This window comes from Streptomyces sp. NBC_01635, from assembly GCF_045209715.1.
Classification (GTDB): domain Bacteria; phylum Actinomycetota; class Actinomycetes; order Streptomycetales; family Streptomycetaceae; genus Streptomyces; species Streptomyces hirsutus.
On record NZ_CP109277.1, the window covers coordinates 5,182,378 to 5,237,749 of the forward strand.

At 70.9% G+C, this 55,372-nt stretch carries 58 protein-coding genes and 2 pseudogenes (2 of these 60 running past the window's edge); 29 read left to right on the forward strand and 31 right to left on the reverse strand.

The features are described from left to right. From OHB56_RS24170 to OHB56_RS24180, 3 genes are all read right to left on the reverse strand, one after another. Positions 1–457, reverse strand: partial view of an ATP-binding cassette domain-containing protein gene (locus OHB56_RS24170; RefSeq protein ID WP_406359207.1) — the start only. Its footprint begins 533 nt before the window's first position; the window shows 457 of its 990 coding nt (coding positions 1–457); its start codon is at positions 455–457; the stop codon falls past the left edge of the window. Between the two features lie 93 nt (positions 458–550). Beyond that, on the reverse strand, positions 551–1,396 hold the full coding sequence (locus OHB56_RS24175) for a DUF4097 family beta strand repeat-containing protein (RefSeq protein WP_406355613.1): 846 nt from the start codon (positions 1,394–1,396) through the stop codon (positions 551–553). Positions 1,397–1,481: 85 nt separating this feature from the next. After that, complete coding sequence (locus OHB56_RS24180; protein WP_406355615.1) at positions 1,482–2,003, reverse strand: YlcI/YnfO family protein; 522 nt, start codon at positions 2,001–2,003, stop codon at positions 1,482–1,484. 536 nt (positions 2,004–2,539) lie between these two features. Between OHB56_RS24180 and OHB56_RS24185 the strand changes: the two genes are divergently transcribed. Continuing rightward, positions 2,540–3,085 carry a DUF4396 domain-containing protein gene (locus OHB56_RS24185; protein WP_406355617.1) on the forward strand — a complete coding sequence of 182 codons (546 nt, stop codon included), beginning with the start codon at positions 2,540–2,542 and terminating at the stop codon, positions 3,083–3,085. A gap of 113 nt (positions 3,086–3,198) precedes the next feature. Here the strand turns inward: OHB56_RS24185 and OHB56_RS24190 are convergent, their stop codons facing one another. Beyond that, positions 3,199–3,762 (reverse strand): rhodanese-like domain-containing protein, encoded by a 564-nt coding sequence (locus OHB56_RS24190; RefSeq protein WP_326754119.1) that lies wholly within the window; start codon positions 3,760–3,762, stop codon positions 3,199–3,201. An 86-nt stretch (positions 3,763–3,848) separates the two neighbouring features. Here OHB56_RS24190 and OHB56_RS24195 point away from each other — a divergent pair, with 86 nt between their 5' ends. Continuing rightward, a complete protein-coding gene (locus OHB56_RS24195; RefSeq protein ID WP_055573374.1) occupies positions 3,849–4,127 on the forward strand; it encodes a metal-sensitive transcriptional regulator in 279 nt (92 codons plus the stop codon). Between the two features lie 13 nt (positions 4,128–4,140). Here the strand turns inward: OHB56_RS24195 and OHB56_RS24200 are convergent. The 4 genes and pseudogenes from OHB56_RS24200 to OHB56_RS24215 all read right to left on the reverse strand — a co-directional run. Next, positions 4,141–4,302, reverse strand: a pseudogene (locus OHB56_RS24200) (sulfite exporter TauE/SafE family protein); the annotation flags it as partial. A 182-nt stretch (positions 4,303–4,484) separates the two neighbouring features. Beyond that, on the reverse strand, positions 4,485–6,815 hold the full coding sequence (locus OHB56_RS24205) for a heavy metal translocating P-type ATPase (protein ID WP_326754120.1): 2,331 nt from the start codon (positions 6,813–6,815) through the stop codon (positions 4,485–4,487). A 132-nt stretch (positions 6,816–6,947) separates the two neighbouring features. After that, positions 6,948–7,283, reverse strand: a complete 336-nt coding sequence (locus OHB56_RS24210; RefSeq protein ID WP_326754121.1) for a response regulator — start codon at positions 7,281–7,283, stop codon at positions 6,948–6,950. 234 nt (positions 7,284–7,517) lie between these two features. Beyond that, positions 7,518–8,489, reverse strand: a complete 972-nt coding sequence (locus tag OHB56_RS24215) for a ferritin family protein (RefSeq protein WP_326754122.1) — start codon at positions 8,487–8,489, stop codon at positions 7,518–7,520. A 436-nt stretch (positions 8,490–8,925) separates the two neighbouring features. On the opposite strand from OHB56_RS24215, the gene OHB56_RS24220 reads away from it, so the two are divergent. Then, complete coding sequence (locus OHB56_RS24220) at positions 8,926–9,321, forward strand: DUF302 domain-containing protein (protein WP_055593735.1); 396 nt, start codon at positions 8,926–8,928, stop codon at positions 9,319–9,321. Positions 9,322–9,797: 476 nt separating this feature from the next. Here OHB56_RS24220 and OHB56_RS24225 read toward each other — a convergent pair whose 3' ends face one another. After that, complete coding sequence (locus OHB56_RS24225) at positions 9,798–10,373, reverse strand: rhodanese-like domain-containing protein (protein WP_055593736.1); 576 nt, start codon at positions 10,371–10,373, stop codon at positions 9,798–9,800. Between the two features lie 80 nt (positions 10,374–10,453). Between OHB56_RS24225 and OHB56_RS24230 the strand changes: the two genes are divergently transcribed. Next, complete coding sequence (locus tag OHB56_RS24230) at positions 10,454–10,741, forward strand: metal-sensitive transcriptional regulator (protein ID WP_326757116.1); 288 nt, start codon at positions 10,454–10,456, stop codon at positions 10,739–10,741. Between the two features lie 14 nt (positions 10,742–10,755). On the opposite strand, the gene OHB56_RS24235 is transcribed toward OHB56_RS24230, so the two are convergent. The 8 genes from OHB56_RS24235 to OHB56_RS24270 form a co-directional block, all read right to left on the reverse strand. Continuing rightward, positions 10,756–11,505 carry a sulfite exporter TauE/SafE family protein gene (locus OHB56_RS24235; protein ID WP_406355620.1) on the reverse strand — a complete coding sequence of 250 codons (750 nt, stop codon included), beginning with the start codon at positions 11,503–11,505 and terminating at the stop codon, positions 10,756–10,758. Continuing rightward, positions 11,502–11,867 (reverse strand): rhodanese-like domain-containing protein, encoded by a 366-nt coding sequence (locus OHB56_RS24240; protein WP_326754124.1) that lies wholly within the window; start codon positions 11,865–11,867, stop codon positions 11,502–11,504. Before OHB56_RS24240 ends, OHB56_RS24235 begins: the two co-directional genes overlap by 4 nt. 40 nt (positions 11,868–11,907) lie before the next feature. Continuing rightward, positions 11,908–13,275: an MBL fold metallo-hydrolase gene (locus tag OHB56_RS24245; protein ID WP_326754125.1), complete on the reverse strand. Its 1,368-nt coding sequence runs from the start codon at positions 13,273–13,275 to the stop codon at positions 11,908–11,910. 1,231 nt (positions 13,276–14,506) lie between these two features. After that, entirely contained in the window at positions 14,507–15,634 is a 1,128-nt protein-coding gene (locus OHB56_RS24250; RefSeq protein ID WP_406355623.1) for a three-Cys-motif partner protein TcmP, read from the reverse strand. Positions 15,635–15,735: 101 nt separating this feature from the next. Then, entirely contained in the window at positions 15,736–16,488 is a 753-nt protein-coding gene (locus tag OHB56_RS24255; RefSeq protein WP_055631136.1) for a DUF5131 family protein, read from the reverse strand. Positions 16,489–16,722: 234 nt separating this feature from the next. Then, positions 16,723–17,706, reverse strand: coding sequence for a thioredoxin-disulfide reductase (trxB, locus tag OHB56_RS24260; protein WP_326754127.1), 984 nt, complete (start codon positions 17,704–17,706; stop codon positions 16,723–16,725). Between the two features lie 5 nt (positions 17,707–17,711). Further along, positions 17,712–18,131 (reverse strand): arsenate reductase ArsC, encoded by a 420-nt coding sequence (locus tag OHB56_RS24265; protein ID WP_326754128.1) that lies wholly within the window; start codon positions 18,129–18,131, stop codon positions 17,712–17,714. Between the two features lie 43 nt (positions 18,132–18,174). After that, entirely contained in the window at positions 18,175–18,810 is a 636-nt protein-coding gene (locus OHB56_RS24270) for an arsenate reductase ArsC (RefSeq protein WP_326754129.1), read from the reverse strand. A 74-nt stretch (positions 18,811–18,884) separates the two neighbouring features. Here OHB56_RS24270 and OHB56_RS24275 point away from each other — a divergent pair, with 74 nt between their 5' ends. The 3 genes from OHB56_RS24275 to OHB56_RS24285 are packed head-to-tail and all read left to right on the forward strand — an operon-like array spanning position 18,885 to position 21,369. Next, positions 18,885–19,193, forward strand: coding sequence for a helix-turn-helix transcriptional regulator (locus OHB56_RS24275; RefSeq protein WP_055688525.1), 309 nt, complete (start codon positions 18,885–18,887; stop codon positions 19,191–19,193). Next, on the forward strand, positions 19,190–20,299 hold the full coding sequence (gene arsB / locus OHB56_RS24280) for an ACR3 family arsenite efflux transporter (RefSeq protein WP_326754130.1): 1,110 nt from the start codon (positions 19,190–19,192) through the stop codon (positions 20,297–20,299). The genes OHB56_RS24275 and arsB overlap by 4 nt, the downstream gene beginning before the upstream one ends. Then, complete coding sequence (locus OHB56_RS24285) at positions 20,299–21,369, forward strand: ArsO family NAD(P)H-dependent flavin-containing monooxygenase (protein ID WP_406355625.1); 1,071 nt, start codon at positions 20,299–20,301, stop codon at positions 21,367–21,369. The genes arsB and OHB56_RS24285 overlap by 1 nt, the downstream gene beginning before the upstream one ends. 144 nt (positions 21,370–21,513) lie before the next feature. Here OHB56_RS24285 and OHB56_RS24290 read toward each other — a convergent pair whose 3' ends face one another. Genes OHB56_RS24290 through OHB56_RS24300 form a run of 3 tightly spaced genes read right to left on the reverse strand, consistent with a single transcriptional unit; the run spans position 21,514 to position 23,522 of the window. Next, positions 21,514–22,023, reverse strand: coding sequence for a GNAT family N-acetyltransferase (locus tag OHB56_RS24290; RefSeq protein WP_326754132.1), 510 nt, complete (start codon positions 22,021–22,023; stop codon positions 21,514–21,516). 26 nt (positions 22,024–22,049) lie between these two features. Beyond that, complete coding sequence (locus OHB56_RS24295; protein ID WP_326754133.1) at positions 22,050–22,421, reverse strand: metalloregulator ArsR/SmtB family transcription factor; 372 nt, start codon at positions 22,419–22,421, stop codon at positions 22,050–22,052. A 39-nt stretch (positions 22,422–22,460) separates the two neighbouring features. Beyond that, positions 22,461–23,522, reverse strand: a complete 1,062-nt coding sequence (locus tag OHB56_RS24300) for an NAD(P)/FAD-dependent oxidoreductase (RefSeq protein WP_326754134.1) — start codon at positions 23,520–23,522, stop codon at positions 22,461–22,463. Positions 23,523–23,631: 109 nt separating this feature from the next. Here OHB56_RS24300 and OHB56_RS24305 point away from each other — a divergent pair, with 109 nt between their 5' ends. The 4 genes and pseudogenes from OHB56_RS24305 to OHB56_RS24320 all read left to right on the forward strand — a co-directional run bounded on the left by OHB56_RS24305 (position 23,632) and on the right by OHB56_RS24320 (position 27,774). Next, entirely contained in the window at positions 23,632–25,041 is a 1,410-nt protein-coding gene (locus OHB56_RS24305; RefSeq protein WP_326754135.1) for an NAD(P)-binding domain-containing protein, read from the forward strand. Between the two features lie 38 nt (positions 25,042–25,079). Then, positions 25,080–25,532, forward strand: a complete 453-nt coding sequence (locus OHB56_RS24310; RefSeq protein ID WP_406355628.1) for an ArsI/CadI family heavy metal resistance metalloenzyme — start codon at positions 25,080–25,082, stop codon at positions 25,530–25,532. A gap of 6 nt (positions 25,533–25,538) precedes the next feature. Next, positions 25,539–26,801: pseudogene (locus tag OHB56_RS24315) on the forward strand (MFS transporter). 568 nt (positions 26,802–27,369) lie between these two features. Further along, entirely contained in the window at positions 27,370–27,774 is a 405-nt protein-coding gene (locus tag OHB56_RS24320; RefSeq protein ID WP_326754137.1) for an ATP-binding protein, read from the forward strand. On the opposite strand, the gene OHB56_RS24325 is transcribed toward OHB56_RS24320, so the two are convergent. After that, on the reverse strand, positions 27,752–28,468 hold the full coding sequence (locus OHB56_RS24325) for a 2'-5' RNA ligase family protein (RefSeq protein ID WP_406355631.1): 717 nt from the start codon (positions 28,466–28,468) through the stop codon (positions 27,752–27,754). The genes OHB56_RS24320 and OHB56_RS24325 overlap by 23 nt on opposite strands. Positions 28,469–28,487: 19 nt before the next feature. Next, complete coding sequence (locus OHB56_RS24330; protein WP_406355632.1) at positions 28,488–29,654, reverse strand: hypothetical protein; 1,167 nt, start codon at positions 29,652–29,654, stop codon at positions 28,488–28,490. Positions 29,655–30,000: 346 nt separating this feature from the next. Here OHB56_RS24330 and OHB56_RS24335 point away from each other — a divergent pair, with 346 nt between their 5' ends. Genes OHB56_RS24335 through OHB56_RS24345 form a run of 3 tightly spaced genes read left to right on the forward strand, consistent with a single transcriptional unit; the run spans position 30,001 to position 31,709 of the window. Beyond that, positions 30,001–30,882 (forward strand): helix-turn-helix transcriptional regulator, encoded by an 882-nt coding sequence (locus tag OHB56_RS24335; RefSeq protein WP_326754141.1) that lies wholly within the window; start codon positions 30,001–30,003, stop codon positions 30,880–30,882. Then, on the forward strand, positions 30,879–31,109 hold the full coding sequence (locus OHB56_RS24340; RefSeq protein ID WP_406355634.1) for a DUF397 domain-containing protein: 231 nt from the start codon (positions 30,879–30,881) through the stop codon (positions 31,107–31,109). Before OHB56_RS24335 ends, OHB56_RS24340 begins: the two co-directional genes overlap by 4 nt. A 54-nt stretch (positions 31,110–31,163) precedes the next feature. Then, a complete protein-coding gene (locus OHB56_RS24345) occupies positions 31,164–31,709 on the forward strand; it encodes a flavoprotein (protein ID WP_406355636.1) in 546 nt (181 codons plus the stop codon). Here the strand turns inward: OHB56_RS24345 and OHB56_RS24350 are convergent, their stop codons facing one another. From OHB56_RS24350 to OHB56_RS24365, 4 genes are all read right to left on the reverse strand, one after another. Beyond that, positions 31,710–33,428, reverse strand: a complete 1,719-nt coding sequence (locus OHB56_RS24350; RefSeq protein WP_406355638.1) for a relaxase/mobilization nuclease domain-containing protein — start codon at positions 33,426–33,428, stop codon at positions 31,710–31,712. Next, on the reverse strand, positions 33,425–33,943 hold the full coding sequence (mobC, locus tag OHB56_RS24355; protein WP_406359208.1) for a plasmid mobilization relaxosome protein MobC: 519 nt from the start codon (positions 33,941–33,943) through the stop codon (positions 33,425–33,427). Before mobC ends, OHB56_RS24350 begins: the two co-directional genes overlap by 4 nt. Before the next feature lie 319 nt (positions 33,944–34,262). Continuing rightward, positions 34,263–35,528 carry a DUF3631 domain-containing protein gene (locus tag OHB56_RS24360; RefSeq protein ID WP_406355640.1) on the reverse strand — a complete coding sequence of 422 codons (1,266 nt, stop codon included), beginning with the start codon at positions 35,526–35,528 and terminating at the stop codon, positions 34,263–34,265. A gap of 717 nt (positions 35,529–36,245) precedes the next feature. Next, positions 36,246–36,482, reverse strand: coding sequence for a helix-turn-helix domain-containing protein (locus OHB56_RS24365; protein ID WP_326754147.1), 237 nt, complete (start codon positions 36,480–36,482; stop codon positions 36,246–36,248). 386 nt (positions 36,483–36,868) lie between these two features. On the opposite strand from OHB56_RS24365, the gene OHB56_RS24370 reads away from it, so the two are divergent. After that, positions 36,869–37,189 carry a helix-turn-helix transcriptional regulator gene (locus OHB56_RS24370; RefSeq protein WP_326754148.1) on the forward strand — a complete coding sequence of 107 codons (321 nt, stop codon included), beginning with the start codon at positions 36,869–36,871 and terminating at the stop codon, positions 37,187–37,189. 1 nt (position 37,190) lies between these two features. Next, positions 37,191–38,534: a tyrosine-type recombinase/integrase gene (locus tag OHB56_RS24375; protein ID WP_326757117.1), complete on the forward strand. Its 1,344-nt coding sequence runs from the start codon at positions 37,191–37,193 to the stop codon at positions 38,532–38,534. A gap of 67 nt (positions 38,535–38,601) precedes the next feature. Here the strand turns inward: OHB56_RS24375 and OHB56_RS24380 are convergent, their stop codons facing one another. Beyond that, positions 38,602–39,216 (reverse strand): hypothetical protein, encoded by a 615-nt coding sequence (locus tag OHB56_RS24380; RefSeq protein ID WP_326754149.1) that lies wholly within the window; start codon positions 39,214–39,216, stop codon positions 38,602–38,604. 481 nt (positions 39,217–39,697) lie between these two features. Between OHB56_RS24380 and hemL the strand changes: the two genes are divergently transcribed. The 7 genes from hemL to ccsB all read left to right on the forward strand — a co-directional run bounded on the left by hemL (position 39,698) and on the right by ccsB (position 47,824). Then, positions 39,698–41,014: a glutamate-1-semialdehyde 2,1-aminomutase gene (hemL, locus tag OHB56_RS24385; protein WP_326757118.1), complete on the forward strand. Its 1,317-nt coding sequence runs from the start codon at positions 39,698–39,700 to the stop codon at positions 41,012–41,014. Beyond that, on the forward strand, positions 41,011–41,748 hold the full coding sequence (locus tag OHB56_RS24390) for a histidine phosphatase family protein (RefSeq protein ID WP_406355643.1): 738 nt from the start codon (positions 41,011–41,013) through the stop codon (positions 41,746–41,748). The genes hemL and OHB56_RS24390 overlap by 4 nt, the downstream gene beginning before the upstream one ends. Before the next feature lie 152 nt (positions 41,749–41,900). Further along, entirely contained in the window at positions 41,901–43,268 is a 1,368-nt protein-coding gene (locus tag OHB56_RS24395) for a hypothetical protein (protein WP_406359209.1), read from the forward strand. A gap of 66 nt (positions 43,269–43,334) precedes the next feature. Then, entirely contained in the window at positions 43,335–44,015 is a 681-nt protein-coding gene (locus OHB56_RS24400) for a TlpA disulfide reductase family protein (RefSeq protein WP_326754151.1), read from the forward strand. 1 nt (position 44,016) lies between these two features. Next, positions 44,017–44,832 carry a cytochrome c biogenesis CcdA family protein gene (locus tag OHB56_RS24405; protein WP_406355645.1) on the forward strand — a complete coding sequence of 272 codons (816 nt, stop codon included), beginning with the start codon at positions 44,017–44,019 and terminating at the stop codon, positions 44,830–44,832. A 5-nt stretch (positions 44,833–44,837) separates the two neighbouring features. Then, entirely contained in the window at positions 44,838–46,679 is a 1,842-nt protein-coding gene (locus tag OHB56_RS24410; RefSeq protein WP_406355647.1) for a cytochrome c biogenesis protein ResB, read from the forward strand. Continuing rightward, positions 46,676–47,824, forward strand: coding sequence for a c-type cytochrome biogenesis protein CcsB (gene ccsB / locus OHB56_RS24415; protein ID WP_326754153.1), 1,149 nt, complete (start codon positions 46,676–46,678; stop codon positions 47,822–47,824). Before OHB56_RS24410 ends, ccsB begins: the two co-directional genes overlap by 4 nt. Positions 47,825–47,898: 74 nt before the next feature. On the opposite strand, the gene OHB56_RS24420 is transcribed toward ccsB, so the two are convergent. Together OHB56_RS24420 and OHB56_RS24425 are read right to left on the reverse strand one after the other, a co-directional pair. Beyond that, positions 47,899–48,357 carry a nucleoside deaminase gene (locus tag OHB56_RS24420; RefSeq protein WP_326754154.1) on the reverse strand — a complete coding sequence of 153 codons (459 nt, stop codon included), beginning with the start codon at positions 48,355–48,357 and terminating at the stop codon, positions 47,899–47,901. 64 nt (positions 48,358–48,421) lie between these two features. Next, positions 48,422–49,306, reverse strand: coding sequence for a MerR family transcriptional regulator (locus tag OHB56_RS24425; protein WP_406355650.1), 885 nt, complete (start codon positions 49,304–49,306; stop codon positions 48,422–48,424). Between the two features lie 121 nt (positions 49,307–49,427). On the opposite strand from OHB56_RS24425, the gene OHB56_RS24430 reads away from it, so the two are divergent. After that, the gene (locus OHB56_RS24430; RefSeq protein WP_406355651.1) at positions 49,428–49,709 is read left to right on the forward strand and encodes a hypothetical protein; all 282 of its coding nucleotides are present in this window, start codon (positions 49,428–49,430) and stop codon (positions 49,707–49,709) included. A 154-nt stretch (positions 49,710–49,863) separates the two neighbouring features. Here the strand turns inward: OHB56_RS24430 and OHB56_RS24435 are convergent, their stop codons facing one another. After that, positions 49,864–50,235 carry a PLD nuclease N-terminal domain-containing protein gene (locus OHB56_RS24435; RefSeq protein ID WP_326754156.1) on the reverse strand — a complete coding sequence of 124 codons (372 nt, stop codon included), beginning with the start codon at positions 50,233–50,235 and terminating at the stop codon, positions 49,864–49,866. A gap of 93 nt (positions 50,236–50,328) precedes the next feature. Here OHB56_RS24435 and OHB56_RS24440 point away from each other — a divergent pair, with 93 nt between their 5' ends. The 3 genes from OHB56_RS24440 to mqnP are packed head-to-tail and all read left to right on the forward strand — an operon-like array spanning position 50,329 to position 53,236. Continuing rightward, positions 50,329–51,780: a menaquinone biosynthesis decarboxylase gene (locus tag OHB56_RS24440; protein ID WP_406355652.1), complete on the forward strand. Its 1,452-nt coding sequence runs from the start codon at positions 50,329–50,331 to the stop codon at positions 51,778–51,780. Then, complete coding sequence (locus OHB56_RS24445) at positions 51,777–52,316, forward strand: hypothetical protein (protein WP_406355653.1); 540 nt, start codon at positions 51,777–51,779, stop codon at positions 52,314–52,316. The genes OHB56_RS24440 and OHB56_RS24445 overlap by 4 nt, the downstream gene beginning before the upstream one ends. After that, positions 52,313–53,236, forward strand: a complete 924-nt coding sequence (gene mqnP / locus OHB56_RS24450) for a menaquinone biosynthesis prenyltransferase MqnP (protein WP_406355655.1) — start codon at positions 52,313–52,315, stop codon at positions 53,234–53,236. Before OHB56_RS24445 ends, mqnP begins: the two co-directional genes overlap by 4 nt. 196 nt (positions 53,237–53,432) lie before the next feature. Here the strand turns inward: mqnP and OHB56_RS24455 are convergent, their stop codons facing one another. After that, positions 53,433–53,978: a rhomboid family intramembrane serine protease gene (locus tag OHB56_RS24455; RefSeq protein ID WP_406359210.1), complete on the reverse strand. Its 546-nt coding sequence runs from the start codon at positions 53,976–53,978 to the stop codon at positions 53,433–53,435. A 197-nt stretch (positions 53,979–54,175) separates the two neighbouring features. Between OHB56_RS24455 and OHB56_RS24460 the strand changes: the two genes are divergently transcribed. Beyond that, positions 54,176–54,868, forward strand: a complete 693-nt coding sequence (locus OHB56_RS24460; protein WP_406355656.1) for a UbiX family flavin prenyltransferase — start codon at positions 54,176–54,178, stop codon at positions 54,866–54,868. Between the two features lie 109 nt (positions 54,869–54,977). After that, positions 54,978–55,372 carry the 5' portion of an Lrp/AsnC family transcriptional regulator gene (locus OHB56_RS24465; protein WP_055595914.1) on the forward strand. The gene runs 64 nt beyond the window's last position, so 395 of the gene's 459 nt are visible here — the first part of the coding sequence; it begins with the start codon at positions 54,978–54,980; its stop codon lies beyond the right edge, outside the window.

Sequence of the window (55,372 nt, forward strand, 5' to 3'; positions counted from 1 at the left end):
GGCGCCGCATGCCACCGGAGAACGTCGCCGCCCGCTTGTGCGCGACATCGGCGATCTCGAAGCGCTCCAGCAACTCCTTTGCTCGGCTGCGCCCTTCGCGCTTGCCGAGTCGCAGCAGATCGGCCATCAGGAGCAGGTTCTCCTCGGCGGTGAGCAGATCGTCGAGCGCGGCGAACTGCCCGGTGACACCGATCGCGGCGCGCACCCCGTCGGGCGAGGCCGTGACGTCGTGCCCGGCCACCTGGGCCCGGCCGCCGTCGGCGGGGATCAGCGTGGACAGGATCTGCACGGTGGTGGTCTTCCCCGCCCCGTTCGGGCCGAGCAGGGCGAAGACGCTGCCGGCCGGGATGTGCAGGTCGATGCCGTCGAGCACGACCTTGTCCCCGTAGGACTTGCGCAGGCCGATGGTGGAGACGGCGCAGGGGGTGCCGTCCATGGAGGGAGTGGACGTGGGCATGACAGAGTTGGGCATGGCCCTCTCCTGAGGTGAAGGTGCGAAGTGGGGCGGGGCGATGGGGATTTCGGGGGGTGCCGAGGTATGTGGGGCGGGTCAGGCGGCAGCGCGTCGGACCTCGATGTCGCCGTACCGCGTACGGGCCCGCACCTCCACCTTGTCCTCGGTCTCTCCGGCGCTGTCGGAGGCGGTCAGCAGGTTGCGTACCCGGCCGTGCCCGGAACTCGCGTTCAGCCAGGCGGCCGTACCGGCCCGCACCCCGATCTCGATGTCACCGGATGAGGTCTCCAACTCCACCGAACCGACGGCCACTTCATCAACCCGGAGCATCCCGTGCGCGGTGGTGGCGCGCACCCCGGCGCCGGCCCGTTCAATGGTGATGTCGCCGTTGGCGCCGCTGATCCTGGCCTCTTCGGTGACGGTGCCGACGGTGGTCGTGCCGTGCGAGTTCTTCAGTACGGCACTGCCCTCGACGGCACGCATACGGATACTGCCGAAACCGGTCTGCGCCTCGACGTCACCCACGGCGTGGTCCACCGTGATGCGCCCGTACGAGGTGTGCAGGTGCAGCGGCCCCGTCTCGGCCATGTGGATGTCGCCGGACGAGCACTTCACCCGTACTTCGCCGAGCCGTCCCTCGGCGCGGAAGTCGGCCCCGGTCACGTCCGACTCCACCTGGGAACCGGCCGGGAGTTCGACGACGATGTCCACGGACGGCGGCCGGCCGAACAGCGAGCGCTGCTTGGGGGCCTTGATGTGCAGCCGCCCGCCCGCGTACGTCACCTGGGTCTGCCCGGCGAGCCGGACGTCACCGTCCCGCTCGGGGTCGGTGGGCAGCACCTCCACCACGGTGTCGGTGCGGTCTTCGGCGAGGAACCGCAGGTCTCCCGTGCCGAGTTGAACGGTCACTGAAATAGGTTCCGGGGTCTCGAAAGAAGGCATGGCTGTCCCGTCCTCTGGCTGCTCGCGAAGTTCTCGAAGTCTGTGTGCGTACGGCGGTGCGGTGCGGTCCGGGTTCGGGCGGGGCCTAGCGCACCCAACCGGTGTACTGCTGTCCGCCACTCCTGTTCGACGTGGTGGAGCGGGCCCGGACGTCGCCGCTTTCGACGGCCGAGTTCACCGCGCGCACCAGCCACGCGTTGACCGACAGGCCCTCGCGTGCGGCCGCCTCCTCGGCGCGCGCCTTGAGGTGGGCCGGAAGGCGCAGGTTGACCCGCGCGGTGGTGCTGTCCTCGTCGGCGGGCACCGGGGCCGGGGCCTTCAGCGGCTCGGGGTGGCCGGCCGGCCTCTCGAAACCGACGTCGCCCGGCGGCGGTGTCACGACGAAGTCGGGGTCGAGCCCGCGCAGTCGTACGTCGACCGAGCCGGGGGCGAGTTCACGGGTGATCTCGTCCATGGCGGCGGACAGCACGTTCAGCAGTGTCAGCCTGGCCGCCGACTCCAGGGGAGCGGTCAGCCGCTCGGCCAGCTCGCGGGCGTCCTCCCCGCCGGCTTCGGCGGCCACCGCGAGTTCCCGGCGGAGTGTGTCGACATACGGCGTGAGGTCCATGACGCCATGGTGGCACCTAATTGGCGCCATTGGCAAGCCTGGAGGGCGAGTTGACGCTTGGCGATGGTGTCGCGAACCCCTCGCGGCCTTGATTTCCGCAGGTGGGGGCAGAGGGGCGGGGTGGTGATCAAAGGTGCCGGGATGGCGCCGGAGTGACTGATGTCGGCTGCGATGGCGCCGCGTGGCGCTTGACTGGCGTTATGTGGCACCGGATGGCGTCAAGTGGCGCCACATGGTGTCGCGTGGTGCCATGTGAGGTCATCTCGACTGACGAGTGGTGTCGTGTCGAGTGTCGCGGATCCTGGTGGGCTCCGGCGTGCGCAACGGGCTCCGGTCACGCGTGGACCGTCGACTGCTGCCGGGTGGCCCCCTGGTGCCGTACGGGCGCAGGGCCTCGCGGATGGCGGGCGTGGCCTCGCCCGGCCGTCCCTGCGGGCGGAACGCCGCCGCTGAAATACCCCATGGGGGTATGCGGTTGAGGGTGTGGAACCCGGGGACGCAAGGGATCACACTGGACGCGAAGGGGGATGAGGGTCATGGACCACGCAGCGCACCACGCCGGCGCCGGACACGACCACGCCGACCACTCCGACCACTCCGACCACTCCGACCGTGCCGACCGCGGCGACCGCGGCGGGCATGCGCCCGGGGCGTCGTGGGCGACGGCGGCGAAGGCGACCCTGCACTGCCTGACCGGCTGTGTCGTCGGCGAGATCCTCGGCATGGCCATCGGTACCGCCCTGTTGTGGGGCAACGTGCCCACCATGGTCCTCGCGATCGTGCTCGCCTTCGTGTTCGGCTACTCGTTCACCCTGTTCGCGATGCGCCGGGCCGGCCTGAACCTCGAGACCGCGATCAAGGCAGCGCTCGCCGCCGACACCGTCTCCATCGCCGTGATGGAAATCGTCGACAACGGCATCATCGCCCTGGTCCCGGGCGCGATGGACGCCCACTTGTCCGAGGGGCTGTTCTGGTCGTCACTGCTGGGCGGCTTCGTCGTCGCCTTCCTGGTCACCACGCCGGTGAACAAATGGATGATCGGCCGCGGCAAGGGGCACGCCGTCGTCCACGCCCCTCACTGACGCCCGCCCCCACCGGGACCGCGCCCGGGCCGCCCCGCACCGGCGAGGGTGTCCCGGGCGCGGTGACGTTCACCGGCCGGTCCGGGCGGAAAGGCCCCGGGTGCGCGGGGGCGTTACCGGCTGAGGGCGTCGAGGGTGGCGTCGAGGCCGGTGGCGCGGGGCTGGTTGTGGGGGAGCTTGGCGAGCAGGGCTGCCATGCCGCAGGTGTCGGTAGCGGCGGAGAAGACCAGGCCGCTCCCGACGGCGGCGGACAGCCAGCGGGCGGGCCGGTAGCGGGATCCGAGCGCGAGGCCCGCGACGACGAGGGCTCCGGCGGCGAGGCGGACCTGGCGCTCCATGGGCCAGGTGGCCCTGGCGGTGTCGCGGTCGGCGGGGTGGCCCTGCTGGATCCAGGCGGCGGTGCCGCCGGTGAGGGTGGTGGCGGCGATGTCGGCTTCGGCGAGCTGTTCGCAGGCGGAGGCGGAGCGGGCGCCGGAGGCGCAGACCATCAGCAGTTCGCCGCGGGCGGCTGCCGTCTTGAGGGCGGGGAGTGCGGTGCGCAGGTGGTCGAGGGGGACGTTATGGGCGCCGGGCAGGTGGCCGGCGGCGTACTCGCCGGGGGTGCGCACGTCGATGACGGTGTAGGCGCTCAGGCGCTCGGCGGCCTGGGTGGGGCCGATGGTGGCGGGGCTGTTCATGTGTGCGAGGTTGCCTTTCGTCGCTCCGTCCGGGTGGGTGCCGAACGTACTAGAATACCCTATGGGGTATTTATGGAGGAGGAAGCGTGGAGCTGGAGATGGCGGCCGACGAGCTCAAGAGCGTGCTCAACCGGCTGCGGCGGGCGCAGGGGCAGATCGCGGGAATCATCAGGATGATCGAGGAGGGCCGGGACTGCGAGGACGTGATCACGCAGCTCGCGGCGGTCTCCCGGGCGCTGGACCGGGCCGGGTTCGCGATCATCGCGACGGGGTTGCAGCACTGCATGGCCGAGGGCGCACAGGCCGCCGGGGACCGGGACCGGATGCGGGCGCGGCTGGAGAAGCTGTTCCTGTCGCTGGCCTGAGCCGTGGGCCACGTCATCTCGCCGCGTCGGCGAGCAGGAAGGCGGCCACGACCGGCAGGACCACCGCGAAGACGCGCCGCAGGCGGGGTCCGGAGACCTTCGCGGCCAGGCGGCTGCCGTCCCAGGCGCCCAGGACGGCGGTGGCGATGAAGGGGCCGATCACCGCCCGGTCGAGGGAGACCGCGACGTCGATCGCGAAGCCGCACGAAGCGGGGACCGGCACGACCGGCGGTGGACCCGTGCGGCGCGCCGGCCGGTTCGCGGCGCGGCCCCTCACGGCTTCCGCAACGGACATCCGTACTTCCTGGGAACCGGAGGCCGGGGCGCGCGTCGCGACGGTCCCTCCCACGACGTCGTTCACGGGGCGAGGGAGAAGTAGTTCTCCTCCTCCTGGGTGAAGTGGAGGCGCAGCACGGTGTTCAGGCCGTAGAGGCACGAGCGCAGGTCGTCGAGCTGCTCGGGAGAGAGGCCCTCGCCCGCGTGAGCCAGTTGCACATGGGTGGCGACGCGGCGGGAGAGGCGTTCGATCTCGGTGTGGGCGCGGCTCATGGTGGCGGTCGCCTCGGGGCCGCCGAGCGTCGGCGCGAGGGCGGGGTAGAGCTCGTGCTCCTCGGCGTACTCGTGCGGCAGCAGCCGTTCGGCCAGTAGCCGGTGGGTCTCCTCGACGGCTGCCAGGGCCTCGGGGCGGGGGCTGTCGGAGAGGCGGTCGGCGGCGGCGCGTACGGATTCGAGGACGTCCTGGAGGTCGTCGTGTTCGGCGGCGAAGCGGTGGATGAGGGCTTCGGTGGTGGGGGTGAGGGCCGGCCGTACGGCCCGGCCCGTCCGCAGGACGCGCAGGGCGTTGACGATGACGGCGACGTCGATGCCCTCCTGGAGCAGAGCGCCGGCGGCGGGCGGGAGGAGGCCGGCGGCGGCCGCGACCATGGCGGCCAGGGACATCAGCATGCCGCCGAGGGCGCTTTGGACGGCGATGCGCCGGGCGCGCTGGGCGATGGTGACGGCGTCGGCGAGACGGTCGACGCGATCGGTGGTCAGGACGATGTCGGCAGCCTCGGAGGAAGCGGTGGAGCCGCGGGCGCCCATGGCGACGCCGATGTCGGCGGCGGCGAGGGCGGGGGCGTCGTTGACTCCGTCGCCGACCATGACGGTGACCGCACGCTCGCGTTCGGCCCGTACGGCGGCGACCTTGTCGGCCGGGCCGAGTTCGGCGCGCACGTCGTCCAGGCCGAGAATGGCGGCGACTTCACGGGCGGGCGCGGCGCGGTCGCCGGTGAGCATCAGCAGTCGTTCGATGCCTGCCGTGCGCAGGTGGCGCAGGGTGCGTGGCGCGTCGTGGCGTATGGGGTCGTGCAGCAGGACGGCGCCGGCCAGGTGTCCGTCGACGGTGAGCCAGGCGACGGCCGCGCCGTCGAGGAGGGCCCGGTTGTCGACCGCCCCGGCCCAGGCCGGCCACGCGTCCGCGGTGTTCGTCCGGCCGATGAAGACCCGATGCCCGTCCACGTCGCCGGTGGCGCCCCGGCCGGGTTCCTCGGTGACGTCGGACGGGACCGACAGAGCCAGTCCGCGTTCCCGTGCGGCGTCGACGATGGCCTGGGCCAGGACGTGCGGCGAGTACTGGTCGAGCGAGGCCGCCAGACGGAGGACCTCGGTGGGGTGGACGTCGGGAGCGGCGGTGACGTCGACGACGCGGGGGCGCCCCCCGGTGAGGGTGCCGGTCTTGTCCAACAGGAGGGTGCGGGCCCGGCCGAGGTTCTCCAGCGCGCCGCCGTCACGGATGACGACGCCGAGGCGGGAGGCGCGGGAGAGCCCGGAGACGATGGCGACCGGGGCGGCCAGCAGCAGCGGGCAGGGAGTGGCGACCACCAGGACGGCGACCGCGCGCACCGCGGAGCCGCTGATCAGCCAGGCCAGTCCCGCCACGGCGAGCGACAGGGGCAGGAACCAGGCGGCATAGCGGTCCGCCAGCCGCACGACGGGCGCGGACTCGGCGCCGGCCTGCCGCGCCAGCCGCACGATCCCGGCGTACGTGCTGTCCTGTTCGGTGGCCGTGGCGCGCAGTTCGAACGCGCTTGAGGCGTTGACCACGCCGCTGCGCACCGTCTCGCCCCGGGCCCGCTCGACCTGGAGGGGCTCCCCGGTGAGCACCGATTCGTCGAGCACGGCGACGGCGCCCTCCACACGGCCGTCGACGGGGACCACCTCGCCCGGACCGACGACGAGGAGATCGCCGACGGCGACCTCGGCCAGCGGCACCGTGGCCACTCCGGCGTCGGTGCGGCGGCGTGCGGAACGCGGCGCGCGTTCCAGCAGGGCACGCACATCGTGGGAGGCCCGCCGCTGGGCCGCGGTCTCCAGGGTGCGGCCGGTGGCGAGCATGAGCGCGATCAGGGCGCCCGCCAGGTACTCGTGGACGGCCAGGGTGCCGCCGAGCGCGAGTACGGCGATGAGGTCCACGCCTGCGCGTCCGCGACGCAGTGCGGCGAGTACCCACACCACCGCGGGGACGACGGCGGAGAGGGTGCCCAGGGCCCAGAAGAGGTCGGAGAGGGGTTCGGCACCGGCGAGCCGGGCGATGCCGCCGGCGGTCAGGGCCGCCGCGGTGACGGCCAGGAGGACGGGTTCGAGCCGTGTCGGCACGACCGCCGCGGTCAGGCGGCGCAACCGTGTGGTGAACGTGCGGTGGGTCATGGCGTACCCCGGTCCGTCCGGCGTGGTGATCGTGGGCCGAACCCCCTCCGTCCCATCGTGCCACCGGGCAGTGGTGCCAGGGACGTACGGCCCTGCTTCAGGGCCGTACGGGACGACGCGCACGCATGCTGGTCACGACCGGTCCCGGTCGGTGCGGAGGGCCGGGCGGACGCAGCCGGACCCGGTCGAGGCGAGCGCGTCGGCGCCCTCGTCCAGGGCCACCACCCGGTCCGCCTCCTCGCCCCGCGCGGTCACCGCGATGATCGCGGCGTCCGACCGGGCCCGCAGCCTCCGGCACACCTCGACACCGTCGAGGTCGGGCAGCCCCAGGTCGAGCAGGACGACGTCGGGGAACGCGGCGGCCAGGGCCGCCCGGCCGGTGCGGACGCCCTCGACCGCGTACCCGGCCTGCCGCGGACCGCGCACCAGGGACTCCACGATGCCGCGGTCGCCCTCCACGACCAGCACCCGGGTGTCCTCCGACGGGCCTGTGGCCTGCCCGCTCCTGTGCGGTCCCTGCCTCCCGGACGAGGGCGCCGGCTTGTCCTGCTTTCCAGCTTGCGACGCCACCGGTCGGGCGGGCAGGGGCCGTTCGTCCCCGGGCGGCGCTGCCCGGAGCATGCCCTGGGCGATACCGCGACCGGCCGGGCGGTTCGTGGTCCGCCCGGCCGGTCGCGCCGCGGTCCCCCCGGTGCCGAGGGGTCAGCTCATCCGGTCGAGTGCCTTCTGGAAGGCGGCTGCGTGCCGGGCCTCGTCCGCGGCGGTGTCGCGGAAGAAGCGGGCGGCGGCGCTGTCACCGACGGCGGTGGCCCGTTCGGCGAACCCCGGGTACACGGTCGTCGCCTCGTCGCGCTCACCGGTGACGGCCATGCGCAGGTTCTCCCTGGTGTCGCGCACCAGACCGGCCAGCACCGCCTCGCCGGCGAAGTGCTCCCGCAGTTCCACCTCGGCCGTGCCCTCCCACAGTCGGGCCAGCGCGGCGTTGCCGGTCTGCCGGGCGTGGGCGGCGAAGAGCATGTACTTGGCGTGGGCGAGCCCCTCACCGTGCATGGCGGTGTCCAGATTGGCCTTGGTGCGGGCGGCCTTCACCTTCGGCATCCCGGCGGGCACCGACACCATGTCGGCCTTCGGCGGCGCCGGGATGGTGCCGCCGCCGGTGGTCACGACCGCGAGGGCCGTGCGGAAGGCGTCGCGGTGGCGGCCCTCGTCCGCGGCGATCTCGCCGAAGAGCTTCGCGGCCTCGGGGTCCCCGTCCTGCCGGGCCTCCTCGGCGAAGCGGCGGTACATGACCTCGTGCTCGTAGGTCTCGCCCTCGATGGCCTGGCGCAAGTTGGCGGCGTTGCCGCCGACCATGCCGAGGAGGGGGGCCGCCTCGTGCAGGTGCTCGTGCAGCTCGGTCTGCGCCGTGGAGCGGAAGAGCTTGCCGACGGCGGGCAGGTCCTGGCGGTCGGCCTCGGCGGCGAAGAGGCCGTAGACGGCGTGGGCGTACGCCTCACCCTTCATCGCGGTGGCCAGGTCGGCGAGGGTCTGCGCGTGCAGGGCCCGGGCGGCGGTGTGCGGCGCCGGGGGCGCCCCGCCGGCCGGGGCGACAAGGGCCAGGGCCGGCACTGCCTGTGAGGCCGCGGTCAGGGCGCACAGACCCACTACGAGCGTGCGTATCGAGTGGCGGGACACGATCTCCTCCTATGGGTTTCCGGGGTGGCTGGCCTGCCTCATACGACCCGCTCTCTCACCGGGCTGCCCTCCTGGAATAACCCCTTCGGGTGACTTACGGAGCGTGGCCGGGATTCGGCGCAGGCATGCCTTGCGGGCGTGGTAAGGCGGCGCCCGAAAGAACCCCGGAGCAGGTCCTTCCCCACCGGGCCTCCGTCGCGGTGCCGCCGTCGAGGCCCTCCACAGGGGCCATTCGGGTGGCGGGTCGGGCACACCATCGCGGGGGGCGGGGGCCTCCCTGTCGTATGTCCGCCGCAGTTCCTTCGGTCGGGCGTGCGCCAAGTGCCTTCAAAGGCATCGCGATGCCCGGGAAGAACCTCGTGTCACCGGGCCCGTCCGGGTACTCGGCCGGATATCACGGAACCGTCCGGTCGCCCGCACCAGCCGAGGAGCACACGTGTCCTACGACCGCACCGTCCGTCTCGGCACCGACTTCGCCACCGCGGTCACCCAGGTTCGCCAGGCCCTGGCCGACCAGGGCTTCGGCGTCCTGACCGAGATCGACGTCACCGCCACCCTCAAGGCCAAGCTGGGCCATGACATGGAGGACTACCTGATCCTCGGTGCCTGCAACCCGCCCCTCGCCCACCAGGCGCTGGAGGCCGACCGCTCCGTCGGCCTCCTGCTGCCGTGCAACGTCGTCGTCCGCCGCGACGGCGGCACCACCCTCGTCCAGGCCCTCGACCCCGCCACCATGGTCACCCTCACCGGCCTGCCCGCCCTCGAACCCGTCGCCGAGGAGGCCCGGCGCCGCCTGGACGCCGCCCTCGCCGCCCTGCCGGCCACCGCCTGACCCGCCCGCCCCGCCGTCGGCGGCTCCTTTCTCCGTTCTGCGGAGGCAGGCCGGCCCCAGCGGTCGAGTCCTCACTCCTCCATCCGGAAACGGAGTCCTTTCGGACGTCCTCTTCCCGGCGTTCGCCGAGCCGGACGGGCGGGGCGCTGCGTGCGCGGCGGGCGAGGCAGTGGTGTGCGGCGGGCGCCGGCGCCCCGGCCACCGCCGTTGTCGTCGGCGCGCCCACCGACGTGGTGCCCAACCCCGCTGTTCGGCCGGCCGATCCCCGTGCGGTGGTGGAACCGTCCTGCCCTGGCCCTCACCTCCGTCCTGGCCGGCATCGTGCTGAGCACGGATGTCCGCCGGCCGGACGTGCCCTTGAGGACGGGGCGTCCGAGCCGGACACCGCGGCCGCTCTCCGGGAGCACGCGCGAAGACGCACGGAGGGCGGGACCCGGTCCGCACCGGGTCCCGCCCTCCGCGTGTGTCCTTGTGCGTCAGCGGTTGCGCAGGGCGGCCAGTGTGTCGTCGAGGTCCGCGGCGCGGGGCCGGTTGTAGGGCAGCTTGGCCAGCACGGCGGCCATGCCGCAGGTGTTGGTGACGGCGGAGAAGACCAGGCCGGCGGCGATGCCCGCGGACAGGAGCTGGAAGGCGGGGTGGAACAGCAGGCCGAGGAGCAGTCCGAGGAGGACGACGGTTCCGGCGGTGAGGCGGACCTGCCGCTCCATGCCCCAGGTGGCGCGGGACGTGCCCTTCGGGCGGTGCAGGTCATGGCCCTCGGCGGCCCAGGCGCCGGTTCCGCCGCTGAGGGTGGCGGTGGTGACGCCGTTCTCCGCGAGGATCCGGCAGGCGTTCCCGGAACGGGCGCCGGAGGCGCAGACGACCAGGACGTCGCCGCGTTCGGAGGCGCGGCGGATGTCCGGCAGGGCGTGCTGGATCCGGTCGAGGGGGATGTTGAGCGCGCCCGGGAGGTGGCCGCCCGCGTACTCACCCGGGGTGCGTACGTCGATGACGGTCAGCTCGTGCAGGCGGCTGCGTGCCTCGTCGGTTCCGAGAGCGATGGGCGTAGTCATGGCAGATGTCATCCTTGTGCGTCTACGGTGCCCCGTCCGGGGAGTGTGTTACCCCCAGGGGTATTTCATGAGGAGTGATGATGGATCTTGATCTGGCAGGCGCCGAACTGAAGTCGGTCCTGAACCGGCTGCGCCGGGCACAGGGCCAGATCGCCGGAGTGATCCGGATGATCGAGGAGGGCCGGGACTGCGAGGAGGTGGTCACCCAGCTGGCCGCCGCGTCGCGCGCGTTGGACCGGGCCGGCTTCGCCATCATCGCGACCGGACTGCAGCAGTGCCTGACCGGGACGGAGGACGGCCTCCGCTCTGGAGAGGACCGCGAGGAGATGCGGAGCCGTTTGGAGAAACTGTTCCTGTCCCTGGCCTGATCCCGTGGCGGCCTTCATGCCCGGACGATCACGTCGGCGAGCATGAAGGCCGCCACCGCCAGCAGGACGAACGCGAAGGTCCGTTGCAGTGTTCTCCCGGTGAACCTCGCGGCCAGTCGCTTGCCGTCCCAGGCCCCCAGGACCGCGGTGCCGACGAACGGCCCGATCAGTTCCCAGCGCAGGTCCGCGCCGGTCCCCGCCCGGGCCGCCAGCGCGGCCAGCGCGTTCACGACGATGACGAGCAGGCTGGTTCCCACCGCCCGCCGCATCCGCAGGCCGAGCACACTCACCAGGGTGGGAACGGCAAGGAATCCACCGCCCACGCCGAGGAACCCGGTGACGGCACCGAGCCCGGCCCCCGCTCCGGCCGCTCTGACGGGCCGGATCCCCTCCGGCGGCAGGGCTTTGGAGGGCTTCAGCATCCGCAGCGCCGCGAGGGCGGCGATGACGGCGAACGCCGTGGTGAGCGCCGCCTCGGGCAGGTGCCCTGCCGCCGCCCCGGCGAGGAACGCCGGAACGATGCCGGCCGCCGCGAACAGCGCCCCCGTCCTCCAGGCGACGTTTCCGTCGCGGGTGTGGGCCGCGACGGCGGTGATCGAGGTGGCTATGACGATGATCAGGGCGGCGGTGGTGGCCGCGGCGGGGGTGAAGCCGAGCAGGTAGATCAGGGCGGGGACGGCGAGGATGCTGCCCCCGCCGCCGAGAGCGCCGAGCGCCAGGCCGATGACGGCTCCGGAGACGAGGGCGAGGATCAGTGCACTCACGTGATCGATCCGCTGTTCCCGCGCTCGTCGACGACCGGGTGTCCGGCGGCGGCCCACGCGTTCATGCCGCCCTTCACGTCCCCAGCGTCCGCGCCGCGTGCGGCCAGGAGCTCCGCCGCCTGCCGGGAGCGGTGCCCGCTGCGGCACACCACCACCAGCGGCCGGCGCCGCGCGGCCGGCGGCAGTGCGGCGCCCGCGACCAGGCCGGTCAGCGAGGCGTGCACCGCGCCGGGCGCATGACCGGCCTCCCACTCGGACTTCTCCCGCACGTCCAGCAGGACGGCCTCGGGCGACTCCCCGGTGGTGAGGGCACGCGCCTCGTCGACGGACAGGCGCTGCTCCCCCTTACGGAACAGGAACACGGTCCTCTCCTCGGCTTTCTCGTGGTGGATCGGGTCGGGGTCAGGAAGCGGCGACGGTCAAGCCGGCGTCGGCTGCGGCGTCGAAGCCGTCGTCGACGGCGACGACGTCCCGGCCGGCCGCGTCCAGCAGGGAGGCGGCGATCCCGGCGCGCATGCCGCCGGCGCAGTGCACCCAGACCGTGCCGTCGGGCACTTCGCCGAGGCGCTGGTGCAGCTGGTGGATCGGGATGTGCACCGACCCCTCGATCCAGCCGGCCGCGCGCTCGGAGCCACGGCGCACGTCCAGCACGACGATCCGGTCCGCGTCCTGCCCGGCGAGTCCGGCGAGTCCGGCGAAGGTCGAGCGAGGGAACGACGCCGGGCGCTCACCCTCGCGCAGCCACCGGTCCGGTCCTCCGGTCGCGGCGGCGGCCGGGCGGTCGATGCCGACCCGGACCAGCTCCCGCTGCGCGTCGGCGATCTGCTCGGGGGACTCGGCGAGCAGGGTGACGGGCTTGCCCCACGGGATCATCCAGGCCAGGTAGGTCGCGAGCTTGCCGTCCACCTCGAAGTTGAACGAGCCCGCCACATGCCCCTCGGCGAACGCGATCCGGTTGCGCAGGTCCACGACCCACTCGCCGGCCGCGAGCCGCGCGGCGATCTCGTCGGGGGCGGCGACCGCGGGCGGAGTCAGGTCCACCGGCGCACCCCCCGCGGCGTTGGCCGGACCCATGTGGGTGTAGTAGGCGGGCACGTCCTCCAAGCCGGCCAGCAGGTCGGCGACGAAGGTGTCCACGTCCACGCTGAGAGCCGCGTTGGACTCCTTCTCCTTGCCGATCGTCGTGCTGTCGCCGTCCGCCTGCGCCGAGGAGCAGAAGCTGCCGAACCCGTGCGTGGGAAGCACCGCGGTCTCGTCCGGCAGGCCCTCGGCGAGACGGCGGGCCGAGGCGTGCTGGGCGCGGGCCAGCTCCTCGGTCAGCCGCGGCTCGACCAGGTCCGGGCGGCCCACCGTGCCGATCAGCAGGGAGCCGCCGGTGAACGCGGCCACCGGCCGGCCGTCCTCGTTCAGCACGTAGGCGGTGTGGTGCGGCGTGTGCCCGGGGGTCGCGACCGCCGTCAGGGTCAGGTCCGTGTCGACGCGGGCGGTGTCGCCGTCCGCGACCGGGGTCCGGGCGAAGGAGACCCGGGCGCCGGCCGGGACCAGATAGGCGGCGCCGGTGATGCGCGCCAGCTCCAGTCCGCCGGTGACGTAGTCGTTGTGGACGTGGGTCTCCACCACGGTGGAGATCCGCACACCGCGTCGGGCGGCCGCCGCCAGAACGGTGTCGATGTCGCGCGGCGGGTCCACCGCGACCGCCGTCCGCTCGCCGCCGGCCAGGTAACTGCGGTTGCCGAGGCCCTCCAGCTCGATGGTGTCAACGAAGAACACGCGGGTACTCCTTTCGCACGAAAATTACCCCCGGGGGTATGCCGTTCACCTTAACAGCATTACCCCCGGGGGTATATTCCGGGGAGTGTCGTTCGTCGCGTCCGGCAGCCGCTCCGCAGGTACGCAAGCGCCCAGGCGTGCAGGCGCGCCGGTGCCGCGATCGACGGGGGCGGGGTGGGGCGCCGTGCCGCTCGGGTGCACGTGCGGCCGGGGGTGCTCGAGGAGGCGGCTGCCCGTTCCGGCTCTCTTGACAGGCCGTCAGGCCGTCCCGCCGCAGTGCGTCGCGCGCCCCGTCGAGGTGTTCGGCTTAGCCGCCGTCGAGGGCATCGACTTCAGGGGCGGCTGGATACGGCACCGTCAGGTACGGCTCGTCGGCGCGGAGCCCGTGTCCGTCCTGCCTGAGGGCGGCAGGGTCCGGTCAGTTCCTCCGCCGGACCGACCGGCCGCCGCCCTCGAGGCACTCGTGAAGGAGTTCCCGCCGGCCGAGATCACGCCGGCCCGAGCCCGACGGTGAGCCGAAGGCCTTCCGCCCGCTCTTCGTCGACGAGAAGGGCCGGGCCTGCGGCCACGGCGTCTTCGACGAGGGCGCCCGGGAGTCCGCCCCGGCCGCCGCCGGTGTGATCCCTCCGCGTGAACGCGGGGCGAGGCGCCTCCAGTCGGCGCCGGACGACGGTGTCCACACCCTCCGGCCGCCGGCGCCGCCGCGTTTCTGGACGCGGGGGAGGGTGCCGAGGCGCTCTTCGGGCGCCTCGGCCACTCGGGCCCGGGCTTCACGCCGCGGCCCCGTACGCACCTGCTGCCGTCCAGCGGGACCCGGACCCGCAAGGTGATCGACGAAGCCGCCGAAGACCCTCCGGCACCCTGGGCGCACCAGTGACCCCGGAGAAACCGATGTGCCCTCAATGAGCCCTGGCGGCCTGACGGCCCCTCTCCGGCACTGAAAAGGGCGAGGCCCGAAGACCCCGCCCGCTCTCAGCGAAACCCCGGCTCAGGGCCACACCAGGCAGTACGGCTGGTGCCCCGCCTCGTGCAGCCGGTGCGCGAAGTCCTGCCACTCGTGGAGCGATTGGCGGAGCCGGGGCGCTGACCTGGGGTTTCTTGGCGTCATATGTGTTGACCTGCGGAAATGGCTCTTGGTAGTTCTCACTGTTCGGCGGCATTTCCCAGGCTCATGTGCCCTGGATGTGCCCTCGCGGACACATGGCTGCCGAGTGCTTGCGACAGGGGCGGCTCACCAGAGGGCGCCCTGCTCGCCGGTCGGTGCGGACTTGGGACGGCTCGGTGTCATGGTCACCTGCGTCTTGGTGTTGATGGCGTGTGGCTCCGTTGCCACGATGCCTTCATCGCGCAGTTGACGTACTGCCTTGATCACTTCTGCCGGTCGGTAGACGGTCTCCAGAAGGGTGTACCTCTTGAGTTCCGGCACTGTCCGCCCTGTGGGCGACTCGGCTATGAAGTCTCGCAGGATCCTTCGCAAGGGAGCTGTGTTCGGCTCGAATTCGAGCTCAAGCATCTGCTGTTGCGTGTCCTTGGGGTCGCGGTAGCGGACGCCGTGTGAAGGGTCGACCTTCCACATGGCGTCCTTCATCTTCTCCAGCCCCTTTTCGTGCTGGGTGCCGAAGATCAGGTAGAGCTTCCTGCTGCCCTCGTCGACCATCTCGAAGTACAACGTGTGGGAGAAGCCGGCCTCGCGTAGGGTCCTCCGGTACTGCTCGCGCAGGAACGTGAACTTCTGCGCGGGGGGCTGCTCGAAGACGGCGCGCCAGTCCTGGGAGCCGAACGCTTCGTCACCGCGTTGGCGGTGGCCGTTGTCACTCTTGGCGAACCGGGTGAGAAAGGTGGGCCCGAAGGTCACCATCACTTCGGTGCTGCGCCAGAGCCCCAGCTCATGCAGTAGCGAGTACGGGATGTCCGGTCCGCCGAAGCTGTCCAGGAGGACGAAGAGGGGCTGCCCTAACGCGCCTACGATCCTCAGCTTTTGCAAGAGGGCAGGGTGGAAGTCGGCGTGCTGTATGTCTACTTGCAGCCGCTTGGCGATGTCGTCCGTGTGCTTCGCGCGGACGAGTGCCATCTGGCGCTTCAGTTCCTCGGCGCGCCGGGGATCCTCTTCCGTGAGGATCAAGCGCATGCGCTTCGGCATTCTTTCAAGAGCCTCAGCGAAGACGTCGTAAGCGATCACCGGAGAACCGGGTTCGCCTTCCTGGTAGACGCCCGCTCCCGCGAAGCCCTCGGCGTACGTGATCACATCGTTCCGAGACAGCAGGATCGGCGCCCATGCCTCCAGGTACTGCTTGAGTAAGTCGTGTTTGGCTGCCGTGTGAGGATCGCGTTCCCACACGGCGTTCTTCGGCACGGCCATGACGGCTCCCCCCGCTCCAAACGGCCCGCTGGGAAGAGGGTCACACACCGTTGCCGTATGCCACCAGAGCGCGTACGGCGTCTGTTGAAGATTGGCCGTTACTACGCTGTCACCGCCAGCCGAGGAGGCATCTCGTCCCACGTTGCCCCGGCAAGTTCGCGGCCTCCTGCTTTAGGCGAGCGGCCGCCCCATTGCTTGAAGAAGAAGGGCACGCCGGCCTCGCTGCAGGCGTCGCGGATGTCGACCAGCCACTGCTCTTGCACGGGCCGATGTTGGGGCCCGGACTCCCCGCCTGCGATGACCCAGCCGATGCCGTCCAACCGCAAACCGGTCAAGGGGCCGAGGAGCGGCTCGCAGGATAGGAAGCGCACCGCGGATGGGACCAGCCGCAGGTCGTCGACGCGATCCAGGTGTTCCTCGTTCTCGACGGAGACTCCCATCCATAGGTTGGGGGGCCAGTCGAGCTCGCTGGCCACTCGCCGAAGCCTGCGGGCCCGCTTGGTCAAAAGCTGGTAGGTGTGTTGTGGCGTCTCAGCGATCACCTGGAAGACCTGCCGTACGAAGTCCAGAGGCACCTTGGCATGGAACAGATCGCTCATGGAGTTGACGAAGACCATGCGAGGGGCCTTCCAGTGACGCGGGATGTCCAGTGCGTTCGGGTGCAGGGAAAGACCAAAACCCGGACCGGAAGTCCTGGGATCACCGTCCACCTGGTACTTCGCAACGCCCATGGCCTTCAGGCGTCTTGATAAGACCAGGGCATAGCAGTTGTCGCACCCGGAGGAGACGCGGTCGCATCCCGTGGTGGGATTCCAGGTCGCCTCGGTCCACTCGATCGTGCTGCGATCGCCCATCGGTCCCCTCCCGTCGCGGGTGGACAAGGACCATCAGCGCTTGCCCGTGCCCACTCGCGCTTCGACTGCGCTGTCTAACGAGCGACGTGCCGAACTGACACGCGATCGATCACCCCTATCCTTCATGTCGAACGCATGTTCTGTGAAGGGGGTGTTGGGCTCGAACCTAAGTCGCTCAGTGCAGGGTGAGGGCCGGGGCGGCTCCGCGCTGCGGGCCGCCTCGAGGCCCGCACCTCAGGCCACGGCAGCGGCCGAAGCCAATTCCTCGCTGCCGTCGACGAGTGCAGCGAGATGCCGCTCTACGTCCAGGGCAGCCGCACAACCGCTCGCAGCGGCGGTGATGGCCTGGCGGTAGGTGTGGTCGACGACGTCGCCGGCAGCGAAGACGCCGGGGATGTTCGTACGGGTGGAGGGCGAGGCGACCTTGATGTAGCCGTTGTCGTCCAGGTCCAGCCGACCCTTGAACAGCTCCGTGCGCGGATCGTGGCCGATTGCGATGAACAGGCCGGTCGCGTCCAGGTCGCGGGTGGCGCCGGTGACGACGTCGCGTAGGACGAGCCCGGCCAGCGTGCCGTTGCTCTCCTTGATCTCCGCGATCTCGGTGTCGAAGGCGAAGGAGATCTTGTCGTCGGCGAAGGCGCGGTTCTGCATGACCTGCGAGGCACGCAGCGTGGAGCGTCGGTGGACGACGGTCACCGAACGGGCGAAGCGGGTGAGGAAGGTGGCTTCCTCCATGGCGGTGTCGCCGCCGCCGACCACCACGATGTCGCGGTCGCGGAAGAAGAAGCCGTCGCAGGTGGCGCACCAGGACACGCCCCGACCGGACAGCTCGTCCTCCCTGGGGAGGCCGAGCTTGCGGTAACCGGACCCGGTTGCCACGATCACTGTCTTCGCATGGTGCAGGGTGCCCGCGGTGTCGGTGACCGACTTGATGTCCCCGGTGAGGTCCGCCTCGACGATGTCGTCGTCGATCATCTCCGCGCCGAACTTCTCGGCCTGCGCACGCATGTTCGCCATCAGGTCCGGACCGTCGATGCCCTCGGGAAAGCCGGGGAAGTTCTCGACCTCGGTCGTCGTGGTGAGCGCGCCTCCGACGAAGATGGCGCCGCCGAAGACGAGCGGCTTGAGCTCGGCCCGGGCCGTGTAGAGAGCAGCGGTGTATCCGGCGGGGCCGGAGCCGATGACGATGACCTCGCGCACGTCGTCGGCTTGGGTCACGGAGTTCACGCCTCCTGCTTGGCGTCGATCTCGGCGATGAGCGCCTCAATGCGGGTCTTGATTTCGTCGCGGATGGGGCGGACGGCTTCGACGCCCTTGCCGGCCGGGTCTTCCAGGGCCCAGTCGAGGTACTTCTTGCCGGGGAAGATGGGGCAGGCGTCGCCGCAGCCCATGGTGATGACGTAGTCGGATGCCTGGACGGCCTCGGTGGTGAGGATCTTCGGCTTGGCGTCGGCGATGTCGATGCCGACTTCCTCCATCGCCTCGACGGCGGCGGGATTGACCTGGTCGCCGGGGATGGAGCCGGCGGAGCGGACCTCGATCCGGTCGCCTGCAAGGTGGTTGAGGAATCCGGCGGCCATCTGCGAGCGGCCGGCGTTGTGGACGCAGACGAACAGCACGGAGGCGAGCGGAGCGGTGGACATGCGTTCTTCCTTCACGAAGTGGTGGCAGGTGGTGCAGGGAGGTTCAGGTGCTCGGCAGACCGGCGAGCAGGTCGGTGACGCGGGTGTCGATGTCGTCGCGGATCTGGCGGACGACTTCGATCGGTACGCCGTCGGGGTCGGCCACGGGCCAGTCCAGGTAGCGGCGGCCGGGCACGATCGGGCAGGCGTCCCCGCAGCCCATGGTGATGACGATGTCGGCGGCCCGCACGACCTCGTCGGTCAGCGGCTTGGGGAACGCCCCGGCCTGATCGGTGCCGGCCTCGCTGAGGGCCTGCGCAATGTAGGGCCCGATCTCGGGCCCGGGGTGGGTGCCCGCGGAGGAGACGGTGACCCTGCCTGCCGCCCGGTGCTCCAGGAGCGCGGCGGCGAGCTGGGAGCGACCGGCGTTATGGCTGCACACGAACAGCACCCGCGGCAGCCCGGAACCCGGCACGCCCTGGACGTGGGCGAGGGCGCCGAGGCGTTCGGCGGTCAGGCGCTCGGCGAGCACGACCAGGTGCGTGCTGACCGAGGCGGTCTCGGCCAGGCGTCGATAGGAGTCGGTGAGCAGAACCTGCACGGTCTCGGCCGAGAAACGGCCGGCGTGCCGAGCGGTGAGGCGGGCAGCGCCGGCGGCCAGGCGCTCGTCGGGCAGGGCGGGGGAGGGAGCGGCGGACATGGGAGACCCCTTCGACGGGCCTATAGGTCAGCACCGGCTGGTATCAGTACCGGGTGATGTGAGAGTATCAGCCCATGATGACGTCAGTCGACACTGACCTGATCCGGGTTCTGGCCGACCCGCTCAGGCTTCAAATCGTGACCCTGCTGGCCAAAGAGACGCTGTGCACCTCCCACCTGGTGGAGGAGACCGGCGCGCGGCAGACCAACCTCTCCAACCACTTGAGGGTGCTGCGGGAGGCCGGGGTGGTGGAGACGGAGCCGTGCGGCCGGTTCACGTACTACAAGCTGCGCCCGGACGTCATCGCCCAGCTTGCCGGGCAGTTCACCGACCTGGCCGAGTCCGCCCGTACCGCCGCCGAGAACAAGAGGGCCTGTCCGTGACCCGCACCGAAGCACCCGCGACCACCGGCGTGGAAACGTCGATCGCCGCGAAGATGTCGACCCTCGACCGCTTCCTCGCGGTATGGATCCTGCTCGCCATGGCCCTCGGCCTCGGCCTGGGCCGCGCCATTCCGGGACTGAACGACGCCCTGGCGAAGGTCGAGATCGGCGGCATCTCGCTGCCGATCGCCGTCGGCCTGCTGATCATGATGTACCCGGTCCTGGCCAAGGTCCGCTACGACAAGCTGGACGCCGTCACCGGCGACCGCAAGCTGATGATCTCCTCACTGGTCGTCAACTGGCTCGTCGGTCCGGCGGTGATGTTCGCGCTGGCCTGGATCTTCCTGCCGGACCTGCCGGAGTACCGCACCGGTCTGATCATCGTCGGCCTGGCCCGCTGCATCGCCATGGTCATCATCTGGAACGACCTCGCCTGCGGCGACCGGGAGGCGGCAGCCGTCCTGGTCGCCCTCAACAGCGTCTTCCAGGTCCTGGCCTTCGGCCTGCTGGGCTGGTTCTACCTCGACCTCCTGCCCGGTTGGCTGGGTCTCGGTGACGGCGAGAACCTCGACATCTCCATGTGGCAGATCGCCCTGAACGTCGTCGTCTTCCTCGGCGTCCCGTTGCTGGCCGGGTTCCTCACCCGCCGCATCGGCGAGAAGAGGATGGGCCGCGAGAGCTACGAGCAGAAGTTTCTGCCGAAGATCGGCCCCTGGGGGCTGTACGGCCTGCTCTTCACGATCGTCATCCTCTTCGCCCTGCAGGGGAGGACCATCACCTCGCAGCCGCTGGACGTCGCCCGCATCGCGCTGCCGCTGCTGGTGTACTTCACCGTCATGTGGCTGGGCACGTTCGCCCTCGGCAAGGCGATCGGCCTCGCCTACGACCGGACCACCACCCTTGCCTTCACTGCGGCGGGCAACAACTTCGAACTGGCCATCGCGGTCGCCATCGCCACCTTCGGCGTCACCTCCGGCCAGGCCCTGTCCGGCGTGGTCGGCCCGCTGATCGAGGTGCCGATCCTGGTCGGCCTGATCTACGTGTCCCTGGCCTGGCGCAAGAAGTTCGCCCCGTCCGCACTGACCACCGACGGAGGACGCCTCTGATGCATCGCCCCGTAACACGGGCATGCGACGTGGTGGTGATCGGCGGCGGCCAAGCCGGGCTCGCCGCCGGCTACCACCTGCGCCGCCAGGGCATCGACTTCACCATCCTCGACGCCGATCCCGCGCCGGGCGGGTCCTGGCAGCACATGTGGGACTCGCTGCACCTGTTCTCCCCGGCCGACCATTCCTCCCTACCCGGGCGGCTCATGCCCACCCGGCTCGGCGAGACCTACCCGGATGCCGGGCACGTGGTGGACTCCCTCACCGACTACGAGAAGCGCTACGACCTGCCCGTCCAGCACGACACCCGCGTGGACGCCGTACGCCGCGACGGCGACCGGCTCCTGGTCGAGGCCGACTCCAACACCTGGCGGGCCCGGGCGGTGGTCAGCGCGACCGGTACCTGGTCGCGGCCTTTCGTTCCCGCCGTCCCCGGCCGCGGCCTCTTCACCGGGCGGCAGTTGCACACGGTGAACTACCGCCGTCAGGCCGACTTCGCCGGACAACACGTCGTCGTGGTCGGCGGCGGGAACTCCGGCGCTCAGATCGCCGCCGACCTCGCCCTGGCAGGCGACGTGACGGTGACGTGGGCGACCCAGCGCCCGCCCCGGTTCCTGGCCGACGACATCGACGGCCGCGTCCTGTTCGACGTCGCCACTGCTCGCCGCCGTGCCCTCGACGAAGGCCGCAGCGACACCGGCGGGGTCGCCTCACTCGGCGACATCGTCGTCGTGCCGCCCGTCCGCGCCGCCCGCGACGCCGGACTCCTTCACGCGAAGCCGATGTTTATCCGGCTCACCGCCACTGGCATCCAGGGGGCCGACGGCAGCCGGTCGGACGCGGACGCGATCATCTGGTGCACCGGCTTCCGCCCCGCCCTGGCCCACCTCGCCCCGCTGAACCTACGTGGCCCGCACGGGCACATCGCGACCCACGGCACGCGCGCCCTCGGCGAGTCGCGACTGCATCTGCTCGGTTACGGCGACTGGACCGGGTCGGCCTCCGCCACCCTCATCGGCGTCGGCAGGCCGGCCCGGGACGCGGCCCGCGAGATCGCCGAGCTGCTGTGAGCGCTGGTGATGGCAAGTGGAGGCGGCGGGCCGTCCCCGGCCGCCCGGCGTCGAGCGGCCGGGGACTTCCGGCCGTGCGATGAGCCCGCCGCCGTCTGCTCGATCATCGAGGACACCTGAGCTCCACCACCTCGCCGGTGCCAGCTATGTGATGGCCGGGCTGCGGCGCTCGACGAGAACGACGTCGCGCCACACGCCGTGGTGGTGTCCGATCCGCTCCCGCGTACCGATGATGCGGAAGCCGTGGCGCTGATGCAGGGCGAGGCTGGCAGTGTTCTCGGGGAAGATCCCGGACTGGATGGTCCAGATCCCGGCCTGCTCGGTGGAGTCGATCAGCGCTTTGAGCAGGGCGGAGGCGATGCCGCGGCCGCGGGCGGCGGGGTGGACGTAGACGGAGTGCTCGACCACGCCCGCATACGCGCACCGGTCCGAGACCCTGCTCGCGGCGACCCAGCCCAGCACCGCTCCCTTGCCCTCGTCAAGGGCGGCGAAGCGGTGCTCGGACAACTTCGCGGCGTCGTACGTCTCCCAGTTCGGCGCGTTGGTCTCGAACGTGGCGTTGCCCTCGTCGATGCCTGCCTGGTAGATCGCCAGTACCTGGTCGGCGTGCTCCGCCGCCAACGGTACGACCACCGCACGGGGCGCCCCGCTCACCGCTTTCCCCTCTGTCCGCCCGGTCGTCAGGCCGCAGCCGGCATGGCCAGCAACTTGCCCATCGCGGCGAGCACCGACGGTTCGACCCGGTAGTACACCCAGGTGCCGCGCCGCTCAGAGGTCAGCAGGCCCGCCTCCCTCAGCTTCTTCAGGTGGTGGGACACCGTGGGCTGGGAGACGCCGACATTGGAGATGTCGCACACGCACGCCTCCCCGCCCTCATGGGAGGCGACGGCGGAGAACAGCCGCAGGCGGACTGGGTCACCCAGCGCCTTGAACATCCGCGCGGCCCTCTCAGCCTCCTCGGCGGTCATCGGGCGCTCGGTCAGAGGCGGGCAGCACGGCGCCACACCCTGACCGTTGGCTTCGAGTAGCGGTAGCACCTTCGCATTCGACATACATCTATGTTGACACATGTCGAACCAACGCGAGGTCCGTCACCGGCGCGCGAGGTGGGCGGCCAGGCGCCGGGCAATCCGGTCCGCGTCCCGGCCCACGCCGCGCAGCGAGTTGGACGACAGGCTGCGCTGCCATTCCAGCCCGACGAACGCCAGACCCGGCACTTCAACCGCGAGCCCCTCCCGATGCCGGGGGTCCTCGACGGCGTCCAGAGCGCCGTCGAGGCGGGCGAGGTAGGGCAGGTCGGGGCGGTAGCCGGTGGCGAGCACGATCGCGTCGACCTCCTCCCGCTCCCCGTTCGGCCAGACGAGCTTGGCTCCGTCGACGCCGGTGAACAACGGCCGGCGCTCCGGCCGTCCGGCGGCCAGGGCCGTCCGGTAGCGGCCGTCGTCGAGAACCGGCTGCGCCGGAGGGCGCGGGAGGAGCCGGCCGAGGGGTGCGGTGTCCAGGCCGGTGCGGGTCAGCCAGAAGTGCAGGTCGCGGCCGAGGGTGCGTTGCGTCGCGAACTTCACCGGCCCGCGGGTGGCGAGCGTGACGCGCGCGGCCCCGGCGAGCTCGGCGGCGATCTGCACCGCCGAGTTCCCCGCCCCGACCACCACCACCCGGCGGCCGGTGAACGGGGCCGGGTTGCGGTAGTCGGCGGCGTGCAGCACCTGGCCGGTGAACTCCTCCAGGCCCGGCAGCGCCGGCCGGTGCGGGCGGCCGAACGACCCGGAAGCCGCCACGACGGCCCGCGCGGACAGCCGACCGCCTCCCTCCAGTTCCACCTCGAAGGCGTCGCCGGTGCGGCGGACCGCGCTGACGCGGCAGCCGGTGCGGATCTCGGCGTCCAGGCGGCTGGCGTAGGCGGTGAGGTAGGCGACAACCTCATCGCGGTGTGGATAGTGGTTCCGGTCGGCGCCGGGGAACGGCATCCCCGGCAGAGAGCTGTACCGGGTGGCCGAGAACAGCGTGAGGCTGTCGTAGTAGCGCGGCCACGACCCGACCGCACGGCCGGATGCTTCCAGCACCACCGGCCGCAGCCCTCGGCGCAGCAGGGCGTGGGCGGTCGCCAGTCCGGACTGGCCGCCACCGATCACAGCGACGTCGATGTGCTCCACCAGTAATCTCCCCGGATTCGATGAATGTCTATGTTGACGCTTATCAATACAGGTGTCATGCTGGGCCGCGCAAGCCATCGACAGATGTCGAAACACGCAAGGAGTCGCCGTGAACGCGCCCGCCACCACCGAGCTGCCCGTCGTCGTGATCGGAGCAGGACCCGCCGGTCTGGCCGCCGCCGCCCACCTGACCAGCCGCGGCATCGAACCGCTGGTCCTGGAGGCCGGCACAGCCGCCGCAGCGGCGGTGCGCGACTGGTCGCACGTGCGCCTGTTCTCCACCTGGGGTGAAGTGGTCGACCCCGTAGCCGAGAAGCTGCTGGCTCCCACCGGCTGGATCCGCCCCGACCCGGCCACGTACCCGTCCGGTGGCGACTGGGCGGAGCAGTACCTGCGGCCGCTCGCCGACGTCCTGGGTGGCCGGGTCCGTACCGGTGCCACCGTCACCGGCGTCTCCCGGGCCGGCCGTGATCGGATCGTCGACGCCGACCGCGAGACCCAGCCCTTCGTCGTACACGTCGCCCATGCGGACGGGCGTGAGGAGCGGCTGTTCGCCCGCGCGGTGATCGATGCCTCCGGCACCTGGACCTCCCCGTCTCCGGCCGGCGGCAGCGGCCTGCCCGCCCTCGGCGAGAAGGCGGCCGTCGACCGCATCGCCTACCGCGTCCCCGACCTGAAGGACCCGGCGGCCCGTGCCCGCTACGCGGGCAGGCGCACCGCTGTGATCGGCTCCGGCGCCTCGGCCTTCACCGCGCTGGCCCACCTGGCGACCCTCGCCGAGACCGATGAGGGCGCCGGCACGAAGGCGCTGTGGGTCCTGCGCCGGGGCATCTCCGGCTCCACCTTCGGCGGCGGCGAGGCCGACGAGCTGCCGGCCCGCGGTGCGCTCGGCCTGGCTGCCAAGGCCGCCGTCGAGGCCGGGCACGCCGCCGCGGTCACCGGCTTCCGTACCGAGGCGGTCGAGCGGGACGGCGACGGGCGTCTCATTCTCGTGGCGGAGGACGGTCGGCGGCTCGACGCCGTGGACGAAGTGATCGTGCTGACCGGTTTCCGCCCCGACCTGTCGTTCCTGTCCGAGCTGCGGCTCGGCCTGGACGAGCGGCTCCAGGCCCCGGTGGCACTCGCCCCGCTGATCGACCCCAACCAGCACTCCTGCGGCACCGTCTACCCGCACGGTCACCGCGAGCTGTCCCACCCCGAACAGGGCGTCTACCTCGTCGGTATGAAGTCCTACGGCCGCGCCCCGACCTTCCTGGCCCTGACCGGCTATGAGCAGGTCCGCTCCGTCGCCGCCGCGATCGCCGGAGACCTCGAGGCCGCCGACCGCGTCGAACTCACCCTGCCCGAGACCGGAGTCTGCGGCGGCGCCGGCCTCTTCGACACCCCCGACGACACCCAGCAGGCCGACGGCGGCGGCTGCTGCGCCCCGGCGCCCGAGCCGCAGCTTGTCCAGCTCGGCACGCCTGCGGCAGTAGGCGCGTCTGCCGAGGAGACCCCGGCAGGTGGCTGCTGCGGCTGACCCGAACCCCTGTCCACCCACCCAGGAGGAGGTACGTCATGTCCCGCGTGCAACTCGCCCTCCGCGTCCCCGATCTCCAAGCGGCGATCACCTTCTACAGCAAGCTGTTCGACACCGAGCCCGCCAAACTCCGCGACGGCTACGCCAACTTCGCCATCGCCGAGCCCCCGCTCAAGCTCGTCCTCTTCCAGGGCGAGCCGGGCGAGGAAACCCGCATGGACCACCTCGGCGTCGAGGTCTCCACCACCGACGAGGTCCATGCCGCCACCGGCCGCCTCGCCGACGCGGGCCTTGCCACCCGGGAGGAGAACGACACCACCTGCTGCCACACCCTCCAGGACAAGGTCTGGGTCCAGGGCCCCGGCAGCGAACGCTGGGAGGTGTACGTCGTGAAGGCCGACGCCCCGGCGCCGGCATCACCACCACAGAGCGCCTGCTGCGCCAGTTCCGCGCCGGTGAAGGAGGCCGCCGCAGCCGGTGGCTGCTGCTGACCATCCATGACCGACGCGCTCACCACCTCGGCCGCGACCGGAGCAGGGGACCGGTCGCGGCCCCGCGCCGCCCTACCTGCCCTCTGCCTGACGCAGGTCGTGAGCTGGGGCATCGTCTACTACGCCTTCCCCGTCCTTAACCCAGAGATCACCCAGGCGACCAACTGGTCGGCCGGAGCGACCACGGCGGCGTTTTCGCTCGGCCTCGTCGTCTCCGCGCTCGCCGGAATCCGCGTCGGGCGCATTCTCGACCGGCGTGGCCCGCGCGCCGTCATGACGATCGGCTCGGCCCTCGGCGCCGCCAGCCTGCTGGTGGTCGCCACGGCCCCCAACCTGCCCGTCTTCTTCGTCGGCTGGGCGCTCGCCGGACTTGCGATGGCGGCGACCTTCTACCAGCCCGCCTTCGCCGCCCTCACCCGCTGGTGGGCCCCCGACCACATCCGGGCCCTGACCATCGTCACCCTCGCCGGCGGCCTGGCCTCCACCGTCTTCGCCCCGTTGACCGCCCTGCTCGCCGACCACCTCTCCTGGCGCCACACCTACCTCGTACTGGCCGCCATCCTCGCCACCGTCACCATCCCCGCCCACGCTCTGGCGCTGCGTGCCCCTTGGCCCGAGGCCCCACCCGGAACCGCGCACGCGGCCACCGGCGAGTCCAGAGCCGAGCGCAGCAGGCCGTTCCTCCTGCTCGCAGCCGCCTTCACACTGTCGGCGTTCACGATGTACGCCGTCGTCGTGGCCCTCGTTCCGCTTCTCCTGGAATGCGGTTACACGACCAATCAGGCAGCCTGAGCTCTTGGACTTGGCGGGGCCGGACAAACCCTCGGCCGCACCTTGTACGCCGCACTGGCCCGTCGCATCGCTGTGACGGCCCGCACGACGATCCTGATCGTTCTCGGCGGCCTCACCACCGCCGCGTTCGCTGCCGTGTCGGGCCCATATGCCTTGCTGGCCGCCGTGTCCATCGCGGCCGGCATGGTCCGAGGCAATCTCACCCTGCTGCAGGCCACCGCCGTCACCGACCGCTGGGGCACCACCCACTACGGTCGGCTCTCCGGACTGCTCGCGGCCCCGGCAACCACCGCGGCCGCTATGGCCCCCATCGCCGGAGCAGTGCTCGCCGCGCCACTCGGTGGATACAGCCACGTTTTCGTGCTCCTGGCCATCATCTCCATGACCGCCGCATTCACCGCGGCCTGGACCACTCCTGACGCGGACAACCGGCCCAGGAGCGAGCAGAGGACCCGCCCGGCCCCCGGGTCGTCATGAACGCACCAGGCGGGCGATGGCGTCGCTGGCTACCTTCAGCTTGATGTCGCCGCTGCCACTGCCGTCCGCCACGGCGGTGCGGAGGACGGAGACACCTCTCACAGCTGTCTGACGGGCTGGAGGTGCGCTCGGCACACGACCTGCGCCGGGATCGGTCAGGCCGCGCCGCGTGTGGGCCAGGCCCAGTCGATGATGTGGGCCCGGTCGTCCACGAGCACGTTGTGCGGGGCGAGGTCGGTGTGCAGGAGGGTGTCCCCGGCGAAGAGGGAGGCGGTTCCGGTAGGTACCTCGTACGGGGGCGGGCACGGTGATCTCCTCTGCGTGAAGTCGGCGATCCGGAGGCCCCTGGAGGGGTCCGGCCATCGGCTTCGAGGCTCCCGTCGCGATGGTGGCGTTTCCACGCCGTTGCTACGCCCTCTCCCCGCCGTCCGGACAGCGGAGAAGCGTCGGTCGGACGGCGTGGAGACGCGCTGCGGATAAGCGGAACCTGTGGGTCACGCCCGTTCGTACGACCGGAAGAGCGACCGCGATGCTGAACGACTCAAGCCCGGCAGTCCACAGTCCGCACATGTACTGGGTGGCCCTGGCCGGTCGGCGTGAGCCGCTTGCCCCAGCCCGTGACCAGGTTCGTACAGTGCTGGCCGGCGTCGTGCCCTGCGTGGACGACGCGGTGCTGGTCGTATCCGAGCTGGTGGGCAACGCCGTGCGACACACGACTGCCGGCCCCGACTGTCTGACCATCGAGATCAACGGGGATCAGGTCATCGTCGCGGTCCACGACCCGGAGCACGACGATGGTCGTGTTCACCTGTCGGAGACTGCTGCCGATCCGCTTGCCGAATCCGGCCGTGGGCTGTGGCTGGTACAGACACTGGCACGGCGGTGGTACGTGGAGACCACTGCCGTCGGCAAGGCGGTCGTTGCCGTCCTGCCGCGGAGAAAGTCTGCAGTCAGCCGAGCGGCACGCTCTTGACGATGTCCCACCGATAAGCGCGGTCCTCGCGCCGCAGCTCCACCAACTGCACTTCCTGAACGTGCAAGTCGACCGGTGGAAGATCCCGGAGCGTGGTGACGGCCTCGATGACAGGGGCAGCGGGGCGTGACCGGTTGTTGTAGGCCAGGCTCAGGTGCGGGCGGAACAGCGCGGTCGGCTTGCGGGGAGTCAGTCCCAACCGAGTCATGGACTTGCTGAGGGCCGCATGCAGCGCCAGTACTGGGTCCCATGGCGCAACTGTCAGGCGTACGGCTCCCCGAGAGCCCGCGAGCGGGACGGCCCGCAGGCGGAAGGCCGCCGGGAGAAGCGGCACCGCCGCGCTGATGACGTCATCGAGGCGGCTCAGCGGAAGCGTTGCGTCGGAACCGACGCGCGTGAGCGTGATGTGCAACCCGTCGTCGGGGACCGGATCCAGGCCGAGCGGTGAGAGGTGCTGCTGACAGCGACGGGCGAGGTCGTCCAGCGCTGGGCTGTCGGGGAAGGTGAGCATCCAGTAGTACGCGCGGGTCTGCGCAGCCCAGCCGGGCCGGTCCCAGTGATCGACCATGGTCTCCACGGCGTCGAAGGCCGCCTGGTCATGCGCTGCGATCACCGCTGGGTCGCTCAGGTCGGCCGGCGGGCGAGCAGGGAAGGCGGCGGGATCGGCGTTGAGCGGGATGTGCGGCCAAGGCACCCGGCGAACTCCTTTGTGATCACCCCGCCTCTGCGGACCGAGGCAGGGAGCCCCAGACGCGGAGCTGTTCGCCATACTCGCGTACCGCGGGCAGGTTCCGCCAAGGGGTCGCTCGTTCGTACAGGTCCCGAGAGCGCTGCCGCACCGAGCTAATCGGCAGTGTGGCGGCCAGTGTGATCGCCTGCTGCCCGAGAGACATGGCGTGCTCGACGTCCGGTGCTCCCTGTTGCAGCAAGGCGGTGGCCACGTCCAGGCGGACCAGGGAGCGGCTCCACGCGGAGTCGGACTTCTCGACCAGGCCGTCGAGGTACTCGGCGTCCCGCAGCACATGCTTGGTGTCCTGCAGAGCGACACGGGCGGTCAACGCGTTGGCCAAGGTGCGAGCCCGCCCGTACGGCAAGAACGAGATGCACGAGGTCAGGCCAGGGACCACGTCATACCGGTCGGACAGGGCCAGTGCCTGTCCGATGGCCCGCTCGGCCTGGTTTCGGTCACCGAGCTTGCCCAGTGCGCGGGCCCGGCCGTTGACAAGCAGCCGGATGGCTTGCGGGTGGTTCGGCGCCCGGTCCAGCGCGGCGGCGGCCCGTACGTCGGCCTCGGCGTAGCGGCCCGCGTAGTACGCCGCGAAGGACTGGGTGCCGCCGGCCCATAACTCGGTGTCGAGGTCGCCGATCGCCCGGCTCAGTTCCAGTGCCTCGGCGCAGTACGCCTCGGCCAGTGGGAAAGCGCCGATGTTCACCGCCATGTAGCCGAGCAGTCCGCCGGCCCGTGCGGTGATCCGGAACAGCTCCCTGCGTGCCGCCGGAGGTTGCTGGCCGGCGAGCAGAGTATGGCCCAGGCTGCGCAGGCTCTTCGTCTGTACCCACAGGCCGTGCGGACCGTCCTGCTCGTACCGCTCGGTGATCACATCGACCTGGGAGGCAAGGAAAGCCAGGGTGGCTTCATCAGCATTGCCGCAGGCCAGCTGGCGAGCCCGGGCGACGATCTCTGCCGGATTCTCGTCGTCGGTGATCGGGTGGGCCGGGGGAGGCGGGGGAACAGGCGGCACGTCCGCAGATAGCGGTGCTGAGGCAGCCGGCGGATCCGTCGGAGCCGGGGCGAACAGTTCCCTGGCGGCCCTGCCCAGCAGCTCTTCCAGGATGCGGCAGGTGTCGGGGCGGGGGAGCTGCTTCAGCTCCCCACTCATCCACCGGTCGAACTGCCGCGAAGAGACCACCACCGAGGCCAGGCGTGGATCATCCGCCTGCGTGGCCAAGCGTCGGGCCGCGCGGGAGAACTGCACCTCGAACGCCTTGTACGTCGTGAGGTGACGCTCTCCGAGTAACTGCCTCAGCAGCGTGTTCCGGGGTATGGCGGACCTCCCAACACGTCGGCGGAACCACGGTTCGTCGGCGAACGGCACGCACGCCGACCGACCGGCGCACGGGATGTCTGACGCAAGGATGCCGACGCAAACAGTAACTAGGCAATATGTCTCGCCAAGTTGGCCCGTTCGGGTTGTCTGCGAACGGGTGGATGGACAGACTGCCCCCATGGCACTGAAGAGGAAGCTGGTCCCTCAGTCGGTCTACCGACGCCAGCTCGCCGCGCGGCTGCGCGAGTTACGGGAGGCGGCCGGCCTCACCCTCACCGAGGTCGCGGAACAGATCGAGGTGAACCAGGGCTCCCTCAGCCGGATCGAGACCGGCGAACGCGGCACCACCCCCGTACTGGTCCGGGCTCTCCTGGACTGCTACGCCGTCACCGACACCGACGTGCATGACGACGTCCTCGACCTCGTCCGTGCCGACAAGGAACAGCAGAAGCCCTGGTGGCGGAAGTACTCCACGGTTCTCACCCCCACCCGCTACGACGGCTACCTCGCCCTGGAAGCCGGCGCCACCGCGCTGGCCAACTACCAACCCCTACTCGTTCCGGGACTGCTCCAGACCGAGGACTACGCTCGCGCCGTCATCGCTCAGATGCGTCCCGACCTCACTCCCGACCAGGTAGATGCCCTGGTCAAGGTGCGCATGGAACGTCAGGACAGCCGCTTGTCCGGTGAGCGTCCTGCATACCTGCGGGCAGTCCTGGACGAAGCCGTTCTCCACCGCGTCGTCGGCTCCCCCGCCGTGATGCGCGAGCAGTTCGACCACCTCGTCCAGGCCGGCGAACAGCCGAACGTCACCATCCAGATCCTCCCGTTCTCTCTCGGCGCCCACCCCGGCCTCTACGGCCCCTTTGTCATCCTCACCTTCCCCCAGCCCACGGCCCCGCTGGTCTGGCTGGAGAACCCCAACAATTCCGTGTATCTGGAGTTCGAGAGCGACGTCCAGAACTACATGGGCATCTTTGACCAGCTCCGAGCTTCGGCCCTGAGTCCGGCCGAGACCCGTACCCGCCTCACCCGCATTGCCGAGGAGCTCGAACCGTGAGCACGATCCCGCCCCGCCGACCCCGCGTCGAGGAACTTCACAAGGCACACTGGCGCAAGAGCTCCTACAGCGGAGGCGCCAACGACTGCGTCGAGATCGCCGACCTCGGTGCGTACGCGGCGGTTCGTGATTCCAAGGACCTCGACCTGTCACCTGTGATCATCAGCCGCTCCGCCCTGGATGATTTTCTGGGCCATTACACCGACGGCGGAACTCGCGTCGGCTGAGGCCCTGCCCGAGCCGCACGTGCACCACGTCAGCCGCCAACTGGGAGTGCCCGCGTGAGTGATCAGCACGACAAGCCGTTCCTCCAGATCGTGGTCTGTGCGGCCGGGGTCGCCGCTGACATTGGTCGGCTGATCACCGCAGCACAGGAGCGGCACTGGGACGTCGGCGTCGTCGCCACTCCGCAAGGGCTCGGCTTCATCGACGCGGAGGCGGTCGAGGCCCGGACCGGCCGCCCCATCCGCTCGGCCTGGCGATCACCGGGGGAGCCGCGCCCGAGTCGACCTGCGGATGCGATCGCGGTCGCCCCGGCCACCTTCAATACGGTCAACAAGTGGGCCGCCGGGATCTCCGACAACCTCGCGCTGGGCATCCTGTGCGAGGCGCTGGCCATGGGCGTCCCGGTCGCCGTGCTGCCGTACCTGAACTCCGCCCAGGCCGCGCACCCCGCATACCGCCAGAGCCTGGAACGGCTGCGTGAGATGGGCGTGATGATCGGTTCCTACGAGCCTCACCGGCCGAAGGCGGGCGGTGGGGCCGATCGCTACCGCTGGGAGGAAGTGCTGGAATTGCTCGCCCCCAGGCTGTCTGTGCCGTCGTGATCAGCGCCGTCGTGCTTGCGACGGGCGCGGGGGCGAGACCGCGGCTGCTTCGTGGGTCGGCGTGCTGGGGCGCTGTGGTGCCTCTTCGGGCCGTGCTGCGCTGCGGGCCTGTGCTGCGCGGTCGCGTGCGCTGGGCGCGGGCCCTGCGCTGAAGCGCTGTATACGCCAGGCCAGGGTCCTTGCGGGGGAGCGGGCGTCGTCCAGGGCACGTTGGTCGGCGGCCTGTCTGAGGAGTCGCTCTGGGTCGTGGCCGAGTGCTTCCGCTTCGGCGAGTGCGGCGGTGAGGGCGTCGATAGCGGGGTCTTTAAGGACCTGCTCCGCGTGCTCGGGCACGGCCCGACGGATGTGGTGGATGTGCCGGTCCACAGTCTGTTGGGGCGTTCGGTGCTGGACGAGGGCGGCCAGGGGTGCGGCTGCTGCCTGGTCGTAGGCGGCTTGGAGGTGGAGCAGGGTCTGCTGGGCGGCAGCGACCTGCTGGTCGTGGTGGCGGAGCTGGTGCCAGCGGGCGGCCGCGATGGCGACGAGGATCACGGCATCGAGGAACCTTGTCAGAACCGTGCCGTCCCTGGGCGCGGGCTCGCGGAGCAGCGCCCGTACGGCGCCTCGCAGGGTACGGGCGTGGTGGTGTTCAGCCTGAATGCGGGAGCGAGTGGCGCGCTCGAAGGCGGAGGCCGCCTCGCGGAGTTGGGCGCGGATGGGTGCGGGTGTGAGGAGGGGTAGGGCGTCGAGGGCTTCGCCGAAGGCGGCGAGGTGGGCCTGGGAGGCTCGGTCGTCGTTTCCGGTGAGGTGGTGGGGGATGCGTTCGGCGGCGGCGGTGGCTTGGTGCCAGGGGTTGGGCCCGCGCCGGCCCGGCTGGTTGGTGGGCTGCGGGTCGGTGGCTTCCAGGCGTGCTCGGATCTTGGGGAAGGACAGGTCCGGTGCGAGTTCGGAGCCGGAGTACCAGATGGGTTCCTTGCCGGCGGTGGTGTTGTCTTCGCTGGCGACTTTGTAGCCGCGTACGTCGCCGGAAGGGAAGTACACGACTTCGACCAGCACGCCGTCGGTGTGGCTGAGCAGGCGGATGAACTCCTCGATGCTGGTGGTGGCGGCCACGGTGGTGCGGACGATGGCGCGCAGGCGTTCGCGCGCCGGCTTGCTCTGGCCCTGGCGGCGGGCCTTTTCCTGTTCGGCGCGGGTGGGGCGCTTGGCGGCGGTGCGGTCTCCGCGGGTGACTTGGAAGAGGCCGTATTCCTTTTCGATGGTGGCGAGTTCGCGGTCGGCGGTGAGGTAGTCGTTCCAGTGGCGGGCGGTGCGCAGGTCGCCGCGGACCTTGGTGGCGGCGATGTGGATGTGGTCGGGGGCGTGGCGGACGGCGACCCAGCGGCAGCCGTCCGGGTCGTCTTGTGGCGCGATGCCGGTGGCGGCCACAACGCGGCGGGCGATGTCGGCCCACTCCTCGTCGCTGAGGTGGCGGTCGGTTGTGGCGGCGCGGAGGGAGCAGTGCCAGACGTGCCGCTCGGGGGCTCGACTGAGTCGGCGGGCTTGCTTGACGCGGAGGTCGAGGTCGGCCACCAGGAGCTTCTTCGCGGCGGTGAAGTCGTCGCTGCGGCCGGGGTCGGGGGCGAAACCGTCCCAGGAGGCGACGAGGTGGGGGTCGGTGTGGTCTCTGGCCTTCTTGGTGTCGAACAGGTAGCGGATCAGGCCGGCCGTGTCCTTGCCGCTGCTGATCTTGGCGATCACCGGGCTGCCTTCTTGGTGACGGTCTGGTTCGCCGCTGCCGCGATCTCGCTGATGGCACCACGGACCGCGCCCAGGGTGCGTTCGGTCTGGGCCAGGGTGGCGGTATCCCCAGGATGTGGATGAGCGCCGGAGTTGAGCTTCCGAGCGATCTGGTTGATGTTGTGGCCGATCTTGGCGACCTGCTCACGCAGGGCGGTCAGCTCGTCGATGTAGTCGTCGAGCGGCGTGCGCTGGCCGGGTAGGGCGAGGTCGCCGTGGATGTGGGCCATGACGACGGCGCCGACGTAGTGGGCGCCGGCGATGTTGAGCGACCGGGCCCTGGTGAGGATGGCGGTCTTCTCTTCGACGCTGTAGCGCACATCGACGCGTTCCTTGCGCTGGGTGTCTTTGCGCTTGCGGCGACGGGCGATGCGGTGCAGGGCGGCGGCTTCGGAGGCGCGCGGCAGGAAGACGGCCGCGGCCTTGGCGGGCTGTTCCCCCTCGGGCGCCCCCTGGCGCCCGAGGATCTCCGCCACCCTTGGGGCGGAGCCCCCGTTGGACCGGCCCTTGGACGGTCCAACGGCATACCTTGCTGCTGCTCGGTGGGCGGGCCCGAGGAACTCCCCGCGGGGGCGGAAGGGGGCGTCGTCTGCGGGGTCATCGCGCATAGTCGTGCTCCAGTGGTGTGTGGACAGGGCTTCGTCACGTCCGTCGCATCCGTCCCGTGGCTGGTCAGGACAGGTACGGACTGGCACGCAGGTACGGATCGATCCGTCGCGGCGAGGAAATCCGTCCCCGCGCTGACCTGCGCGGGGACGGATGGGACGGACTGAGACGGTCCCAGAGGGGGGCGGGTCAGCGGGCGTGCTTGGGGCCGGTGGCACCGGATAGACCGATGGGCAGCGGCCCGGCCGGAGGAGTGGGCGGTTTGCCCGGGGCCGGACGTGCGGGCATGAACTCGTGCCCACCTGCGTGGGCCGGCTGCGCGGGAGCGGTGGTGGGGTCGGGGCAGTAGCGGGCCCAGGCGTCGAGGAACTGGTTGCGGGCGTACGCCTTGGCCTGACGGCCCTGCTCGAAGCGGTAGTTGGCCGGACGGATGCCGAAGTCCCTGAGGAGCGCCGACAAGTGGTAGACGTTCAGCCCCTTGGAGCCGTAGTCCGGCCATGGGGACTCGGCGTCCGTCAGTAGCGCGGCGAGCAGGTCCTGCGAGCGCAGGGCCTCCTTGTTGCCTTCCTGTTCGAAGACGCGGCGGATGTCGCGCAGCAGCCGCGTCTTCAGGGTCGTCTGCTCGTCCTGGACGGCCTCGTGCCGGGGCATCGCCAGGCAGGCGACGCGGGCGCTGGCGGGCCAGTGGCCGCCGGCCAGGTCGGCGACGATGACCAGCGGCTCCCAGGTGTCCGCGGCCCGGTCCTCGACCGGCATCGCCGGCACCAGACCGGCAGCCGTGCCACGCAGTGGGGTCAGCCATGCAGTCAGCCGTTCGCGCAGTGCGTTCAGTTCGGGCACGGAGTACCGCGAGCGGAACGGGGTGATCCGCTCGCCGGGCTTGCGCTTCTGCATGCGGAGCACGACCGCCCGGTCCATGATCGTGTCGGGCAGGTCGCCGATCCCGGCCAGCGCGGCCATCGCGAAGGTGGGGAATGCCGTCGGCTTGTGCTCCGGCCCGGAGATCCGCCAGGCGGGTCGGTTGCGCTGGTGCCCGGCGTTCAGCAGGCCGCGCAGGTCCTCCTTCTCGCCCGCCTTGGGGCCGAAGATGGTGTCGGCCTCGTCGACCAGCAGCGTCGGCGGGTTCTTGCCGATGACGCGGAAGACCACTGCGGGAGAGGTGTTCACGGTCATCATCGGCTGGTGCACGGTCTCGTGGAGCACGTCCAGGACGCGGGACTTGCCGCACCCCTTGGTCGGACCGACCACCGCCAGACGTGGTGCGTGCTGGAGGGCGGGCTGGATGTGGGAGGCCGCCACCCACAGCGTGACCGCGGTCAGCGCCTCCTCGCTCGGCAGCACCACGTACCGGCCGATCGTCGCCCGCACCTCGTCCAGCAGCACGGCACCGTCCTCCGCCGTCCCGCCGCCGGCGCTTCCACGGTCCCCGGCCCTCGAACCGTCGTCCGGGACCACGGTCCCGTCCTTCGCCTGCCCGGTCCCGGTCCCCGCGGTCCCTCGGGGGCCACGGTCCCCCCGGGCGATGCCTGCATCCTGGGGACCGGTCCCCACGTCGGGGACCAGGGGGCCGGGACCGGGCTCTTGGTCCCGCCCTGGGGACGGGACCGGTCTGCCCGGATCGGCACGGTCCCCAGCCTGCGGTCCGGTCCCCACGCCGCCGGCCTGCATCTCTCCTACACCGACGGATATCCGGTCCCCGGCCCGCGCCCGGTCGTGGGACGGGACCGCACCCTCCGGCGGCCACGGAGCAGCTCCATGGTGCGGTCGGTCCCCGGTCCCCGTATGAGGGGACCGGCCCCCGGGGTTCGGTCCCAAGGGACGGGCCCCACTGTGGGGACCGTTTTCGGATTCGACGCGGGAGCCGTCCCCTGTCCCCTGACGTGGGGACCGTGACTCGGCCCGGTCCCCATTGCGACGGTCCCCGTTGCGCGGGACCGTCCCCTGCCCGGGGACTGCTACGGGTGGCCAGACGACCTTGGGCCCGGCCTCCGCGCCGGCGGACGCACTCGCGGCGTCCGAGGACGTAGGGTCCTCCATAGACGTTCCTCTCTGGTGAGGGACAGGACGGGCGAGGTCCCGCCCCTCACCGGTTCGTTCAGGGATGGGCGATGCGCAGGGGAATCTCCGGCCCTCGGCGTTGGCGCGCCGGGGGCCGCTCTGTTCCCCCGTGAGTCATGCCGTGAGGTCGTACGAGGTCTGCCGGTCGAGCCAGGCGTCGACTTCGTGCCAGCGGTAGCGCAGGTGGCGGCCGACCTTGTGCACGTTGGGGCCGATGCCCCGGTACTTCCACTGGTAGAGCGTCTTCACCGGCACCCCGAGGTACTCGGCGACTTCCGCCGGGGTGGCCAGGGGGCCGCGTCGGGAGGCGTCGGCGGCGGTGTGGACAGGACGGGGGGAAAGGCTCGGCATAGGGCTCCATTTTCGGTTTCGGACAACAGCGTGGACAACACGGCCACACCCCGGGTGAAGAAGTCCAGAGTTGGTTCTAGAACTCTCCAGCAGTTCCCATTGGGTGGCCGGGGAGTCATAACCGTAAGGGCGAATCGCCGGTCAACCAAAAAGTTAGTGCCGGTGCGATGGGCGGCTCGTAACCGCAGGTGGTGGCCCCCACCGGATGCTGCTGCAAGCTACACTGCGCTCACTTTCCGCATCGCGCTAAAACCGCAGTGCGGCTTTCGGGCGTCTTGCGTCGGGTAATCTCCGGATCAATTCGCGACCCGGCGGGCAGAGACTTCTTTAGAGTTCGTGAACCAACTATTGCCAAAGGCTCCGGCTGCAAGTTACAGCTACCTGTCATGGCAACTCGACCTCTTGAAATAGGCCCCGCCGGCCTCCACGCCGCCCGCGCCATCGAACACATACGAATGGCGCTCGGCCTCACCCAGCATCAACTGGCCGCCCGTTGCACCGCGATGGGACGCCCGATGACCAACACCGCACTCAGCCGTACCGAACGCGCCCATCGTCGCTGCGACATCGACGACCTCGTCGTGATCGCTGCAGCCCTCGGTGTTCCGCCGACGGCTCTGTTGCCACTTGGGGCCCGCCCCGACGCCCATCCTCGCCACGTCGACGCAGATGCCCGCGGCCGAGCCCGGGAGGCCCTCCTTGGCTGACGTGTACGACCGCTGGCACAAGTCCCATCCCAAGCCGGACGAGACCCAGTGCGGCGAGCACAAGAGCCGCACCCGGCGGATGGTCCCGACGTCGGACCACGGAATCGGGAAGCGCTGGCAGGTCCGGTACCGCGATCTGGACGGCCACCAGCGCAAGGAGAACTTCCACACGAGGGCCGAAGCCGACAAGCGGGCGGCCGAGGTCGACGTCGAGATCCGGAGCGGCAGTTACGTCGTCCCCGCCGAGACGAAGCAGACGCTCGGCGCCTACGCCCGGAAGTGGCTCGACGCGAACTCGGTGGGCCCGACCACGGCCCTTCGCTACGAGGCCACCGTCCGCAACCACATCGTCGCCCACCTCGGCCGGCGCGAGCTGCGGTCCCTGAACAAGCCCTCGACCATTCAGGGCTGGATCCGCACGCTTCAGGACGGTGGCTTCGAGGTGTCGACGATCGAGGGCATCTTCGACATCCTCTCCAGCATCCTCGGCATGGCCGTGGAGGACGGGCTGCTGCCGAAGAACCCGTGCAAGTCGAAGTCGGTCAAGCTGCCGACCGCGACCAAGAAGAAGATTGTCCCCTGGCCCCTGGAGCGCGTACGCGCCGTCATCGCCGGGCTACCCAAACGCTTCCAGGCCGGCGGCAGGCTCGCCTTCGGCTGCGGTCTGCGCCAGGGCGAGGTCTTCGGCTTCGCCGTCGAGGACATCGACTTCAAGGGCGGCTGGATCCACGTCAACCGGCAAGTGCGGCTCGTCGGCACGAAGCCCGTTTTCGCCCTGCCCAAGGGCAACAAGATCCGGTCAGTGCCGCTGCCGGCTCAGCTGGCGGCTGCCCTCAAGGCCCACATGAAGGAGTTCCCAATGGTCGAGGTCACCCTGCCCTGGGCCAAACCGGACGGCGAGCCGACGACCGTACGCCTCCTTTTCGTCGACGAGAAGGACCGGGCCTACAACCGCAGCGTCTTCAACATGGGCGCCTGGAAGCTTGCGCTGGCCGCCGCCGGCGTGATCCCTCCCCGTAAGCGCGGGGCGAGGTACCTCCAGGCGGCCCCGGAGGACGGCATGCACGCCCTCCGGCATGCTTACGCCTCCGTGCTCCTGGACGCGGGGGAGAGCATCAAGGCGCTCTCCGAATACCTCGGTCACTCGGACCCCGGCTTCACGCTGCGGACGTACACGCACTTGCTGCCGTCCAGCGAGACCCGGACACGCAAGGCGATCGACGACGCCTTCACCGAAGCCGAAGAAACCGAAGAAGCCGAAGACGACGGCGCTCCGCCCGCCGCCCAGGGCACATCAGCACCACCAGCGAAACCAATGTGCCCTCAATGTGCCCTGGCCGCCTGACGACCCCTCCGGGCACATGACGAGGGCGGGACTCGAAAGCCCCGCCCGCACACCAAGAAACCCCAGGTCAGGGCCAGACCAGGCAGTACGGCTGGTGCCCCGCCTCGTGCAGCCGGTGGCTGAAGTCCTGCCACTCGTGGAGCAGTTGGTAGACGTTGAACGCGTCGCTGGGGCCGCCGCGGTCGGGGACCGTGGACCAGATGAAGGCGGCCGCGCCCACCGTCTCCTCGCCTATGTCGCGGAGGCGGTCGACGGCCGTCATCGGGAGTTTCACGACCGCGTAGTCGGGGTGCAGGACGACCAGTTCCAGCGGCGGCACCTTGTGCAGGGGGACGCCCTCTATGCCGGTGAGGACCATGGCGGCCATCGTCTCCGGCTTGATCTTGGTGAACATGCCGCCCATGCCGAGCTCGTCGCCGCCGAGCTCCTCGGGGCGCATCGAGATCGGGACGCGGGCGGCGGTGGCGCCGTCCGGCGCGCCGAAGTATTTGTAGGTCACCCCCACTCGCCCACCCATCCTGCTTCCCGCGCTCGACGGGTCGATCGGCTCGGCCTCGCCCGGAGCACCGTGTGCCCGACGGGCCTCGTCCGCCTCTTCCGCCTCGCGCCGGTGCCTTCCCCGCCGGGAACGTCGAGGACCGAGGTCGTCAGTCCCCTCGCCCAGTCCGCCACCGCGATGCATATCTCCACCCGACTGCTTTTCTAGGCCGCGTGGCCCCGCCGCGCAACCCGATCATCGTGTCAGTGACCTCCCCCACGGCCGCCCGCCGAAACGTGCGGTGCTGCATCTGCCCGCGGGTCCTTCCCAGCGCCCGGCCGCCCCGGGCCGGGTGAGCTGTGTGCACTCCCACGCCAGTTTCGCAGATCACGGGCGAATCGGGACCGGATGCCTTTGTGGGGGACCGAATACCCGCGTCCGTGAACGGCCGCGGGGGCGACCGTACGAAACACGCGTACGAAATGGTTGTACGAAAGGGTGGTACGGGCAGGCGGGGCCGGATTACTCACCCGGTCCCGCGGAGGGCTTCGGGCGGGGGCGCGGCCCCCACTCCGGGCCCCGGCAGGAGCCGGGCTCCGGTTCCCCGTCCGCGCCTGGCCTACCCTGAACAGGTCACTCGCAGCCCGAGTCCGAGATGTCGGAGATGCCGGAGAAGTCGCAGGTCATGAGCGAACTGCCCTACCCGTACGAAGCCCAAGCCTCGCAGGCGCTGTTCGATCGTGCCGCGGCCGTCACCCCCGGTGGCGTGAATTCACCGGTGCGTGCCTTCCGGGCCGTCGGTGGCACGCCCCGGTTCATGGTGTCCGGCACCGGTCCGTACCTGACCGACGCCGACGGACGGGAGTACGTCGACCTCGTCTGCTCCTGGGGGCCGATGATCCTCGGGCACGCGCACCCCGAGGTGATCGCCGCCGTGCAGGACGCCGTCGCGCGCGGCACCTCCTTCGGAACGCCCGGTGAGGGCGAGGTCGCGCTCGCCGAGGAGATGGTCGCCCGGATCGAGCCGCTGGAGCAGGTCCGGCTGGTGTCCAGCGGCACCGAGGCCACCATGTCGGCCATTCGGCTCGCCCGCGGCTTCACGCAGCGAGCCAAGGTGATCAAGTTCGCCGGCTGCTACCACGGCCACGTCGACGCGCTGCTGGCCGCCGCCGGGTCGGGCGTCGCCACCTTCGCCCTGCCGGACACCCCCGGTGTCACCGGCGCCCAGGCCGGCGACACGATCGTCCTGCCCTACAACGACCTCGACGCCGTACGCGCCGCCTTCGCCGCGCACCCCGGCGAGATCGCCTGCGTGATCACCGAGGCGTCCCCGGGCAACATGGGCGTCGTCCCGCCGCTGCCCGGGTTCAACCAGGGGCTCAAGGACGTCTGCGCCGCGAACGGCGCGCTGTACATCTCCGACGAGGTCATGACCGGGTTCCGTACCAGCCGCGCCGGATGGTTCGGCGTCGACGGCGTACGGCCCGACCTGATGACCTTCGGCAAGGTGATGGGCGGCGGCTTCCCGGCCGCGGCCTTCGGCGGGCGGGCCGACGTCATGGCCCACCTCGCCCCCGCCGGACCCGTCTACCAGGCCGGCACCCTCTCCGGGAACCCCGTCGCCACCGCCGCCGGGCTCGCCCAGCTGCGGCTGCTCGACGACGCCGCCTACGAGAAGGTCGACGCCGTCTCGGAGCGGATCCGCTCCCTCGTCACCGAGGCGCTCACCAAGGAGGGCGTCGCGCACACGCTGCAGAACGCCTCCAACATGTTCTCCGTCTTCTTCACCGACCGGCCGGTGAAGAACTACGAGGACGCCAGGACGCAGGAGTCGTTCCGCTACACCGCCTTCTTCCACTCCCTCCTCGAGAACGGCGTCTACCTGCCGCCCTCGTCCTTCGAGTCCTGGTTCGTGTCCACCGCGCACGACGACCGGGCCGTCCAGCGGATCGCCGACGCCCTCCCCGCGGCGGCCCGAGCGGCAGCGGAGGCGACGGCATGAGCGAGAGCACGGACAAGAACACGGGCACCAGCACGGGGAGCACGGGGAACGGGGACCTCACCGTCGTCCACCTCATGCGGCACGGCGAGGTCCACAACCCGGAGGGCGTCCTCTACGGCCGTCTCCCCGGCTACCAGCTCTCCGAGCTGGGCCGGCGGATGGCCGACCGGGTCGGCGAGCACCTCGCCTCCCGCGACATCGTCCACGTCGGCGCCTCCTCGCTGGAGCGGGCCCAGGAGACGGCCCAGCCCATCGCCAAGCCGCACGGACTGGACATCGCCACCGACGACCGGCTCCTCGAAGCCGAGAACGTCTTCCAGGGCAAGACCTTCGGCGTCGGCGACGGAGCACTGCGCCGGCCCGAGAACTGGAAGCACCTCGTCAACCCGTTCAAGCCGTCCTGGGGCGAGCCGTACGTCGAGCAGGTCGTCCGCATGATGGGCGCGCTTGGCGCGGCCAAGGACGCGGCGCGCGGTCACGAGGCGGTGCTGGTCAGTCATCAGCTGCCGATCTGGATCGTGCGGTCCTACGTCGAGAAGCGGCGGCTGTGGCACGACCCGCGCAAGCGGCAGTGCACCCTCGCCTCGCTGACCACCTTCACCTACCTGGGCGACAAGATCGTTTCCGTCGGCTACAGCGAGCCGGCCCGCGATCTCGTCCCCGCCCATCTCCTCGCCAGCGCCAAGCCGGTGAAGGGCAAGGGCGCCCCCCAGGGCAAGGCCTTCGGGGCCTAGGCCCGGCACGGCCCCGAGCGGGCCGCGCACCTGACGGCCCGGCACGCTTTCGTGACGTTCGTTGCGGAACCTTCGCACGGGGTGAGGAACCTTTGTTCCCGTCGCGTCCTCTGAAGGAGTGAACACCGGAGGACGTGACGATCGGGGATGTCATGCGTGCGCTCACCCGCAGGGGAATGCTCGGACTCGGCGCGGGGGCCGCCGCGGCCGTCTCGTTGGCCGGCTGTGGCGGCGAAACGGGCTCGGGGCGTACGGGCGGTTCCCAGGGCGGGGACTCCACGGGCGGTGACTCCCAGGGCGGTGACTCCACGGGTGGTGACCGTTCCGGGAAACCCGAGCCGACGAAGACCGCCCGGCCGATCGGCGACGGCTCCACCGCCTTCACCGGCAAGCAGCCCCACCAGCCCTCCCGGCCGGTGCCGCTGGAACCGGGTCAGGCCCCGCCGCAGTTCGTCGTCTTCTCCTGGGACGGGGCCGGCGAGGTCGGCAACGGTCTCTTCCCGCGCTTCCTGGACCTCGCCGAGGAACACGACGCGCACATGACGTTCTTCCTCTCCGGCGTCTATCTGCTGCCCGAGTCGAAGAAGCGGCTGTACGACCCGCCGAACAACCCGCGCGGCGCCTCCGACATCGGCTACCTCACCGACGACCACATCAAGGACACGCTGAAGAACGTCCGCCGTTCCTGGCTCGAGGGCCACGAGATCGGCACCCACTTCAACGGCCACTTCTGCGCCGGCTCCGGCAGCGTCGGCAACTGGACGCCGCGGCAGTGGCGCAGCGAGATAGACCAGGCGAAGTCGTTCGTGAAGGAGTGGCGGACCAACTCAGGCTGGACGGACCTGCCGTCGCTGCCGTTCGACTACGACAAGGAACTCGTCGGCGGCCGTGCGCCCTGTCTGCTCGGCCAGGACAACCTGCTGACCACCGCCCGCGACCTGGGCTGGCGCTACGACGCCTCCTCGCCCGGCGGCCTGCAGGTCTGGCCGTCGAAGCGCCAGGGCATATGGGACCTCCCCCTGCAGCAGATACCTTTCCCCGGGCGGTCCTTCGAGGTCCTGTCGATGGACTACAACATCCTCGCCAACCAGTCCGTCAACTCCACCAACGCGCCCGCGCGCCACCACCCCGCCTGGCGGGAACAGGCCACTCAGGCACTCATATCGGGCTTCAAGCGGGCATATGAGACGAACCGGGCACCCTTCTTCGTCGGCAACCACTTCGAACAGTGGAACGGCGGCATCTACATGGACGCCGTCGAGGGTGCCATCAAGCACATCGCGCGGGAGAGGGAGAAGGGCGGCGACGTCCGCATGGTCTCCTTCCGGCAGTTCACCGACTGGCTGGACGTGCAGAAGCCCGAGGTGCTGGAGCAGTTGCGCACGCTGGGGGTCGGGCAGGAACCGGCCGGGGGCTGGAAGGGCTTCCTGTGCGGCTCCGGCGGTACGGGCGGCTCCGGCGACACCGCGGGGGCGGGGGCCGGGACGGGCGCGGGGGCGGGCGCCGCGAGCAGCGCCTGATATGCGGGTTTCCGCCCGCAAGGGGGGTGCCCAAGATCCCCGGAACGGACATGCGAAACTTTTCACATGAGTGCCGTCAGCCGCGCCCCCCAGCGCTCGAACCGCGCCACCGGCGTTTGTGACACCGGTGCCCGTGCCGCCCGCGTGCGTCCCCCGCGCGCCCGCGCCTCCCGCCGTGCCGCCCTGACCGCCGGCGCCGCGGTGGCCGCACTGCTGCTCACCGCGTGCGGTTCCGGAGGAACGTCCGGCGGGGGCGGCAACACCAACTTCGTCACCGGCACCGACGGCATCTCCACCGCCGCCAAGGGCGAGCGCGCCGCCGCGCCCGAGCTGTCCGGCAAGACGCTCGAGGGCGAACACCTCGACGTCGCCGACTTCCAGGGCAAGGTCGTCGTCCTCAACATGTGGGGCTCCTGGTGCAACCCGTGCCGGGCCGAGGCCAAGTACTTCGCCAAGGTGTCCAAGGACTACGCCGACCAGGACGTGCAGTTCGTCGGCATCAACACCCGCGACAGCACCACCGGCGCGGCGCTCGCCTTCGAGAAGGACTTCGGCGTCACCTACCCGAGCCTGTACGACCCCACGGGCAAGCTGATGCTCCGCTTCGAGAAGGGCACCCTCAACCCGCAGGCGATCCCCTCCACCCTGATCCTGGACCGGGACGGCGGGATCGCGGCCCGCTCGCTGACCGCACTCAGCGAGGAACGGCTGCTGAAGATGCTCGAGCCGGTCCTCGCGGAGAAGTGACGTGACCGCCCTCACCACGCTCGCGGCCGACGTGGGCTCCCTCGCCGCCGGGACGGGACACCTCGCCGCCGCCCCGGTCTACAACGGCACGGTGCTCAACGGCGCCCTGCTGGTGGCGCTGCCCATCGCCCTGCTCGGCGGGCTCGTCTCCTTCTTCTCGCCCTGCGTCCTGCCGCTGGTCCCCGGCTACCTCTCCTACGTCACCGGCGTCTCCGGCACCGACCTGGCCGAGGCCCGGCGCGGCCGGATGGTCGCCGGCGCCTCGCTCTTCGTCCTCGGCTTCACCGTCGTGTTCGTCTCCGGCGGGGCCTTCTTCGGCTACTTCGGGCAGACGCTGCAGGAACAGTCGGGCATCCTCACCAAGGTGCTCGGCGTCCTCATGATCCTCATGGGCGTCTTCTTCATGGGGATGATGCCCTGGCTGACCCAGCGTGAGTTCCGCTTCCACAAGCGTCCGGCGGCCGGACTGGCCGGCGCGCCCGTCCTCGGCGCCCTCTTCGGCATCGGCTGGACGCCCTGCATCGGCCCCACCCTCGCCTCCGTGCTGACGCTTTCCGCACAGCAGGAGAGCGCCGGACGCGGGGCCGTACTGACCGTCGCGTACTGTCTGGGGCTGGGTCTGCCCTTCGTCCTCGCGGCCGTGGCCTTCCGCAAGGCCCTCGGCGCCTTCGGCTGGGTCAAGCGGCACTACGTCTGGGTCATGCGGATCGGCGGCACGATGATGATCGTGACCGGAGTGCTGCTGCTCACCGGTGTGTGGGACAGCCTCGTGATGGAGATGCAGACCTGGTCCAACGGCTTCACTGTGGGGATCTGACGGCGATGAGCACGACATCCGAAACCGGGCCGGGACACACCCCGGCGGGATCCGAGGGCGACGCGGCCGACGCCGCCGCCCGGGAGCAGGACCAGGCCAAGGAGCAGGATCTGGGCGAGGCCGGCTCCCAGCTGTCCACCGCGCCCCAGGAGGACCTGCCGAACCTGCCCGCCCTGGGCGTCATCGGCTGGGCCCGCTGGTTCTGGCGGCAGCTCACCTCCATGCGGGTCGCGCTGCTGCTGCTCCTGCTGCTGTCGCTCGCCGCGATCCCCGGCTCGCTGATCCCGCAGACCGGTGTCGACGAGACCCGGGTCGCCGACTTCCGCGAGCAGCACGAGTTCCTCGCACCGGTCTACGACAAGCTCGGCCTGTTCAACGTCTACAGCTCGGTGTGGTTCTCGGCGATCTACATCCTGCTGTTCATCTCCCTCATCGGCTGCATCGCGCCCCGCACCCTGCAGTTCGTCGGCCAGCTGCGCGGGCGCCCCCCGGGCGCCCCCCGACGCCTGACCCGGCTGCCCGCGTACACCACCTGGCGCACCGAGGCCGACCCTGAGCAGGTCCGCGAGGCCGCGCTCGCCCTGCTGAAGAAGCGCCGCTTCCGCGCCCACCTCGCCGGTGACGCCGTCGCCGCCGAGAAGGGCTATCTGCGCGAGGCGGGCAACCTCGCCTTCCACCTCGCCCTGATCGTGATGCTGATCGCCTTCGCCTGGGGCCAGCTGTTCAAGTCCGAGGGCAACAAGCTGATCGTCGAGGGCAACGGCTTCGCCAACACGCTCACGCAGTACGACGACTTCAAGTCCGGCAACCTCTTCGACGTCACCGACCTGGAGCCGTTCAGCTTCGAGGTGAAGTCCTTCACCGGCACCTACGAGCGCAGCGGCCCCAACAAGGGAACGCCGCGCACCTACGAGACCGAGCTCGTCTACACCGAGGGCGCCTACGGCGAGGAGAAGACGACCACCGTCAAGGTGAACGAACCGCTGGTGATCGGCGACTCCAGGATCTACCTCGTCAGCCACGGCTACGCGCCCGTGGTCACCGTCCGCGACGGCGACGGCAAGGTCGTCTTCAAGGACGCCGTGCCCCTGCTGCCGCTCGACTCCAACGTCACCTCCTCCGGCGTGGTCAAGGTCCTCGACGGCTACCGCAACGCCGAGGGCAAGAAGGAACAGCTCGGCTTCAACGCCTTCTTCGTGCCCACCTTCGGCGGCTCCCAGAGCGGCACGATGCTCTCCCAGTTCCCGGGCCTCGACTATCCGGTGCTCGCCCTGTCCGCCTACCACGGCGACCTGAAGGCCGACTCGGGCATTCCGCAGAGCGTGTACCAGATGGACAAGACCAAGATGAAGGAGTTCAAGGACTCCGACGGCGAGCTGTTCAAGAAGATGCTGACGCCCGGCGAGACCATGACCCTCCCGAACGGTGCGGGCTCGGTGACCTTCGAGAAGGAGGTCAGGGAGTGGGCCGGCTTCCAGATGGTCCAGGAGCCGGGCGGCGGCTGGGCCCTCGGCGGCGCCCTCGTGGCCATCGCCGGTCTGGCCGGCTCCCTGTTCATCCAGCGGCGCCGGGTGTGGGTGCGCGCGGTCGAGGGCCCCGACGGCGTCACCGTCGTCGAGATGGCCGGGCTCGGCCGCAGCGAGTCCGCCACCGTGCCCGAGGAACTCGGCGACCTCGCCGGAATCCTCTACGACCACGCCCCGGGCGCCCCGGACGCCGAGCCGGACCCGGGCTCGGACCCTGACCCGGACCTGGGCTCGGACCCCGAGCCTTCCTCCGACGCGCCGGATTCCCCCGCATCCCCCGATCCTCGAGCCGTACCTGCCGAAGGGGCTGAGAAGCCGTGACGCTCGCCGCCGCAACCGATCTGGCCACCGCCACGAGCCTGGCCGCCGCGAACAACGAGAACCTCGCGGAGATCAGCAACGTCCTGATCTACTCCGCGATGGCGGTCTACACCCTGGCCTTCTTCGCGTACATCGCCGAATGGATCTTCGGCAGCCGCAGCAAGGTCGCCCGCACCGCCGCCGCGCTCACCCCTCGCGGGGAGACGGCGAAGAAGGCCCCCGCCGTCACGGTGAAGAAGGAGGGCGGCACCGCCGTACTGGAGCGGCCCAAGGTCGTCGTACGGGCCGCGGCCGGCGCGCGGGACGTGCCCGACGGGCCGGGGGCGCACGGCGGGGACGCGCAGGGCGACCTCTACGGGCGGATCGCCGTCTCCTTCACCGTGCTCGCCTTCCTGATCGAGTTCGGCGGGGTGCTCACCCGCGCGCTGTCCGTGCAGCGGGCGCCGTGGGGCAACATGTACGAGTTCAACATCACCTTCACCACGACCGCAGTCGGCGTGTACGTCCTGCTGCTGGCCCTGAAGAAGAACGTGCGCTGGCTCGGCCTGTTCCTGACCACCACGGTCCTCCTCGACCTCGGTCTGGCCGTCACCGTCCTGTACACCGAGAGCGACCAGCTGGTCCCCGCGCTCGACTCGTACTGGCTCTACATCCACGTCTCCACCGCGATCCTGTGCGGCGCGGTCTTCTACGTCGGCGCGGTCGGCACGATCCTGTACCTGTTCAAGGACTCCTACGAGAGCAAGCTCGCGCGCGGCGGCAAGCCCGGCGGCTTCGCCACCTCGGTCCTGGAGAGGCTGCCCGCCGCCGCCTCGCTCGACAAGTTCTCCTACCGCGTCAACGCGGCCGTCTTCCCGCTGTGGACGTTCACGATCATCGCGGGCGCCATCTGGGCCGGCGACGCCTGGGGCCGCTACTGGGGCTGGGACCCCAAGGAGACCTGGTCCTTCATCACCTGGGTCGCCTACGCCTGCTACCTGCACGCCCGCGCCACCGCCGGCTGGAAGGGCCGCAAGGCCGCCTACCTGGCCCTGGCCGCCTTCGGCTGCTGGCTGTTCAACTACTACGGCGTGAACATCTTCGTCTCCGGCAAGCACTCCTACGCCGACGTCGGGATGAGCGCCCTCACCGCCATCGGCTTCTGAGCGGCGCCCCGAGGCACCGCCCGCGAAGGCCGGTTCCCGTACCCGGGTCACCCGGGTACGGGAACCGGCCTTCGTCATCTCCCGATGTCCTCGTTCCACACCTCGGGGCGCCGCGCGATGAAGTCCCGCATCATCGCGGCGCACTCGGGATCGTCGAGCAGCACGATCCGTACGCCGTGCTCGGCGAGCCAGTCGTGCCCGCCGTGGAAGGTGGCCGCCTCGCCGATCACCACCCGCGGGATGCCGAACTGCCGGACCAGCCCGGAGCAGTACCAGCACGGCGACAGGGTCGTCACCATCGTCGTCCCGCGGTACGAGCGCTGCCGTCCCGCCGCCCGGAAGGCGGCCGTCTCCGCGTGCACCGACGGATCACCGTCCTGCACGCGGCGGTTGCGGCCCCGGCCGAGCAGGGTCCCGTCGGCTCCGTACAGCGCGGCGCCCACGGGGACGCCCCCCTCGGCGAGACCGGCACGGGCCTCCGCGACGGCGGGGGCGAGCCAGGCACGGGCCGTTTCCGCATCGATCGACTCCATGACGGCCAGTCTCCCCGAACCCGCTCATCCCCCGGCCGGCGATGGGCCGACCGGGCGACGGACGTCAGTCCCCCGCAGAATCCCCCGCAGGACTTCCGGTGTGGCCCCTCGTCGGAACCCCGGTGCGACCTCCGGCAGAACTCCTGTCAGAGCCCCTGTCAGAGCCCCCGGCAGGATCCCCGGCAGAACCTTCGGCAGGATTCCTGGCGGAATCCCCGGCGGCGACCAGCCCCAGGTAGGAGTGGAGGGCCCCCGCGCCCTCCAGCATCGCCCGCGTGCGCGCGGTGAGCGCCTCGCCGCGCGCGACGAGGGCCACCCGCAGGGCCTCGCTGCTGCCCTCCCGGCGCAGCCCGTCCAGCACCGGGCGGATCCGGTCGAACAGGTAGTGGCTGCTGCGCAGGGTGTGGACGAGCCGGGCGTCGCGGACGTCGGCGGGATCGAACAGGCGGTACCCGGTGCCGCGTTCCCGCCGGGGCGTCAGCAGCCCGGCGGCCTCCCACACCCGCAGCGCCGACGTCCGTACGCCCAGCAGCGCGGCCACCTCCCCGATGCGCAGCGCCGGGCGGGACGACGCGACGGGCCCGGCACCGGCCAACGCCCGCAGGGCCTCGTCCGCGGCACGCAGCGCCACCCGCTCCTCGTGCAGCGCGGCATGCGCGGCGTCGACCAGGGCCAGCGCGCCCGGCACGTCCCCGCCGTGCACCCTCCGCATCACCGGCGTCGCGGTCACCGGCCCGTACCCCTTCAGCAGCGCCCGGAACGCCAGCAGCGCCTGCCGGTGCACCTCCTCGAACACCCGGTACCCGGACTCGGTCCGCGAAGCGGGCGGCAGCACCCCGGACTCCTCGTAGTTCCGGATCTGCTGCGTCGACACCCCGGCCGACCGCGCCAGATCGACAGACCGGAACCGCACCTCACTCCCCACCGCCCGCCCCTTCTCCGCCCTCATTCGAGTGGGTGAACATCACCGCCCGAACCGGATCTTGAGCCCCCACCCTCCTACGCTCGGCGCATCCAGGCCGCAACCATGCCCGGGCAACCGCCCGGCCGAGCACCTCTGGAGGAATCTGGTGGCCGTGGCCCTCTCCTTCTACAAGTCCTCCCTCTCCGAGGAGATCCGGGACGAAGGGCGCGCGCAGGGCCTCGAGCAGGGCCTCGAGCAGGGCCTCGAGCAGGGGCACGTGCAGCGGGCGGCTGAAGACGTGCTGCTCGTCCTCGAGCAGCGCGGTCTCGAGGTCACCGACGAGGTGCGCGGGCTGATCACCGGATGCGGTGACGCGGAGCTCCTCCGAGCGTGGCTCGTCCGGGCGGTTGTCGTGTCGGAGGCGGAGGAGATCTTCGAAGGCGAGTGACCCCGGCCCTCACGGATGCAGACCGGCCCGCCCCTGCCGGCGTGCGGCCCGCCCATCGGACGGGGGCGAGCGGGCTGACGACGATGCAGCGGCCAGGCAGCCGGCCGGCCGCTGGTGAAGTGATCGGGCCGGACCAGAGCCCCCGTCCCGTTCCTCAGTCGGTCTCGGGCTTCTCGTCCCGTTCCCTGCCCTTGTCCTTGCTCGGGTCGGGGTCAGGGCCCTTCTCCCCGGGCCCGTTCTTCTCCTCGCCGAGGGACTTCAGGAAGTCGGGGTTGTCGTCCGGAGCCACCCACTGCTGCCGGCCGCCGCCCCGGCTCCAGGCTGAGCCGGCGCCGGTACCCGCGGGGTGCCGCTTCTTGCCGGCGATGATCCACGAGATCGAACCGACGAGCGGGAACAGCAGCACGAGGATCGCCCACAGCGGCTTGGGCATGTGACGGATGTCCTCGTCCTTCGTGCTGATGCAGTCGATGAACGCGTAGACGCTCAGGGCAAGGGGGACGAGGAACATCAGCACCCTGAGCATGGGCCTCTCCAGAGAAGGGGTCGTCGGGGGTGTCGGCACGGCCACTGCCCCCAGGTACAGGGCCAGGGTAGCCGCTCGGGGATACTTGACCCCATGGCTTACGACGATCTTCGCTCCCTGCTCAGGGCTCTGGACCGCGAGGGCGACCTCAAGCGCGTCAAGGCCGAGGTCGACCCGTACCTCGAGGTCGGTGAGATCGTCGACCGGGTGCAGAAGGCCGGCGGTCCCGCACTGCTCTTCGAGAACGTGCGCGGCTCGAGCATGCCCCTCGCGATGAACGTGTACGGCACCGACCGCCGCCTGCTGAAGGCGCTCGGCCTGAAGTCGTACGCCGAGATCAGCGAGAAGATCGGCGGCCTGCTCAAGCCCGAGCTGCCCAACGGCTTCGTGGGCATGCGCGAGGCGTTCGGCAAGCTCGGCTCGATGACCCACGTACCGCCGAAGAAGGTGAAGGACGCCCCGGTGCACGAGGTCGTCCTCCAGGGCGACGACGTGGACCTCGACCAGCTCCCCGCCCTGTTCACCTGGCCCAAGGACGGCGGCTCCTTCTTCAACCTGGGCCTCACCCACACCAAGCACCCCGAGACGGGCATCCGCAACCTCGGCCTGTACCGGCTCCAGCGACACGACAAGCGCACCATCGGCATGCACTGGCAGATCCACAAGGACAGCCGGAACCACTACCAGGTGGCCGCCCGGCGCGGTGAGCGGCTGCCGGTCGCCATCGCCTTCGGCTGCCCGCCCGCCGTGACGTACGCCTCCACCGCGCCGCTCCCCGGCGACATCGACGAGTACCTCTTCGCCGGGTTCCTGCAGGGCAAGCGGATCGAGATGGTCGACTGCAAGACGGTTCCGCTCCAGGTCCCGGCGCACGCCGAGGTCGTCATCGAGGGCTGGCTGGAGCCGGGCGAGATGCTCCCCGAGGGCCCGTTCGGCGACCACACCGGGTTCTACACCCCGCAGGAACCGTTCCCCGCACTGAAGATCGACTGCGTCACCATGCGTAAGCGCCCGCTGCTCCAGTCGATCGTCGTCGGCCGTCCGCCGACGGAGGACGGGCCGCTGGGCCGCGCCACCGAGCGCTTCTTCCTCCCGCTCCTCAAGATCATCGTTCCGGACATCGTGGACTACCACCTCCCCGAGGCCGGCGGCTTCCACAACTGCGCGATCGTCTCGATCGACAAGAAGTACCCCAAGCACGCGCAGAAGGTGATGCATGCGGTCTGGGGCGCTCACATGATGTCGCTGACCAAGCTGATCATCGTCGTCGACTCCGACTGCGACGTCCACGACCTGCACGAAGTCGCCTGGCGGGCCCTCGGCAACACCGACTACGCCCGCGACCTCAGCATCGTCGAAGGCCCGGTCGACCACCTCGACCACTCCTCCTACCAGCAGTTCTGGGGCGGCAAGGCGGGCATCGACGCGACGAAGAAGTGGCCCGAGGAGGGGTACACGCGCGACGGCGGCTGGCCCGACATGGTCGAGTCCGACCCGGACACGGCCGCGCTGGTCGACCGCCGCTGGAAGGAGTACGGACTGTGAGTCCCGTCGCCGTGGGCGGCCCGGCCCTCTTCATCGGCACCGACACCGACTACGTGGCCCTCGTGCGCCCCGAACTGGACCCGGCCGACCCCGGAGTCCGGCAGGCCGCCGCGCAGGCGGGCGTCACGCCGGAGGAGTTCGCGGGCGCCGGGGACACCTGGGCGGTCCTGATCGAGCACGACGGCGAGGGCGGCGGCTTCGAACTGCCCGGGGTGCGCGACGCGGAACCCGCCGACTTCGCCGAGCGGCTGCGCGCCGAACTGGTCGCCGCGACGGGCGGGCCGTTCACGGTCGACGGCGGCGCGCTGCTGCGGCTGGACGCCCGCCCGGCCGGCACGGCGACGGACGACGCGGGCACCGACGGGGACGCGGGCGAAGGCGGGGGCGCGGAGGCGTACGCCTTCACCGCGCACGTCACCCCGCCCGACGATCCGTCCGACGACGACGCCGGGACGCCGCTCACGGTGGAGACGGGCCCGCTGCCGGTCGCCGGACTGCTCGCCGACCTCGACGCGTTCCTCGGGAGCCTCGCATGATGACCACCGCCGACGGGATCGTGGACTCGGGCGCGGCACCGCGCCCGACCGGCAGGGTGAAGGCCTTCCTGCGCCTGGTGATGATCGAGCACTCCGTGTTCGCGCTGCCCTTCGCCTACATCGCCGCCCTCACCGCGATGTACGAGTGGGACGAGAACATCCACTGGGGCAAGCTGCTCCTGGTCACGATCGCCATGGTCGGCTTGCGCACCTTCGCGATGGCCGCCAACCGGATCATCGACCGCGAGGTCGACGCCCGCAACCCGCGCACCGCCCACCGCGAGCTGGTCACCGGCGCGATGTCGGTCAGGCACGCGTGGACCGGAGCGATCATCGCCCTGGTGGTGTTCCTGGGCGCGGCGGCGCTGCTCAACCCGCTCTGCCTGGTCCTCGCGCCGGTCGCGGTGATCCCGATGGTGGTCTACCCGTACGGCAAGCGGTTCACGAACTTCCCGCAGGCCATCCTCGGACTCGCCCAGGCCATGGGCCCGATCGGCGGCTGGCTGGCCGTCACCGGCTCCTGGTCCTGGGACGCGGTCGTCCTCGGCCTCGCGGTCGGCATCTGGATCGGCGGCTTCGACCTCATCTACGCCTGCCAGGACGTGGAGACCGACCGCGAGGTCGGCGTGAAGTCGGTCCCGGCCCGCTTCGGCATCCCCGCCGCCGTCTGGGGCGCCCGCGCCTGCCACGCCGTGACGACGGCCCTGTTCGTCTGGTTCGCGGTGCTCACCGGCGCCGGCCTGTTCTTCTGGCTCGGCCTGGTGATCGTCGCGGCGGCCTTCGTCTACGAGCACACCATCGTCCGCCCGAACGACCTGACCCGCCTGAACAGGGCGTTCTTCTCGACGAACGGCTTCATCGGCATCAGCCTCTTCGTCTGCGCCCTGATCGACCTCCTGGTGCGGGGGCTCACCTTCTAACCTTTTCGGGTGGCCGTGCTCAATCTTCGGCTGCAGGAAAGCGAGCGTGCCGCAGGTTCCCCTCGTGCTCCCTGATCCGGGGATGTTCCGAGGGCCATGCCCATGAACCCGTTCACGCTCACCTGCTCCCCGCGCACGCGGGGGTGATCGTTCGGAGCCACCGGCCTGGGCAGGGTGCACGCGCCAGGGCTCGGCCTCACGCGGTGAGCGTGCCCCGGCGGTCGGGCTTGCGGCGGAACAGGAAGGCCGCCGCCACACCGGCCAGCAGGCCGATGAGGTGGCCCTGCCAGCTCACGCCGGTCTGGCCGGGCGCGATGCCCGCGAGGATCGAACCGCCCCAGACCGCGCCGACCAGCACCGCGACGACGACGCCCATCGGCCGGCGTTCCACGAAGCCGCTGCACAGCAGGAAGCCGAAGAGGCCGAAGACCAGGCCGGAGGCGCCCGCCGTGTTGGTGTGCGCCGGGGCTATGAGCCACACCCCCAGCCCGTCGGCGACGATGATCAACGCGCACACGGCGGCGAACCGGCGCAGGCCGCCGAGGGCGGCGAGGAAACCGAGGACCAGCAGCGGCACACTGTTCGCCGCGACATGGGCGAAGCCGAAGTGGATGAAGGCGGAGGGGACGACGTCGACCAGTTCCGAGGTCGTGCGCGGCATGACGCCGAAGTCGTCCAGGGCATGACCGGAGGCCACGTCGACCACTTCCAGCAGCCACAGCAGCGCCACCCAGGCCACCATCACCACGGCCGCCGTCTTCGCCCGTTCGCGCCCCGACCACCGCGGATCGATGTTGGACACGGCAACCCCCTTGACTCGCTCGTCCGCCCGGGATGGGCCCGGTCGCCCGCCGCGGAGGCGGATCGGCCGTCCGCCTGGGAGACGGACGGGACCCCTTGACCGGTTCCCCTCCCACGATGCCGGATAGGCTCGGTGTCGTGAACCATCTCAAGCCAGGAGAGACGACCCGAACGCCTTGGATCCTGGGGGTGTCCGGCGCTTCCGGCACGCCATATGCGGCGGCCGTCCTCCGTGCGCTTCTCCAGGCGGGGGAGAGCGTCGACCTCGTCGTCAGCCGTGCCTCGCGGCTCACCCTGCTGGACGAGACCGGCATCTCCTTCCGGGACGCCCACTGGCGCGACGACCTGCGGGAATGGTTGTCCCGCGGAGCGGACGGCAAGCCGGGCACCTTCACCGTGGACCTCGACGGCGTACGGCACTGGGGGGCCGGCGACCTCGCCGCGGGCCCCTCCTCCGGCTCGTATCCGAGCAAGGGCATGCTGATCGTGCCCGCCTCCACGGCCTGCGTGGCCGGGGTGGCGCTCGGGCTGTCCAAGGACCTGCTGCAACGGGCGGCGAGCGTGACCCTCAAGGAGGGACGCACCCTGGTCGTCGCCGTACGGGAGACCCCGCTGAACGGCCAGACCCTGCGGCACATGGTCTCCCTCGACGACGCAGGCGCGACCGTGGTGCCCGCCTCACCGGCCTTCTACGCGGGCGCCACGCACATCCAGGACCTGGTGGACTTCGTCGCCGGCCGTGTACTCGACGTGGCGGGCGTCGAGCACGAGCTGTACCGCCGCTGGAAGGGCGAGCTCGGGGGTGGGTCGTCACCGTCCCGCACCACCTGAGCAGCACCCGCACCCCCGGTGCGCTCCCCGTGCACCCCAGTACACCCCGAAGCACCACTCACCGATTCTCAATCACGTGCAGACCTCTTCAGCGGAAGGCTTCGATCGCATGGACGCGGTGGACAGGCAGCTCATCCAGGCCCTGAGAGAGAACGGCCGGGCCTCCTACGCCGAGCTGGGGCGCCTCGTCGGCCTGTCGGGGCCCAGCGTCACCGACCGGATCAACCGGCTGGAGGCGGCCGGTGTCATCACCGGCTACCGGGCCACCGTGGACGCCGCCTCGCTCGGCCTCGGGGTGACCGCCCTGATCGGCATCTCGCTCTCCGACGCCGCCGACCACGAGGACGTGGCACAGCGGCTGAAGGACCTGAGCGAGATCGAGGACTGCTGGTTCATCGCCGGTGACGACTCCTTCATGCTCAAGGTGCGGGCGGCCGACGTGGACGGGCTGGAACGGATCATCCGCAGGCTGTCCGGGACCAAAGGAGTCTCCCGGACCCGCAC

Coding starts and splice junctions, on each gene's coding strand:
- OHB56_RS24230 (WP_326757116.1), top strand. CDS start 10,454: ATGGATCTTGATCTGGCAGGCGCCGAACTGAAGTCGGTCCTGAACCGG.
- OHB56_RS24335 (WP_326754141.1), top strand. CDS start 30,001: ATGGCACTGAAGAGGAAGCTGGTCCCTCAGTCGGTCTACCGACGCCAG.
- OHB56_RS24380 (WP_326754149.1), bottom strand. CDS start 39,216: ATGCATCGCGGTGGCGGACTGGGCGAGGGGACTGACGACCTCGGTCCT.
- OHB56_RS24185 (WP_406355617.1), top strand. CDS start 2,540: ATGGACCACGCAGCGCACCACGCCGGCGCCGGACACGACCACGCCGAC.
- OHB56_RS24270 (WP_326754129.1), bottom strand. CDS start 18,810: ATGTCCGCCGCTCCCTCCCCCGCCCTGCCCGACGAGCGCCTGGCCGCC.
- mqnP (WP_406355655.1), top strand. CDS start 52,313: ATGATGACCACCGCCGACGGGATCGTGGACTCGGGCGCGGCACCGCGC.
- OHB56_RS24390 (WP_406355643.1), top strand. CDS start 41,011: ATGAGCGAGAGCACGGACAAGAACACGGGCACCAGCACGGGGAGCACG.
- OHB56_RS24310 (WP_406355628.1), top strand. CDS start 25,080: ATGTCCCGCGTGCAACTCGCCCTCCGCGTCCCCGATCTCCAAGCGGCG.
- OHB56_RS24400 (WP_326754151.1), top strand. CDS start 43,335: ATGAGTGCCGTCAGCCGCGCCCCCCAGCGCTCGAACCGCGCCACCGGC.
- OHB56_RS24225 (WP_055593736.1), bottom strand. CDS start 10,373: ATGACTACGCCCATCGCTCTCGGAACCGACGAGGCACGCAGCCGCCTG.
- OHB56_RS24275 (WP_055688525.1), top strand. CDS start 18,885: ATGATGACGTCAGTCGACACTGACCTGATCCGGGTTCTGGCCGACCCG.
- OHB56_RS24285 (WP_406355625.1), top strand. CDS start 20,299: ATGCATCGCCCCGTAACACGGGCATGCGACGTGGTGGTGATCGGCGGC.
- OHB56_RS24455 (WP_406359210.1), bottom strand. CDS start 53,978: ATGGTGGCCTGGGTGGCGCTGCTGTGGCTGCTGGAAGTGGTCGACGTG.
- OHB56_RS24190 (WP_326754119.1), bottom strand. CDS start 3,762: ATGAACAGCCCCGCCACCATCGGCCCCACCCAGGCCGCCGAGCGCCTG.
- OHB56_RS24330 (WP_406355632.1), bottom strand. CDS start 29,654: ATGAGTGGGGAGCTGAAGCAGCTCCCCCGCCCCGACACCTGCCGCATC.
- OHB56_RS24295 (WP_326754133.1), bottom strand. CDS start 22,421: ATGTCGAATGCGAAGGTGCTACCGCTACTCGAAGCCAACGGTCAGGGT.
- OHB56_RS24175 (WP_406355613.1), bottom strand. CDS start 1,396: ATGCCTTCTTTCGAGACCCCGGAACCTATTTCAGTGACCGTTCAACTC.
- OHB56_RS24370 (WP_326754148.1), top strand. CDS start 36,869: ATGGCAACTCGACCTCTTGAAATAGGCCCCGCCGGCCTCCACGCCGCC.
- OHB56_RS24265 (WP_326754128.1), bottom strand. CDS start 18,131: ATGTCCACCGCTCCGCTCGCCTCCGTGCTGTTCGTCTGCGTCCACAAC.
- hemL (WP_326757118.1), top strand. CDS start 39,698: ATGAGCGAACTGCCCTACCCGTACGAAGCCCAAGCCTCGCAGGCGCTG.
- OHB56_RS24420 (WP_326754154.1), bottom strand. CDS start 48,357: ATGGAGTCGATCGATGCGGAAACGGCCCGTGCCTGGCTCGCCCCCGCC.
- OHB56_RS24180 (WP_406355615.1), bottom strand. CDS start 2,003: ATGGACCTCACGCCGTATGTCGACACACTCCGCCGGGAACTCGCGGTG.
- OHB56_RS24440 (WP_406355652.1), top strand. CDS start 50,329: ATGGCTTACGACGATCTTCGCTCCCTGCTCAGGGCTCTGGACCGCGAG.
- OHB56_RS24410 (WP_406355647.1), top strand. CDS start 44,838: ATGAGCACGACATCCGAAACCGGGCCGGGACACACCCCGGCGGGATCC.
- OHB56_RS24205 (WP_326754120.1), bottom strand. CDS start 6,815: ATGACCCACCGCACGTTCACCACACGGTTGCGCCGCCTGACCGCGGCG.
- OHB56_RS24250 (WP_406355623.1), bottom strand. CDS start 15,634: ATGGCCGTGCCGAAGAACGCCGTGTGGGAACGCGATCCTCACACGGCA.
- OHB56_RS24365 (WP_326754147.1), bottom strand. CDS start 36,482: ATGCCGAGCCTTTCCCCCCGTCCTGTCCACACCGCCGCCGACGCCTCC.
- OHB56_RS24320 (WP_326754137.1), top strand. CDS start 27,370: ATGTACTGGGTGGCCCTGGCCGGTCGGCGTGAGCCGCTTGCCCCAGCC.
- OHB56_RS24255 (WP_055631136.1), bottom strand. CDS start 16,488: ATGGGCGATCGCAGCACGATCGAGTGGACCGAGGCGACCTGGAATCCC.
- OHB56_RS24425 (WP_406355650.1), bottom strand. CDS start 49,306: ATGAGGGCGGAGAAGGGGCGGGCGGTGGGGAGTGAGGTGCGGTTCCGG.
- OHB56_RS24395 (WP_406359209.1), top strand. CDS start 41,901: ATGCGTGCGCTCACCCGCAGGGGAATGCTCGGACTCGGCGCGGGGGCC.
- OHB56_RS24435 (WP_326754156.1), bottom strand. CDS start 50,235: ATGCTCAGGGTGCTGATGTTCCTCGTCCCCCTTGCCCTGAGCGTCTAC.